Raw genomic sequence first — 57671 nt, 5'->3', positions numbered from 1 at the left:
GATGTTCAACCTCGACTCACAAGGAATAGAAAGCATGTTGAAAAAGACTCTCGCCGCTCTGGCCATCGGTTCTGCCCTGCTGACTGCCGGTCAGGCGATGGCAGCTGACTACGTTGTCGACAAGGAAGGCCAGCACGCCTTCGTTGACTTCAAGATCAGCCACTTGGGCTACAGCTTCATCACCGGTACCTTCAAGGACCTGGACGGCAAATTCAGCTTCGATGCTGCCAAGCCTGAAGACAGCAAGATTGAGTTCAACGTCCGTACCGCCAGCGTGTTCACCAACCACGCCGAACGTGACAAGCACATCGCCAGCAAAGACTTCCTGGACGTTGGCAAGTTTGCCGACGCCAAGTTCGTCTCCACCAGCGTCAAGACCACCGGCAAGAATGCTGCTGGCCAAGTCACTGCTGACGTGACCGGCGACCTGACCTTTCACGGCGTGACCAAGCCGATCGTCGTCAAGGCGACCTTCCTGGGTGAAGGCAAGGATCCATGGGGCGGCTACCGTGCCGGCTTTGAAGGTACTACCTCCTTCAACCGCCAGGACTTCGGCAAGCAGATGGACCTGGGCCCAGCGTCCAACACGGTTGAGCTGTACGTGACCTTTGAAGGTGTGAAAGCGAAGTAAATTTTCGCCGGCCACACAAAAATGCCCCGGATCTCGCGATCCGGGGCATTTTTTATGACGCTTTGAAAACTCAGCGGTTGCGGGTCAGCAGCGCCGGTTTTTCACCACGTGGACGGCCCGGCAGTTGATCCAACTGCTCAGGTGTCAGCGTGCGATCGCTTTTCGACTCTTTGTGGATGATCTTCGGTGCCGGGCCGCCGCGCGGGTTTTGTACCGCTGGCTCAGACAGGCGAGGTTGATCATCACGGGCCGGGCGACGGTTGCGGGACTCTTCGCGACGGGCCTGGCCGTCACGGGGTGCACCGTTGCGCGGGCCGCTGCGCTTGGCAGGCGGGGTGCCGGTGGTGGCGCCGTTGCTGCTGCGCGGACCGTTCTGGCGACCTTGTGGCTGGCCGCCGGTGCGTGGTGCAGAACCTGCGCCTGCGCCCTGGGCGGGAGCGCCCGGACGACGACCACGGCCCTGGGCCGGCTTGGCCTGGGGCACGTAGTCAACGCGGTTACCGAAGTTGTCCACGTCGTCGTCCAGGAACTCGTCCGGAGCACGGTCGGCAGCAGCACGTGGCGGTTGGCTCGGCTGGCGCTGTTCGCGGGCCGGGGTGCCTTCACGGGGCTTTTGCTCACGGGCCGGGCGTTCGCCACGGCCATTGGTCGCAGCCTTGTCCTTGCCGCCCTTGTCCTTGCCCTTGTCTTTACGACCGCCACCACCGCCGCCGCCGTTCGGGCCATCGCCCTTCGGACCGCGTGGGTTGTTGCGCGGGTTACGCACGTCCGGACGCTCGCGCACTTCAGGCTTCTCAGCCTCAACGGCGCTGGAGTCGAAGCCCATCAGGTCGCCATCGGCGATTTTCTGCTTGGTCATGCGCTCGATGCTTTTCAGCAGCTTTTCTTCGTCCGGTGCGACCAGGGAAATGGCCTCGCCCGAACGACCGGCCCGGCCGGTACGGCCGATACGGTGCACGTAGTCTTCGTCGACGTTTGGCAGCTCGAAGTTGACCACGTGGGGCAGTTGGTCGATGTCCAGGCCGCGAGCGGCGATGTCGGTGGCGACCAGGATGCGCACTTCACCGGCCTTGAAGTCGGCCAGGGCTTTGGTGCGGGCGTTCTGGCTCTTGTTGCCGTGGATCGCGACGGCGGTGAGGCCGTGCTTGTCCAGGTACTCGGCCAGGCGGTTGGCGCCGTGCTTGGTGCGGGTGAAGACCAACACCTGTTCCCACGCGCCGGCGGTGATCAGGTGGGCCAGCAGCGAACGCTTGTGAGCGGCCGGCAGGCGGAATACGCGCTGCTCGATACGCTCGACCGTGGTGTTCGGCGGTGTGACTTCAATACGCTCCGGGTTGTGCAACAACTTGCCCGCCAAAGCGGTGATGTCGTTGGAGAACGTGGCCGAGAACAGCAGGTTCTGGCGTTTGGCCGGCAGGCGCGCGAGGACCTTTTTCACGTCATGGACAAAGCCCATGTCGAGCATACGGTCGGCTTCGTCCAGCACGAGTATTTCCACGTGGGACAAATCGACGCTGCCTTGGCCGCACAGGTCAAGCAAACGACCCGGGCAGGCAACCAGCACGTCGACACCACGGGACATGGCCTGAACCTGTGGGTTCATGCCGACGCCGCCGAAGATGCAGGCGCTGACGAACTTCAAGTCGCGGGCATACAGCTTGAAGCTGTCATGCACTTGGGCGGCGAGTTCGCGGGTAGGGGTCAGGACCAATACGCGCGGTTGGCGCGGGCCGTGACGCTGGGATTTGTCCGGGTGACCGTTGGGGAACAACCGCTCCAGGATCGGAAGGGCGAAGCCGCCGGTTTTACCAGTACCTGTCTGAGCCGCAACCATCAGGTCGCGGCCTTGCAACACGGCGGGAATGGCCCGCTGTTGCACCGGAGTAGGCTCGGTATAGCCCGCTGCCTCGATGGCGCGGACTAAAGCCTCGGAGAGACCGAGGGAAGCAAAGGACATGAGTAATCCTGTTTTAGTTAGGGCTTGGCCCAGAGGGATAGTCTTGCCTGGCGTGAATGGCGTTTAGATGAACGCAATCCCGTCCGGTCCTGCTGGGGCTGGCAGGCACTCAGACGGCTCGCGCGGGCTTGAAAGCTGCGCTGTAGCGGGGTCGGGTGCCTTTTGCAAGACCGAAGCGTCCGGGCGTAAGCCTGGCGGAAAGGCCGGAGTATAACAGAGCAATCACTTCGCGCTGCTTTCCTGCTGCTCAACGGTGCTTGCAGGCAGGGCTGATGCGCTGGTTTGGAGGCTCGCACCGGCATATTTGGCGCTCAAGGCCGCGTAGGCCGGCTCTTGCTTGAAGCGTTTGAGTTCGGCGGCAAAGCGTTGCACCAGCAAGTCCATGCCGGCACCCCGGCGCACGGCCAGGAACTGTGGCTGGCTGCTGACCACCTGGGGCGCCTGGGTGATCTGGTGCTCAAGTCCGAGGGCCTTGAGCACATACTGGCCGACCCGGCGGTCCGTGATGACCAGGTCGATCCGGCCAAGGGCCAGCTTGCCGAAGTTGGCCTCGTGGCTGGCGGCCGGTTCCTGCTTGAACAGGGTGGACTCGCTGAATTCGGCGCCATAGAGGTAGCCCGGTGAAGTGCCGATGGTCAGGCCGCGCAGGTCTTCGAAGGACTGGAAGGGATGCGGGCGCTCGTTGGCATAGAACAGCACGAACTCCACCTCGGACAGCGGCTCGCTGGGGTACAGCAGCACCGCATCGCGTTCGTGGCTGTGGAAAATATCCAGCGCGCCATCGGCCTGGCCCTGGTCGAGCATCGCCAGGCAGCGCTTCCAGGGCAAGAATTGCCAATCCACGTCGATGCCCAGGCGCTGGAACACAATCACCGTGGTCTCGTAGTCGAGCCCGCGCATGGTGCCGTGGTCGTCATACACGTAAGGCGCCCAGGGCTCGGTGACAATACGCAATTTCTCGCCATGGGCGCCGAGGCTCAGGCAAGCGAAAAGAACAGCAGTCAACAACCGGAAAGTGACAGGCATGCCCTGAGATTACGACTGTGGCGGGCTAAAGAGAAGCTCTGGCACAGCGATCTGCGGGCACCTGCAGGTTTTACTTGCCCGGAGATTTGATCAAGTGTTCGTAGATCGCCTCGCGCCGCTCACCGAGAATCAGCCGCACCACGGGATTGGCAAACCAGTGCTCCAGCAGGTGGGCATCCACGGGTCGACCCTGGCGCTCTTCCTGATTTTGTCGGGCCTTGTCCCACCAAACCGGGCCACACGCCTGGTCGAATTCGTTCTCATGTTCATAGCAACCGTAGAGAATTTCCCGGATGAACTGCTGCTGGTGCTTGGGCAATGCCAGGGTGATCAGCTTGTACATCAGTCGTTGCAGGCGCGGCGGGCGGGGCAGGTGAGCGGAGACCTGGCGGGTATCGTCCAAGGCCGTGGCGCTGGTGGGGTTAGCCCCGTGCTTGGTGATCCACGCCTTGACCTTGGCGCGGAACAGCTGCTTGCGGCTCCAGTAGTGGTGGATCAGGTCTGGGCATTCGCGCACATTGAGGGTGCGATAGGCGGCGATCGACAGGCAGAACTCTTCCAGGGTGTAGGCGCCCTGGGCATGGGGAAACAGTTCGTCCATCAACTCGATCGAACGGTCGAGGATGTGCGCGTCCTGCTGCGTCAGGCCCATGACCCCGGAGTTGAGGGTCATCATGTCGTCGTCGGCCACGCCCATGTCCAGCAGGCGCTGGTACAAGGCGCTGTACAGAATGCTTTCGTGGTTGTCGCCGTACTTGGTGTAGAAGGCGTTGCACAGCAGGGTGCCGGGCTGCACGCGTTCAAACAGCGCCAGGGGCGAATGGTGGAAAAACGTGTCGGTGTCGATCAGCAGCGCCACTTCCGATTCTTGCAACACTTGCCGCAGCACCACGTGCTTGGTGCGGAAGTGGTAGCCATGGGGCTCGCTCCAGCGTTTGCGCGTGGCTTCGTCCAGCGGGCGTACCCGTACCGGCAGCAGGCGATAGGGCTCGGGGTTGTCGCTGAAGACCTGGATGTCGATGCCGGCATCCGGCGTATCTCGCAGGAAAGCCAGGGCGCTGGCGATGCTGAATACCGCTTCCTGATGGTAAGTCTCTGCGCCGAATACCAGGTAGACCAGTTGCGGGCGGGACGTCGGGGCGGTTGTATTCATGGACTGCAGGATTCCGTGGGCGTTTAGAACGGCAAAGGCCCTCATTATGAGGGCCTTTGCATTTCGGAACAGACCTTAGCGTGGCAGCTTCAGGTTGTTCCAGACAGCGAGGCTAGGCTCAGCCTGGTTCAGGGTATAGAAGTGCAACCCTGGCGCGCCACCTTGCAACAATTGTTCACACATCTCGCTGATGACCTGCTCACCGAACGCCTGGATGCTCTTGACGTCGTCGCCGTAGGCTTCCAGTTGTTTGCGAATCCAGCGTGGGATTTCAGCGCCGCAGGCGTCAGAGAAGCGCGCCAGTTTGCTGTAGTTGGTGATCGGCATGATGCCCGGCACGATCGGGATATTTACACCCATCGCCTGTACACGTTCAACGAAGTAGAAGTAGCTTTCTGCGTTGAAGAAGTACTGGGTGATCGCGCTGTTGGCGCCGGCGTTGGCCTTGCGCACGAAGTTCTGCAGATCGTCTTCGAAATTGCGCGCCTGGGGGTGCATCTCCGGGTAAGCGGCCACTTCGATATGGAAGTGATCGCCGGTTTCTTCACGGATGAAGCTCACCAGGTCATTGGCGTAGCGCAGCTCGCCGCTGGCCATGCCCATGCCGGACGGCAGGTCACCGCGCAGGGCGACGATGCGCTTGATGCCGGCTTGCTTGTATTGGGTCAGCAGGCTGCGCAGGTCGGCCTTGCTGTCACCTACGCAGGACAAATGCGGAGCAGCAGGGACTTTGACTTCGCTTTCCAGCTGCAACACGGTGTTGATCGTGCGATCGCGGGTGGAGCCACCGGCACCGTAGGTGCAGGAGAAGAAATCGGGGTTGAAGCTGGCCAACTGCTTGGCAGTCGCCATCAGTTTTTCATGCCCAGCATCGGTCTTGGTCGGGAAGAACTCGAAGCTGTAGCGACGGTCTTGGGACATGGTCATACCTATGGAAACTCATAAAGCCAGAAGGTGTACACCGTCAATGTGGGAGCGGGCTTGTGTGGGAGACGGGCTTGCCCGCGATGCAGGCACCTCGGTGCGTCAGTCACACCGAGGTGATGCTATCGCAGGCAAGCCAGCTCCCACTTAAGCCGGTGCCTACAGTAGGACTTAGTAGCGGTAAGCGTGCGGCTTGAACGGGCCTTCGACCGTCACGCCGATGTAGTCGGCCTGGGTCTTGGTCAGTTGAGTCACTACGCCGCCGAAGCCGCGGACCATTTCCAGGGCCACTTCTTCGTCGAGTTTCTTCGGCAGTACTTCCACGGTCAGGCGCTCGGCTTTCTGGGCGGGCGACAGGTCGGCGTATTTCTGGCCGAACAGGAAGATCTGGGCCAGTACCTGGTTGGCGAACGAGCCATCCATGATGCGGCTTGGGTGGCCAGTGGCGTTGCCCAGGTTCACCAGACGGCCTTCGGCCAGCAGGATCAGGTAGTCATCGTTCTGTGGGTCGAAATCACCCGCACCGGTACGGTGAACCTTGTGTACCTGTGGCTTCACTTCTTCCCATGCCCAGTTCTTGCGCATGAAAGCGGTGTCGATTTCGTTGTCGAAGTGACCGATGTTGCACACCACGGCGCGCTTTTTCAGGGCCTTGAGCATGTTCGAGTCGCACACGTTCACGTTGCCGGTGGTGGTCACGATCAGGTCGATCTTGCCCAGCAGCGCTTTGTCGATGCTCGCTTCGGTGCCGTCGTTCTGGCCGTTGATGAACGGCGAAACCACTTCGAAACCGTCCATGCAGGCTTGCATGGCGCAGATCGGGTCAACTTCGGAGACTTTAACGATCATGCCTTCCTGACGCAGGGACTGGGACGAGCCCTTGCCCACGTCACCGTAGCCGATCACCAGCGCTTGCTTGCCGGACAACAGGTGGTCGGTACCGCGCTTGATCGCATCGTTCAGGCTATGACGGCAGCCGTACTTGTTGTCGTTCTTGCTCTTGGTCACCGAGTCGTTGACGTTGATGGCCGGGATTTTCAGCTCGCCCTTGGCCAGCATGTCCAGCAGGCGGTGAACGCCGGTGGTGGTTTCTTCGGTCACGCCGTGGACGCGGTCGAGGATCTGCGGGTACTTCTTGTGCAGCAGCTCGGTCAGGTCGCCGCCGTCGTCGAGGATCATGTTGGCGTCCCATGGCTTGCCATCCTTGAGGATGGTTTGCTCCAGGCACCACTCGTACTCTTCTTCGGTCTCGCCTTTCCAGGCGAACACGGCGATACCGGCAGCAGCGATAGCGGCAGCGGCCTGGTCTTGAGTCGAGAAAATGTTGCAGGACGACCAACGTACTTCGGCACCCAGGGCAACCAGGGTTTCGATCAGCACGGCAGTCTGAATGGTCATGTGGATGCAGCCGAGAATCTTCGCGCCCTTGAGCGGCTGCTCAGCGGCGTACTTGCGACGCAGGCCCATCAGGGCCGGCATTTCGGATTCGGCGATAAAGGTTTCGCGACGGCCCCAGGCAGCGAGGGACATGTCGGCGACTTTGTAGTCGGTAAAACCTGCAGGCGTGATTACAGCGCTCATGAAGAGCCTCCATTCGTAGTGTGCGAATGGGCGCCGTTGTGCGTTTAGTATCCAGCTGGCTAACCAGGCCGGACAACGCCCCATCCGAGCCTGACAGGTCGAGCCTGCTGCAGCGCCCCTCGGACAGGTGGCGGGAGAACGGTATCAATCGAAGATGACCGTTTTGAAGCGGAGGCGATTATAGCCGCCCGCGCCTGACTTCTAAAGTCTTTCTGTCGGCGGCATGAAGATCGCTCATGGGGTTGATAGGCAATGGCTCATAGAGCTTGGGCCCGGCCTCTGCCATGATGTTGCCCATCATTTCGCAACACGCTTTGGAGTGAACATGAACTTCCACACCCGCAAATGGGTAAAACCCGAAGACCTCAACCCCAACGGCACCCTGTTCGGTGGCAGCCTGCTGCGCTGGATCGACGAAGAAGCGGCCATCTACGCGATTGTTCAGTTGGGCAACCAGCGGGTGGTGACCAAGTACATCTCTGAAATCAACTTCGTCAGCGCCTCGCGCCAGGGCGACATCATCGAACTGGGCATCACTGCCACCGAGTTCGGTCGTACCTCCATCACCCTGACCTGCGAAGTGCGTAACAAGATCACCCGCAAGAGCATCCTGACCGTGGAAAAAATGGTCTTCGTAAACCTGGGTGAAGACGGTCTGCCGGCGCCCCATGGCCGCACCGAGATCAAGTACGTGAAGGATCAGTTCCAGGCGGAAGGCCTCGGCGAATAATCCTGCGCAGGGCCAGTGAACGCTCTTGATCGACCATAGGTCGTACCTGAATATCGCCCCCCGTTCAGGTATCACCATGGCCACGCAAGAAGACGGCAAGACCCCCAATCTGTCGCAGGAAGAGCAGCACGACGTCGACAAGAACCAGCCGCCTCGCGCGGCGGTTCTGCATGAGATCATCCGCACTCAAGGCGATCAAGAACTGGAGCGCAACGTCGCCGCGTTGTGGTGGTCGGCGCTGGCCGCCGGCCTGACCATGGGCCTGTCGCTGATGGGCATGGGCTTGCTCAACTCGCGCCTGCCGGATGGCGAAGAGTTCAAGGTGATCGCCAGTTTTGGTTACTGCGCCGGCTTTCTTGCCGTGATCCTCGCCCGTCAGCAGTTATTCACCGAAAACACCCTGACCGCGGTGTTGCCGGTGATGAGCAAACCCACGTTGAAGAATTTCGCACGCCTGCTGCGCTTATGGGCCGTGGTGCTGGTGGGCAACCTGTGCGGCACCTTGCTGGTGGCGTACGTGATGCTGCACTTGCCGATCTTTGACACCAAGACCGACCTGGCCTTCCTGGAAATCGGGCGCAAGGTCATGGAAAACGACGCCTACCAGATGTTCGCCAAGGGCATCGTGTCGGGCTGGATGATCGCCACCATGGTCTGGATGATCCCGTCCATGGAGAGTGCCAAGATCTGGATCATCATCCTGATCACCTACCTGATGGCACTGGGAGACTTCACCCACATCGTGGTGGGCTCGGCGGAAGTGTCGTACCTGGTATTTGCCGGCGAGCTGCCGTGGAAAGACTTCTGGCTGGTGTTCGCCGGGCCGACATTGGCGGGCAATATCATCGGCGGCAGCTTTATCTTTGCGCTGATCAGCCATGCGCAGATTCGCAGTGAAAGCAGCTTGCCGGGCAAGGCTGCTGCGGACCCGAGGCATCCGCAGCAGATCAAAAAGGATCAGTGAGTCTCCGGCACCGCAGCAGGCGCTGGCTCATCCTTGGTCACATGCTTGACCAGCTTGCCGATGCTCAAGCCCTGCAACAGGATGGACGACAGCACCACGATGTAGGTGATGCTCAGCAGCAAGTCGCGCTCCGGGCCCAGCGGCAGGGCCAGGGCCAGGGCCACGGAAACCCCGCCGCGCAGGCCGCCCCAGGTGAGGATGCGGATAGTGCCGCGGGGCACTGTGCGCCAGCGCCGCAGCAGCAGGATCGCCGGGGCCACCGTCAGCAGGCGTGACAACAGGATCGCCACCGCCAGCAAACTTGCCGCCAACACGTGCAGCCAGTTGAACGGCAACAGCAAAAGCTCCATGCCGATCAGCGCGAACAGCAGGGCGTTGAGCATGTCATCGAGCAGTTCCCAGAAACCGTCCAGGTAGCGGCGGGTCATGTCGTTCATTGCCAGCTTGCGGCCAAGGTTGCCGATGATCAGCCCGGCGACCACCATCGCAATCGGTGCCGAGACGTGCAGCTCGGTGGCCATCGCCGAACCGCCGATCACCAGGGCGAGGGTGAGCATTACTTCGATCTGGTACTGCTCGATGCTCTTGATCATCAGGTACACGATGTAGCCGATCAGCCCGCCGAACACCACGCCACCGATCGCCTCATGGGCAAACAGCATGGCCGTCGCGCCGACCGTAGGCGTTTCACCCAGTTGCGCGATGCCCAGCAACACGGTGAACACCACCACCGCCGTGCCGTCGTTGAACAGCGATTCGCCGACGATGGTGGTCTTCAGTGGTTTCGACGCGTTGGCGGTCCGCAGCACCCCGAGTACGGCAATCGGGTCGGTGGGAGAAATCAGCGCACCGAACAGCAGGCAGTACAGGAAGCTCACATGCCAGCCGAACAGGGCAAAGATGTAGAAGGCCAGGCTGCCGATCACCACGGTGGCGATCAATACGCCGAAGGTGGCGAGCAGGCCGATGGGCCAGCGGTAGCTGCGCAGGTCGCTCAGGTTTACGTGCAAGGCGCCGGCGAACAGCAGGAACGAGAGCATCCAGTTCATCAGCAAGTCGCCGAAGTCGATCTGGCCGATCAACTGCTGGATGCGCTCTTCAAGGCCGGGGTAGCCGATAAAGCTCAAGCCTTGTAGCAGCAGGGAAAACATCAGCGCCGTTACCATCACACCGATGGTGGGCGGCAGGCCGATGAAGCGGTAGTTCACGTAAGTGAGCAGGGTGGTCAGGCAAATAAACGCAGCGACAAGTTCAAGCATCCGGGGTCCTTGGATGGAGGAGTGAGTGGAGATCAACTGTGGGGCTGGACAGCTCCCACACAGAACACATTTATCAGTTGGGTACGTTGACCGCAGTTGTACTGCGACGTTGCAGGTAGATGAAGAAAAGTGCCGTCAGCACTGTCAGGCAGCCGAGCAGTGCGCCGGTCCACGGTAAGTCCGACAGGTCGGCACCGCTGGCCACCACCATCCCGCCGATCCAGGCGCCGGCCGCGTTGCCCAGGTTGAAGGCGCTTTGGTTCAGGGTCGAGCCCAGGTTGGGCGCTTCGTGGGCCTGGTCGATGATCAGCAGTTGCAGGATCGGGCACAGGGCAAAGGCGAACACGCCCCACAGCAGCAAGGTAATCGCGGCCGGAATCACCGAGTGGCTGGTTTGGGTGAACACCGCGAGTATCAGCACCACCGCCAGGGCCATGCCTACCAGCGAAGGCAGCAGGCGGCTGTCGGCCAGGCGACCGCCAAGCATGCTGCCCGCCGTAAGGCCGACGCCGAACAACAGCAACATCAGGGTGATGCCGTGGGGGCTGACGCCAGTGATGTCCTGCAGGATCGGTGCGATATAGGTGAAGACGCTGAACAGACTGGTGGACGCCAGGGCACTCATGCCCAGGGCCAGCAGCACGTTGGGTTTGGTCAGCACCTTGAACTCGCTGGCGAGGTTGGCCTTGTCCATCACGATGTGCTTGGGCAACCACAGCCATTGGGCCACGGCGGCAATCACGCCGATCACCGACACCGCCCAGAACGTCGAGCGCCAGCCGGCGTATTGGCCCAGCGCGGTGCCCAGCGGTACGCCGAGCACGTTGGCCAGGGTCAGGCCGGTGAACATCATCGCAATCGCCTGCGCCCGTTTGTTCGGCGCCACCAGGCCGGCGGCCACCACCGACCCGATGCCGAAGAACGCCCCATGACACAGCGCGGTGACCACCCGGGCGGCCATCAGCGTCGCGTAGTTCGGCGCCAGGGCGCACAGCACATTGCCGAGGATGAACATCACGGTCATGCCCAGCAGCGTGGCCTTGCGCGGCATGTTGGCAGTGCCGATCGCCAGGATCGGTGCGCCGAACACCACGCCCAGGGCGTAGCCGGTGATCAGCAGGCCGGCGTTTGGAATGCTCACGGACAGGTCGCGGGCGACATCGGGCAGCAAGCCCATGATGACAAACTCGGTGGTACCGATGCCAAAGGCGGCAACGGCCAGTGCAAGCAAGGCGAGCGGCATGCGAGGATCTCCTGTCGGTAATCGTGACGCTCTGATCAGGCATACGCATGCCGAGGCCCGAGTCGGTGAGGATTGGGCAGCAGCAGAAATTTATTGGTCTAGGTCTTTGCGCAACTGAGTGCGGCGTGGTCGGCTTTAGTATAAACAGGTGCTGAAATATGGCGAATCAAATCTGCTTTTTCTGACTGGGGAGTCACCGTGATCGCAACAGCTCTGGTACTGGTAGCGGCGTTGTTGCACGCGACGTGGAACACCTTGATCAAATTCAGCGGCGAGCGCCTGTTGGTCATCGCGTGCATGGACACGGTGGCGTTGTTGTTTGTGGTGCTGGCGGTGGGGTTTGTATCGTTTCCACCGCTGGAAATCTGGCCGTGGATCATCGCCTCGGCACTGTTTGAATTGCTCTACCGCTACCTGCTGATCCAGGCCTATCGCGTCGGTGACCTGGGGTTGGTGTACCCGCTGATGCGTGGCTTGTCGCCTCTGGTGGTGCTGGCGTTGACGTTGGTGTTTGCCGGTGAGGTGCTCAGTACCCAGCAGATCCTTGGCATTCTGCTGATTCCGTTCGGCATGCTGTGCCTGTTGTGGCAGGGCGGCGGTGGCGACCGGTTGCCTTGGTCGATGCTGCCGGTGGTGGCGTTGATCGGCCTGTGTATTGGCTGCTACACCTTTCTGGATGGGCAGGCGCTGCGGCGCTGGTCACACCCGCTGGACTACCTGGTGTGGCTGACGCTGATCAGTGCGTGGCCGTTTCCGTTGCTGGCGATGGTGCGCAAACGGGCGGCGTTCGGGTTGTTCTGGCGCACGCAGTGGCGGCTGGGGCTGAGTGTCGGGTTGTGCGTGTTGTTGAGCTACGCTCTGGTGCTTTGGGCCATGCAGTTGGGCTCGATTGCCGAGGCTGCCGCGCTGCGGGAAGTCAGCGTGATTCTGGTGGTGCTGTTCGGCATGCGTTACCTGAAAGAACCTTTCGGCCGCCCACGGCTCATAGCCTGTGGGTTGGTGCTGATCGGCATGTTCGTGATGAAACTCTAACCGTCGGACAAAACTAAAAAAGGAATGGGTTATGACAGTCGCTTTCTGGTGTGTGTTGATCGCTATTTTTCTGCCGTATCTGTGCACGGGCGTGGCCAAGTTCAGCGGTGGCAAGTTCGGGCCCCGGCAGAACCATGACCCCCGAGCTTTCCTGGAAACCCTCGAGGGGTTCGCCAAGCGTGCCCACAGTGCGCAACTCAACAGCTTTGAAGTGACCCCGGCCTTCGCGGCGGCGGTGATCATTGCCCATTTGGCCGGCGCTGCGTCGCTGGTGACGATCAACGTATTGGCGGTGCTGTTTATTACCAGCCGGCTGCTTTACATCATCTGCTACCTGGCGGACTGGGCGATTCTGCGGTCGGTGGTATGGGCGGTGGGGATGGCGTTGATTGCGAGTTTCTTCTTTGTCTCGATCTGAAGCCTGACACTGTTCAAATGTGGGAGCGGGCTCCCACATAGACCGTGGTGTTCTTCAGGTGCCTGTCGGCGCATCGGGCACTTTCGGCAGCGCTGCGCCTTTGGGCCACAGCATCCAGATCTGGCCCTGCTGCTTCATGTTGCCCGCCAACTCACCAGCGGCATCACCGGTTCCCCAGAACAGGTCGGCCCGCACTTCACCGGTAATTGCACCACCGGTATCCTGCGCGGCCACCGGGCGGGCAATCGGTGCGCCGTCCGGTCGCGTAGTCGATAGCCATAACAGGCTGCCCAGGGGAATCACCTTGCGATCCACCGCAACGCTATAACCCGCGGTCAGCGGCACGTTCAGCGAACCACGCGGGCCTTCGTTGCTGTCGGGGCGAGCGCTGAAGAACACGTAGCTGGGATTGCTTGCCAGCAATTCAGGAATACGTTGCGGATGTGCCTTGGCCCAGGCCGCGATGGCGCCCATGGTCACGTCTTCTTTTTTCAGCTCGCCTTGCTCCACCAGCCAGCGGCCAATGGGGCGGTATGGGTAGCCGTTCTGGTCGCCGTAACCGACGCGCAATTGGCGGCCATCGGCCAGTTGGATGCGGCCCGAACCCTGAATCTGCAGGAATTGCAGGTCCATCGGATTGGTCAGCCAGGCGATGGGCTTGGCGGTTGAGCCTTGCTGGTTGATGGCGCTGGCGTCGTCATAGGGTTTGAGTACCCGACCTTCCAGGCGGCCGCGCAGGCGTTTGCCCTTGAGCTCCGGGTAGATGCTTTCCAGGTTGACGATGATCAGGTCATCCGGTACGCCGAACACCGGCACATGGGCGGTGGCGGTTTCGGTCAGGCTGCCGGGGTAAACCGGTTCGTAGTAGCCGGTGATCAGGCCGTTGGGGCTGTTGTCGGCCGAACGCAGGCCGTAGACATCAAGGTTGGCCTTGAGGAAGTCGCGAATCGCTACTGCCGTCGACGGCACAGTGGCCGATGCCGCGCACGTCGTGCCCCACACCGGGTCAGCCTTGAGTCGTTGACAGGCACTGCGCCAGGATTCAAAGCCGGCTTGCAGGTCAGTGTCCGACACGGCCGGCAGGTTTTCCCAGGTCGCGCCGACGTAGGTGGCGATGGCGTGGGGTTTGGCTTTCTCGTCCTTGCCGGTGTCGCAACCGGCCAGCAACGCGATCATTGGCAGGGCCCACGCCAAGCGGCGGCACCAGGGTTTAAAGCGGGTATTCATACACAAAATTCCTGAAGCGATTGCCCGCGCGGGTAGGCGCTCGAACAACCCTTATTATTAATAGGGGTATTGGTCTTTACGGGCGGGGCGAGGATACTGGCCGCCGTTTCCCGTGACCTTGAGCCATCATGACTTTTAAAAGACTGACCATTGTATTGCTGGCCTGCCTGACACTGTCCGCCTGCGGCGGGGTTGATCCGAATTCGCCCCTTGGCCAGCGCAAGGCCATTTTCAAGCAGATGCTCAAGACCGGCGAAGACCTGGGCGGCATGCTGCGCGGGCGCATTCCGTTCGACGGCGCCAAATTTGCCGAAGGCGCGGTCAAGCTTGATGCGTTGTCCCATGAACCGTGGAAACATTTCCCGAGCGTGCGTGAGGAAGACCACACCAGCGCCAAGGACGACGTGTGGCAGCAACAGGCACGCTTCCAGGAGATGGCCCGCAACCTTGAAGCGGCCACCGGTGAATTGGTGATCGCCAGCCAGGTCCAGCCCTACAAGGCCAGCAACCTGGGGCCGGCCGTGCAGAAAGTCGAAGATGCCTGCACCGCGTGCCATAAACAGTTTCGCGATCATTGAGGCGTCTTACTTGTCCAGTTCGTCCAGGGCTTCCTGCAGGTCCTTGCGTGACTGGGCCAGCTTGTCCTTGCGCTTGTTGATCTTGTCGGAATCACCTTTTTTCATCGCCTTGTCGAGGTCGGCCTGACGGCGGCTGACCTCGTGCTTGGCGTCGAGCACCTTGTTTTCGCGCTCCTTTTTCAAGGAGGCGTCGGTGCAATTGGCAGTGACTTCACTCAAGGCTTTTTCCAGGCCGGCTTGCTGCTCGCTGTTGCCGTGGGCCTTGGCTTGTTCGATCTGGGTGCTGATGGCCTGGCGCTTGGCGGCGCAGCCGGTGAGTTGCGGGGCTTCGTCGGCCGCCAGTAGTGGTGTGGCCATAAAGGTTGCGACGGTCAACAGGGCAAAAGGTGCGAGAAACTTCATAAAGACTCCAAGGCAAACAAGGTCGCAATCAGGTGGGCAGGATGAATTCTGCCGGCACCGGTTAATGCTGTGGGGCAGAGGTCAAAAACCATCTATCCCGGCAGCCCGTAATGTTTCACCCAAGGCCAGCACCTGCGGGTCGCGAAAAAAAGCGCTCAGTTGCGCCGCGCGGCCCGGGCCTATGCCGTCTTCGGCCAGCCAGGCTTGAGTGTCTTTGGCGGCCAGGGTTTGCCAGCCGCCTTGTAGATTGTTGCGGGCCGTGGGCGGTACTCCCAGGGCCATCAGCCATTGCGCGAACGGTCGCTGCCGGGCGCTGCGCAAGCTGTCGAGTAAACGTGCGCTGCTGCGTTCACCTAAGCCATCAATGTTAGCAAGCTCTGCCTCATCCAGGGTTAACCAATCGAGCAGCCCGCCGATTAGACCGGCCTGAATCAAAGTGTTCCAGGTTTCACGGCCGATATGTGGCAGGGCCAGCCCCTGGGCGCCGCTCAGCCAGGTCAGGCGCGCGAGCAATTGTTCCTCACAGCCTGGGGCCAGTTTCCAGCAACTCAGCGGATGAAAGTTGTTGGCCTGGGGGATCTGCAATTCGACCCGTGGCTGGCTGCGCAGCACGACGTGGTCAAGACGCGGAATGACCTGGCCGGCAAGGCTGATGGACACCTGGTCGCCCGGGCGAATATCCAGTTCCCGCCAGCGTTTCAGGGAGCCAACACTGACCCTGCTGATTTTCCGGTCATCCAGCAGTACCGGCTCCAACTCCAGGATGGAGGTAATGCGCCCGGTGCGACCAATCTTGAAATGTACCTTGCGCACATGGGCCAGCGCCTTGACGACCGGGTATTTCCAGGCAACCGCCCAATAGGGCGAACTGACCCGCCAGCGCTCGGCCGGCGCCCGCTGGCTTTGATGCAACACCACGCCGTCGCTGGCAAAGGGCAGTGGGTGGCTTTGCCAGTAGCTGCGCCAGTGCGCCGCTTCGGTAAAGTCCTTGATCGGGTGGCTGTAGCGCCTACTGTCGGTGAAGCCCCATTGCGCAAGCTGGCTCAGTCGTTTGGGAAAATCCTCGGGACCGTGGGGCCAGGCCCATACAAACAGGCCGATTCCGGCGGCTTCGGCTTCGCTCAACTGACGGCGGTTCATCAGCCCAGCCACTTTGCTGCGGGCGCCGAGGCCACCTTTGGCGGCCTGAACGTGGTCATTCAGTCGCCAATAGAGTTCGCCTTGCAACAACAGGTCTACGGGTTCGGGCAGTTGCTGGACGATCCCGGGAATCCTGCGGGCGGAGGCTGACCAATCCTGCCCCAGCCGGCCATCGCCACGACTGATGACCCGGCTCAGTCGGCCTTTGCGGTAAACCAGGGTGACGGCGACGCCATCGACCTTGGGCTGAATCCACACGTCCTGGCGAGAGCTCAGCCAGGTTTGAACGGCATTGTCGTCCAGCAGTTTTTCCAGGCCGGTGTGTGGCGTCGGGTGAGCGATGGTGCCTCGCGCGCTGGCCAGCGGATTGTCCTTGGCCGGCGCGGAGGGGGCGAAACAACTGCGCCATTGGGCAAGGCGCTGGCGGGCCTGGTCATAGAGTTCATCGCTGATCAATGACTGGCCGAGTCGGTGATAGCTGTCATCCCAGAGGTGGACTTGCTGCGCCAGGGTGGCGATCTGAGCCTGGGCGTGATCGGCCTCCCAGTCGGGACATTCCTGCGCCCACGCAATAAGCGACGAGACGCTGAGTAAAAAGAAGAACAGTAAGCGCATAGGCAACGTCATCATGAGCATCCTTGCTCTGAAAGGGCGCCCAGCCTAAGTCATCCCTGCGGGCATAAAAAAGCCCCGCAACCGCGAGGCTTTTTACCCGATGTTTCGGTTTACTTGAACAGACCACCCAGGGCTTTCACGGTGTCGTTGCTGTCCGCCTTGGCCTGCTGCTTTTGTTGGCTGGCATCGAGCTTGGCCTGGGATTCGCCGACTTTTTTGCAACCTTTGTTTACTTGATCCAGGGCGGCCTGCATGGCCTTCACTTTCAATTCTTCGCCATTGGCTTTGGCTGCGTCGACCTTGGCTTGCAGGTCTTTGCCCTGTTTTTCGCAATCGCCGGAAGACACGCCCAACTGGGAAGTCAGGCCGCTGAGTGCGCTCAAGTCGGCGTGCGCCGGCAGGGCAAACAGGCTGAGCAGAAGGGCGGCAGGGGCGAGTGTGGAAATGCGCATGGAAAACCTCAATGTACGATTGCCTGCGCGCTTATCGACCCCGGGCAGGCGCAGTGCAATATCCAATAAGAGGTGAAGGCCCGGGAGGGCGCGGATTCTAGTGGGCCATCATTTAGCCTGCAAGCATTGGATCCAAAAAAGTGAGCATTGCCCGCAACTCATCCGGCAATAAAAAGCCCCGCCGGGATAACCCGGCAGGGCTTTGTGTACACCGTAAGGCGATTACAGGCCGGCGGCGGTCCGCAGGTCGTTGGCGCGGTCGGTCTTTTCCCAGGTGAACGTGGTGAAGGTGTCGTTGCCAACAGTCTTCTGCTCTGGGGTGCGACCGAAGTGGCCGTAGGCCGCGGTGTCCTGGTACATCGGGTGCAGCAGGTCGAGCATGGTGGTGATTGCGTAAGGGCGCAGGTCGAAGATTTCACGCACCAGCTTGACGATCTTGTCGTCGCTGATCTTGCCGGTACCGAAGGTGTTCAGCGAGATCGACGTAGGCTGAGCCACACCGATGGCGTAGGACACCTGGATCTCGCAACGCTCGGCCAGGCCGGCAGCCACGATGTTCTTGGCTACATAACGACCGGCGTAGGCGGCGGAACGGTCAACCTTGGATGGATCCTTGCCGGAGAACGCACCGCCGCCGTGACGGGCCATGCCGCCGTAGCTGTCGACGATGATCTTGCGACCGGTCAGGCCGCAGTCGCCCACCGGGCCACCGATGATGAACTGGCCGGTGGGGTTGATGTGGAACTGGGTGTCCTTGGTCAGCAGTTCGGCAGGCAGTACGTGCTTGACGATCAGCTCCATGACGCCTTCGCGCAGGTCGCTGTAGGACACGTCCGGGTTGTGCTGGGTCGACAGCACGACGGCGTCGATGGCGACGACTTTGCCGCCTTCATAACGGCAGGTCACCTGGGACTTGGCGTCCGGGCGCAGCCATGGCAACGCACCCGATTTACGGGCTTCGGCCTGGCGCTTCACCAACTGGTGGGAGAAGGTGATCGGTGCTGGCATCAGCACGTCGGTTTCGTTGCTGGCGTAGCCGAACATCAGGCCCTGGTCGCCGGCGCCCTGATCTTCAGGCTTGGCACGGTCGACACCCTGGTTGATGTCCGGGGACTGCTTGCCGATGATGTTCATCACGCCGCAGGTCGCGCCGTCGAAGCCGACGTCGGAGCTGTTGTAGCCAATGTCGATGATCACGTCACGAACGATCTGCTCCAGGTCTACCCAGGCAGAGGTGGTGACTTCGCCGGCGATGATCGCCACGCCCGTTTTCACCAGAGTCTCGCACGCCACTCGGGCGAACTTGTCTTCAGCAATGATGGCGTCCAGCACCGCGTCAGAGATCTGGTCGGCGATTTTGTCCGGATGCCCTTCAGACACGGACTCGGAGGTGAAAAGGGAGTATTCGCTCATCTCGATGTTTTCCTGATATTTACCGATGGTGAGTGTCGCCAGCCGGCCGCTGAAAATGGCGGACCTGAATCTGGAAACCATTACGTAAACCTACATAGAGGCTTTCCCCGGGAACGAGTCCCACAGCGGTGGCCCAACGGGCCAGATCGTCCTGTTCAAAACCCAGCCAGAGATCACCGCAGGCCTCCCTGGCCCAGCTCTGGTTGTGGCTGCATAAATCCGTGACCAACAGGCTGCCGCCTGGTTGCAGCAAATTCGCCATCTGCTTGAGGGCTTCTGCTGGGGCTGCGAAATGGTGCAGGACCATGTTCAGCACCACGCAATCGGCCCGCAGGCTGGTGTCATTCAGGGCGTCCGCCAACTGCAGGTGGACGTTGCCCAGTGCCTCGCGTTCACACAGTTGGCGGGCCAGCTCCAGCATCGCCGGGCTGTTGTCCAGCGCCGTGACCTGATGAAAGCGCCGCGCCAGCTCCGGCAGAAAACCGCCGTCACCGGGACCCACTTCAACCGCCGTGGCTTCATTACTGAAGCTCAGCTTGTCCAAAAGTGCCAGCACGCTTTCGCGGTATTGCGCCAGGCCGGCGATCAGATCCTGCTGGGCGCGAAACTTCTCGGCTACCCGTGAGAAAAAGTCCTGGCTGGCTGCAGCGCGTTGTCCGTGCACCTGGCTGATGCGCGACTGGACCTCGGCCGGCAGGGCCAGGCTGTCTATTTCTTCCAGCAGCGCAGCGTGCAGCTTGCCGCCCAACTGTTCGGTATGGGGCAGGGCGCGACGGTAAAAAATCGCATTGCCTTCACGGCGGGTTGCCACCAGGTCGGCCTGGGCCAGTACCTTCAAGTGATGGCTCATGCCGGACTGGCCGATGGCGAAGATCTGCGCCAGCTCCAACACTCCGAACGAATCGTTGGTCAGCGCGCGCAGTACATTCAGGCGCAACGGATCACCGCCGGCCTTGCACAGGGCTGCCAGCTCGTCGCTGTCGTCGGGGCGAATGGAAGATGCGCTCAGGTTCATAAGGCCAGCAGTCTAGTGAGGGTGGGAAAACCCCGCAAGGGCAATATCAAAAAGTTTTGATATTGGTCGATAATCGGTGGTTATAAGCAGCCGCTATAACCCATAGACGAAGCGGTAAACCGTTTCTCCAGCCAATCCGCAGGAAAAACACCCTCAAGTGACTATCTGTCATTGCCCCGAGGGCCGTGGCTGAGGGAAAATGCCGATCCTTTTTTCCGTTTCTTTTATTCAACTCCAGGAGATCAGCGATGCCCAGCCGTCGTGAGCGTGCCAACGCCATTCGTGCCCTCAGCATGGATGCCGTGCAAAAAGCCAACAGCGGCCATCCCGGTGCCCCGATGGGCATGGCGGATATCGCCGAGGTACTTTGGCGTGACTACCTGAAACACAATCCAAGCAACCCGTCGTTCGCCGACCGTGACCGGTTCATCCTGTCCAATGGCCACGGCTCGATGCTGATCTACTCGTTGCTGCACCTGACCGGCTACGACGTCACCATCGACGACCTGAAAAACTTCCGCCAGATCCACAGCCGCACCCCGGGCCACCCGGAATACGGCTACACCCCGGGTGTCGAGACCACCACTGGTCCACTGGGCCAGGGCCTGGCCAACGCCGTGGGTTTTGCCCTGGCTGAAAAAGTGTTGGGTGCGCAGTTCAACCGCCCGAACCACAATATTGTCGACCACCACACCTACGTGTTCCTGGGTGATGGCTGCATGATGGAAGGCATTTCCCACGAAGTCGCTTCCCTGGCCGGTACCCTGGGCCTGGGCAAGCTGATTGCCTTCTACGACGACAACGGCATCTCCATCGACGGCGAAGTCGAAGGCTGGTTCACCGACGACACGCCAAAGCGTTTCGAAGCCTACAACTGGCAGGTGATCCGCAACGTCGACGGCCACGATCCTGAAGAGATCAAGACCGCCATCGACACCGCCCGCAAGAGCGAGCAGCCGACCCTGATCTGCTGCAAGACCACCATCGGCTTCGGTTCGCCGAACAAGCAAGGTAAAGAAGACTGCCACGGCGCCCCACTGGGCGACGCGGAAATCGCCCTGACCCGCGCTGCGCTGAAGTGGAACCACGGCCCGTTCGAAATCCCGGCTGACATCTACGCCGAGTGGGACGCCAAGGAAGCCGGCCTGGCTGTCGAAGCCGAGTGGGACCAGCGTTTCGCGGCCTACTCCGCCGAATTCCCTGAGTTGGCCAACGAACTGGTTCGCCGCCTGGCCGGCGACCTGCCTGCCGACTTCTCGGAAAAAGCCTCGGCCTACATCGCCGAAGTGGCCGCCAAGGGCGAAACCATCGCCAGCCGTAAAGCCAGCCAGAACACCCTGAACGCATTCGGCCCGTTGCTGCCTGAGTTCCTCGGCGGTTCGGCTGACCTGGCCGGTTCCAACCTGACCCTGTGGAAAGGTTGCAAAGGTGTCTCGGCAGAAGACGCCAGCGGCAACTACATGTACTACGGCGTGCGTGAGTTCGGCATGAGCGCCATCATGAACGGCGTCGCCTTGCACGGCGGCCTGGTGCCTTACGGCGCGACTTTCCTGATGTTCATGGAATACGCGCGCAACGCCGTACGCATGGCGTCGTTGATGAAGAAGCGTGTGATCTTCGTCTACACCCACGACTCCATCGGCCTGGGCGAAGACGGCCCGACGCACCAGCCGGTCGAGCAACTGACCAGCCTGCGCACCACGCCGAACCTGGACACCTGGCGCCCATCGGACGCGGTCGAATCGGCTGTGGCCTGGAAGCACGCGATCGAGCGTAAAGACGGCCCTTCGGCGCTGATCTTCTCCCGTCAGAACCTGCAGCATCAAACCCGCGACGCGGCGCAGATCGAAGGCATCAGCCGTGGTGGCTATGTGCTGAAAGACTGCATCGGCGAGCCGGAGCTGATCCTGATCTCCACCGGTTCCGAAGTGGGCCTGGCGGTTCAGGCGTACGACAAGCTGACCGCTGCCGGTCGCAATGTGCGTGTGGTTTCCATGCCGTGCACCAGCGTCTTCGAAGCCCAGGATGCCGACTACAAGCAATCGGTGTTGCCGTTGCAGGTCAGCGCACGTATCGCCATCGAAGCGGCTCACGCCGACTACTGGTACAAGTACGTGGGCCTGGAAGGCCGCGTGATCGGCATGACCACCTACGGTGAGTCGGCGCCGGCGCCAGCGTTGTTTGAAGAGTTCGGCTTCACCCTGGAAAACATCCTGGGTCAGGCTGAAGAGCTGCTGGAAGACTAAGTAAGTCTGCGTTGTCTGTGCTGTTGCTATCGCGGGCAAGCCCGCTCCCACATTTGATCTCGGTCTAATGTGGGAGCGGGCTTGCCCGCGATGGCGATGGAACATTCAACACTGAACGAACATTAATCGAGAACCCCATGCCTCAACCGCGTCCCTACAAAGTTGCACTCAACGGCTACGGCCGGATTGGTCGTTGCGTCTTGCGTGCTCTGTTTGAGCGAGGGGCGGCGGCCGGGTTTGAAATTGTTGCGATCAACGATCTGGCTGACATGGCCAGCATCGAATACCTGACACGCTTTGACTCCACCCACGGCCGATTCCCCGGCGAAGTGCGGGTCGAGGACGATTGTCTGCATATTAATGGCAACTGCGTGAAGGTCCTGCGCAGTGCCACCCCCGAGGGCATCGACTGGGCGGCGTTGGGCGTCGACCTGGTACTGGAATGCTCCGGTGCCTACCACACCCGTGCCGATGGCCAGCGGTTTCTCGACGCCGGCGCACCGCGGGTCCTGTTCTCCCAGCCGATGGCCAGCGAGGCGGATGTCGACGCCACCATCGTGTATGGCGTGAACCAGGATTGCCTGACCGGCGCTGAATTGCTGGTGTCCAACGCCTCCTGCACCACCAACTGCGGCGTGCCGCTGTTGCGCCTGCTGGACCAGGCGATCGGCCTGGAATACGTGTCGATCACCACCATTCACTCGGCGATGAACGATCAGCCGGTGATCGATGCCTACCACCATGAAGACCTGCGCCGCACGCGTTCGGCGTTTCAGTCAGTGATTCCGGTGTCCACCGGGCTGGCGCGTGGTATCGAGCGACTGTTGCCGGAACTTGCCGGGCGAATCCAGGCCAAAGCCGTACGGGTACCGACGGTGAACGTGTCCTGCCTGGACATCACCATGCAAACCGTCAGCGACACCGACGCCGGCGAGGTCAACCGGATCCTGCGCGACGCCGCCACCAGCGGCCCGCTCAAAGGCCTGTTGGCCTACACCGAGTTGCCTCACGCCAGCTGTGATTTCAACCATGACCCGCATTCGGCCATCGTCGATGCCAGCCAGACCCGCGTTTCCGGCCCACGGCTGGTGAACATCCTGGCGTGGTTCGACAACGAATGGGGTTTTGCCAACCGAATGCTGGACGTTGCAGAACATTATCTGCAAACAGCCTCTCCACAACTTTAGCTCTCAGGAATTGCCACCCATGACCGTGTTGAAGATGACCGACCTCGATCTGCAAGGTAAGCGCGTACTGATCCGCGAAGACCTCAACGTCCCAGTCAAGGACGGTGTTGTCACCAGCGATGCGCGAATCCTGGCTTCGCTGCCGACCATCAAGCTGGCCCTGGAAAAAGGCGCGGCCGTGATGGTCTGCTCCCACCTGGGTCGTCCGACCGAAGGTGAGTTCTCGGCAGAAAACAGCCTCAAGCCTGTAGCCGATTACCTGAGCAAGGCCCTGGGCCGCGACGTGCCGCTGGTCGCCGACTACCTGAACGGTGTAGACGTGAAGGCTGGCGACATCGTGCTGTTCGAAAACGTGCGCTTCAACAAGGGCGAGAAAAAGAACAGCGACGAACTGGCCCAGCAATACGCCGCCCTGTGCGACGTGTTCGTGATGGATGCCTTTGGTACCGCGCACCGTGCCGAGGGTTCGACCCATGGCGTGGCCAAGTTTGCCAAAGTTGCTGCCGCTGGCCCGTTGCTGGCGGCAGAGCTGGACGCACTGGGCAAGGCGCTGGGTGCTCCGGCCCAACCGATGGCCGCCATCGTCGCCGGCTCCAAGGTCTCCACCAAGCTCGACGTACTGAACAGCCTGAGCCAGATCTGCAACCAGCTGATCGTCGGCGGCGGCATTGCCAACACCTTCCTTGCCGCTGCCGGTCACCCGGTGGGCAAATCGCTGTACGAGCCGGACCTGCTGGACACCGCCCGCGCCATCGCGGCCAAGGTCAGCGTACCGCTGCCGGTGGACGTAGTCGTGGCCAAGGAATTCGCTGAAAGCGCCGAAGCCACCGTCAAGCTGATCGCTGATGTGGCCGCCGACGACATGATCCTGGACATCGGCCCGCAAACTGCAGCCAACTTCGCTGAACTGCTGAAGTCGTCCAAGACCATCCTGTGGAACGGTCCGGTCGGCGTGTTCGAGTTCGACCAGTTCGGCAACGGCACCAAAGTGCTGGCCCACGCCATCGCTGAAAGCTCGGCCTTCTCCATCGCCGGCGGTGGCGACACCCTGGCAGCCATCGATAAATATGGCGTTGCTGACCAGATCTCCTACATTTCTACCGGTGGTGGTGCGTTCCTCGAATTCGTCGAAGGCAAGGTACTGCCGGCTGTCGAAGTGCTGGAAAGCCGAGCGAAGGGCTGAAGCACTTGCTGAGGAAAAGGAGCATTCCGATGATCAGGTCGTTAGCACTGGTGATTGCAGCGGGCCTGTTGGCCGGCTGCGGCAGCACGCCGAAAGCGCCCCCCGAGTCTGAAAAGGCCGGGGCGGCGCGGCAGAAGAGTTGCTACCAGGCTGACTGGCAGGCCGAAACCATGCCGGTGATCAACAAGCGCATCGGGCCGGACGGGTTGGAGAAATACGACTCTGCGCCCAACGGTCAGGAACAGGGTTGCCCTTGACGGGTCTGATTCACTAACCGACAGCAGCGGTGGCCGCAGGTCGCCGCTTGAGGATTGGCAATGAAAGGCGTTTTCGCCCTGGCAGCACTGGCGTTATTGGCCGGATGCACCAACCTGAACATGTTCGACAAGAAGGCAGAGCCTGCAGACAAGTGGACCACCTGGACGTGTGACAGCCAGGCGCAAGTCAACTGGCGCTTTGCCGACCAGGCCCGCACCCAGGTGGATGTACGCCTCGGCGGCTCAGACCAGGTGTATCGCCTCAAGCAGGAAGTGGCGGCTTCGGGCGTGCTGTACAGCGATGGCCAGTTGGCGTTTCACACAAAGGGTGAGGAAGGCCTGGTTTACTGGGTTGCCACCGACGATTTGATCGGGCGCGGCTGTAAAGCGCAGTAACCCCGACAGCAATAACGATTCAGCAGGCCAGGCATTGAAAGCCTGACCTTCAATAACTTGAATAGCAGCCGCCGCTACGGCAGGCTTGCACGATTAACGACCCTCGACCGGGAGAGAGACTCACAATGGCACTTATCAGCATGCGCCAGATGTTGGACCACGCAGCCGAATTCGGCTATGGCGTTCCAGCCTTCAACGTCAACAACCTTGAGCAGATGCGCGCCATCATGGAAGCCGCTGACAAGACTGACTCTCCAGTGATCGTCCAGGCTTCGGCCGGCGCACGCAAATACGCCGGCGCTCCGTTCCTGCGTCACCTGATCCTCGCCGCGATCGAAGAATTCCCGCACATCCCGGTGTGCATGCACCAGGACCACGGCACCAGCCCTGACGTGTGCCAGCGCTCCATCCAACTGGGTTTCAGCTCGGTGATGATGGACGGTTCCCTGGGTGAAGACGGCAAGACCCCGACCGACTACGAATACAACGTACGCGTCACCCAACAAACCGTTGCCATGGCTCACGCCTGCGGCGTTTCGGTTGAAGGCGAGCTGGGCTGCCTGGGTTCCCTGGAAACCGGCATGGCCGGTGAAGAAGACGGCATCGGCGCCGAAGGCGTACTGGATCACAGCCAAATGCTGACCGATCCGGAAGAAGCCGCTGACTTCGTGAAAAAGACCCAAGTTGACGCCCTGGCCATCGCCATCGGCACCAGCCACGGCGCCTACAAATTCACCAAGCCACCTACCGGCGACGTGTTGGCCATCGACCGCATCAAGGAAATCCACAAACGCATCCCGAACACCCACTTGGTGATGCACGGTTCTTCCTCGGTACCGCAAGAGTGGCTGGCGATCATCAACCAGTACGGCGGCGACATCAAAGAAACCTACGGCGTGCCAGTTGAAGAAATCGTCGAAGGCATCAAGTACGGCGTGCGCAAGGTCAACATCGACACCGACCTGCGCCTGGCCTCCACCGGTGCGATGCGTCGCCTGATGGCCACCAACCCGAGCGAATTTGACCCACGTAAATTCTTCGGCGCTACCGTGACCGCCATGCGTGACGTATGTATCGCACGTTACGAAGCCTTCGGTACTGCGGGCAACGCTTCGAAGATCAAGCCGATCTCCCTGGAAGCGATGTACCAGCGTTACCTGAAAGGTGAGTTGAACGCCAAGGTCAACTAAGCCTTACGCGTTAATGAAAAAGCCCGCAGCGATGCGGGCTTTTTTGTGGCTGAGAGCCCATCAACCGGTCAGGGTAAAGCGCACCCACCTTGGAAGATCACTCGTGATCAATATCCAGCTTGGCAAACGTCACCCGGGCGCCTTCCTTGCTGTTGCCGCTGTTGTCCTGCACGTAGGCACCGGCCTTGAAGTACAGCGGTTGTTTGCCCCACGCAGCGCCGATTCGTTCGTTCCATTGGCCATTGGCGGCGTCGACGCTCAACAATCCGGCCTTGTTCAGGTGGATAACGTAGGTGAAGTCACGGTCCAGCGGTACGTTCTCGGCGACGATGATCACTCGTCCTTCTGACTCGTCGGGGCGCATGCGCACTTTGGCAACGATGTTGCCGGTTTGGGTTTTTTCCTTGTACTGGTACTCGACCTTGATCAGCGGTTTCTGGCTGTCATAGGCGTGAATTTGACCGATTACGATCTTGCCGGAAGACGGCACCTGGTTGACCGCCAACGTAGCACGCAGGTAGTTGTCGGCGTCGCTGTACAGCCAGTTGCGCAAGCGGCCGTCGGCGTAGGTTTCCCGCAGTTCGCTGCGAGGGTAAACGGCGTTTTCGGTACGCGTGCCGGTGACCGGCGTCCAGAATTGCACGCTGCTGCCTTCGGCCTGGAAGTATTGGTCCTTGAACCCGCTGAGCAGTTTCGGGGTGTCGATGGTCGAGGGCGGGGAGCCGACGGGGATGCTCAGGTTCCAGGTGGACAGGTCAATCATTGAATACGCCTTTAACGGGGAGAGAAGGCCTAGGCTCGGGAGCCGGCACTTTCTTTATAGGTGGCTCGAAATGGATTGTTAATGATTTTGTGGCGGTTTGTTGGCGTCAGCTAAATGTCAAAAAGCCATGTTTCCCGTAAACCGTGGGCTGTAGACACTGACCGTTAGTCGGTTGCCTGGACTTTGGCGCAATGATGGCACCGCCGTGGCTTCTGCTTTATGGGATCCAGGGATAGAGTGAGCCCTTATTGTTTATCCGGTTTTGTCGCAAAAATGACCGGAGTGACGCCGACGAAAGAGAAGCAGCAATGGAATGCGCTCCAATCAAGCCTCGCGATGGTTGTTCAGTGCTTTTGGTGGTCGATGACTATCCCGAGAACCTGATCAGCATGCGTGCACTATTGCAGCGTGAAGACTGGCATGTAGTGACGGCGGCGTCCGGGATTGAAGCCCTGGGGTTACTGCTGGAACATGACGTCGACCTGGTGTTGCTGGATGTGATGATGCCCGGCATGGACGGTTTTGAAGTCGCCCGGCTGATGCGCGGCAGCCAGCGCACGCAAATGACCCCGATCATCTTTCTCAGCGCCCACGCCCAATCGCCGGCGGCGGTGCTGGAAGGGTATGCCAGCGGCGCGATCGACTACCTGCTCAAACCCTTCGACCCCAATATCCTCAAGCCCAAGGTCCAGGCCCTGCTGGAGCACCAGCGTAATCGCCGGGCCTTGCAGCGCCTGAGTCATGACCTGGAGTCAGCCCGGGCCTTCAATGCCTCGGTGCTCGACAACGCCGCCGAAGGCATCCTGGTGGTGGGCGAGGACGGCGTGATCAGCTACGCCAACCCGGCGATTTCGCGGCTGCTGAATGCGCCGGTCGCCGAGTTGCAGGGCGCCGAGTTCCTCGCTTTTTTGCAAAAACCCCACGTGCCTGGCTGGCCTGACTCGGCCTTGTACGAAGGCTACAAGCGCGGCGAAACCTGGCGCCTGCACGACGCGATCTTGCGTACCGCGCCTGGCCAGCAACTGCCGGTGGCGATGTCGTGCGCGCCGCTGCCGGCCGAGCAGAAAGCCATGGTGGTCACGGTGCTGGACATGTCCGAGGTGCGCCATCTGCATCAGCAGCTGGAGTTCCAGGCGGTTACCGACCCGCTGACCGGCTTGCTCAACCGGCGCGGGTTTCACCAGGCGGTGGAGAATGTGCTGTTGCGCAGTGAGCGCAGCGAACAGTCGCTGGTGCTGCTGTACCTGGACCTCGACGGGTTCAAGCGGGTCAATGATTCCCTGGGGCACGACGCCGGTGACCGGGTGCTGCGCTGGGTCTCGGAGCAATTGAAGGCGTGCCTGCGCTCCTACGACATTCTTGGCCGCATGGGCGGGGATGAATTCACCGCGCTGCTGGAGCTGGAATTCCCGGAGCAGGCGGCCAAGATTGCGGAAAAATTGATCGAACGGGTGTCGATCTGTCAGCAGGTCGACGGTCTGGATGTGATGTTGGGCGTCAGTATCGGCATCGCCACCTTTCCGGACTGCGGCTCGGACCTCAGCGGCCTGCTGCGGGCTGCGGACGTCGCCATGTACGAGGCCAAGCGCGCCGGGCGTCAGCAATATCGCTATTACGACCAGGAAATGAACGGCAGGGCTCGCTCGCGGTTGATGCTCGAAGACAGCGTGCGCAACGCCATCGACAGCAAGGATTTCACTCTGGTGTACCAGCCGCAGGTCTCGCTGCACGACGGTCACTTGCGGGGTGTCGAGGCGCTATTGCGCTGGCAGCATCCGAGTGTCGGCGATGTGCCGCCGGGGCTGTTTCTGCCGCTGCTGGAAGAAGCGCGGCTGATCAGCCAATTGAGCTCGTGGATCTATCAGCAGGTGGCCGCCCAGCGGCAAGAATGGAAAGCAGTGTTCAGCGACGGGCTGGTGCTGAGCGTGAGCTTGAGCAGCAGCCAGTTCAACATGCCGAACCTGGCCAGCCAGCTGCAGCAGGTGCTTGAACGACATGGGCTGCAGGGCCGGCAGCTTGAGGTGGAGATCAGCGAAGAAAGCCTGATGCACAACCTGGACGAGTCCACCAAGCAGCTCAAGCTGTTGCGCCGGGCAGGGGTGCGGATCGCCCTCGATGACTTCGGCGCGGGCAACTGCTCCCTGGCGCACCTGCGGGACCTTGAGTTCGACACCCTCAAGCTCGACCCGAAGCTGGTGGCCCGCCTGCCAGGCTCTTCCCGGGACGCGGCAATGGCGCGGAGCATCATCGAACTGTGCCGGCACTTCGACCTGCTGGTGATTGCCGAGGGCGTCGAGACCCAGGAGCAAGCGGAGTGGCTAAAGGCCAATGGTTGCCAGTTCATCCAGGGGCCGCAGATAGCGCCACCGTTGATGGCCGATGAAATTGCCGACTGGCACCTGCGCGCAGCACTGCGCTGAATTCGCTACACTGGCGTCCATTCAAATACCCGTTGTTGAATCCATGACCGCGCTGAAATACCTCCAGGCCTACCCCGCAGCATTGCAGGAGCAAGTGCGCCAGTTGATTGCCAAGGACCAACTCGGCGACTACCTGACCCAGCGTTACCCCGAGCGTCATGGCGTGCAGAGCGACAAAGCCCTGTACAGCTACGCCCAGGCCCTGAAGCAGGAACACCTGCGCAATGCCCCGGCCATCGACAAAGTGCTGTTCGATAACCGCCTGGACCTGACCCACCGCGCCCTTGGCCTGCACACCACCATTTCCCGGGTGCAGGGTGGCAACCTCAAGTCGAAGAAAGAAATCCGCATCGCCTCGCTGTTCAAGGAAGCCGCGCCGGAGTTTCTGCGCATGATCGTGGTACACGAGCTGGCGCACTTCAAGGAATCGGACCACAACAAGGCGTTCTACAAACTCTGTGAATACATGCTGCCGGGCTACCATCAGGTGGAATTCGACCTGCGGGTTTACCTGACCTGGCGGGACCTGCAGGGCAAGCCCTAACCTTCAAAGGCGATCGAGCATGGATGTGAGCAAGACCAAAAGCAGCTTCTACCGGCGCCTGTATGTGGCGTATCTGATCGACAGCCAGTTGGCCAGCAGCGTCCCGGCATTGACCGACGTGACGGGCATGCCCCGGCGCACCGCTCAGGACACGATTGCGGCGTTGGCGGACCTGGACATTGTGTGTGAGTTTGAGCAGGAAGACGGCGCCCGCAACCATGCCGGGCGCTATCGGATTCACAGTTGGGGCGCGATCGAGCCGCGCTGGATCGAGGCGAATCTGGCCCAGATCAAGCAGGTATTGGGTTACCCCTGAGATAACGGTTGCCTGTTCCGACGCCATCGCGGGCAAGCCCGGCTCCCACAGTTGACTGAGTACTCCTGTGGGAGCCGGGCTTGCCCGCGATGACGTTCTAAGCCCGGCGCATGCCTATATGTGGAATGTCATCCTCAAGGTATTCCTCGCCCGCCACCACAAACCCGTACCGCCCGTAATACCCCTGCAAATGCGCCTGGGCCGACAGATAGATCGGCACGTCGGGCCACTGTTTCTCCGCCTGCCTGAGCGCCTCATCCATCATCTGGTGGCCCAGCCCAGTGCCTCGTGCACTCGGTGCAACGATCACCCGTCCGATCACCACGTCGCCGCCCTGGGATTCAGGATCCAGCAGGCGCAGGTAGGCCTGCAATTGACCGTCGCTCCAGGCCATCAGGTGGTGGGTGTCACCGTCCAGGTCCTGGCCATCGATGTCCTGGTAGACGCATTTCTGCTCGACCACGAAGACCTCCGAGCGCAGGCGCAAAATGGCGTACAGCTGCTCCTTGCCCAGATCACTGTGGTGTTTGCAGACCCATTCGACTGTCATGGTGTTCTCTCGGCTAATTGTCTGGTCAGGATAGTAAGCGCGTGGGAGGCGGGTGTCTAAATTGCGCCGTTTTTGTGAGTGAGATCAATTTGCCATCATTCTGTGCATGCGCCGCTGCCGTCTTTGTGTAATCTGCAGTACAGGCTCATTGATGAGCTACTGTTAAACCCTCGGGTTCAACCCTGAGGTCAGGCCATAGAACGCCCGCCAAGGACTTGAGCATGCCGCGATTTTCTCGTGCCGTTGCTTTGATCGGTTTGTTGTTGCTGGCCCAGACGGCGGCGGCAGAACGCTTGCGCCTGGTGGCGGATGCCTGGCCGCCGTTTACCGATGCCACCCTGATCAATGGCGGGTTGGCCACCGACATCGTCACCACCGCCCTGGCCCGCGCCGGCTACGCCAGTGACTTTGAACAGGTGCCCTGGGCTCGCGCGCTGATGGGGGTAGGCGATGGGCGTTACGACGTACTCATCAACGCCTGGTACGACGACGCGCGAACTCAGTTGGGGCAGTTTTCCGGCGAATACTTGCTCAATCGGGTGCTGTTTCTAAAGCGTCGGGATGACCCCATCGAGTTCCAGAACCTTGAGCAATTGCACGATTATCCCGTCGCAGTGGTGCGTGGGTACGCTTATTCGGCGGCGTTCGACGCCGATGTGCAATTGCAGAAAGTCCCGGTGCATAACTTCGCCATGGCCGTGCGCATGTTGGCGGCACGGCGGGTGCGGCTGACGGTGGAAGATGAGTTCGTCGCCCGCTACTACCTGGCGCGGGAGTCCGCCACGGTGCGCAATGCGGTGGAGTTTTTGCCGGTACCGCTGAGCGAGAACAGCCTGCACATTCTGGTCAGCCTGAAAAATCCCCAGCATGAGCAGATTGTTGCCGGGTTTGATCGGGAGATTGCCAGGATGAAAGTGGATGGCAGTTATGCGCGGTTGATGAAGCAGCATGGGATGTAGTGAGGCTAATGGCCCCTTCGCGAGCAAGCCCGCTCCCACATTCGACCGAGTTCCACCTTTGGGATGCGGTCGAGTGTGGGAGCGGGCTTGCTCGCGAAAGGGGTTCAGGCTTCGCTGGTGTCTTTGATCAGGTGAGCCGCCAACGTGCGCAACGGCCCCAGTTGCCGGCAGATCAACGCCAACTGCGTCTGCACCAACCGCTGTCCTTCATCAATCTCATCCGGCATCTGCTCCAGGTCCACCGCCAAGGCTTCTTCCGCATCACTCTGGATCGCGATCGGCTGTTTGTTGGCCAGGCCCGTGGCGATCTCGTCGATGCTCGCCGCCAGCGTCTTCCCGGCGCCTTCGATCAAGTGCTCGCGCACCTCCGCCGGCAATTGGGTTTCCCGGTGTGCACCCAGCCCCGACAGGTAGCTGAGCAGCGTGTGGGACAGCACCAGAAACCTGAACCCCACATCCGCCTCCTTACGGAAATGCCCCGGCTCCATCAGCATATTCGCCAGGGTGGTGGACAGCGCCGCATCGGCGTTGTGGGCGTTGCGCCGGGCCAGGCGGTAAGCCAGGTCGTCGCTTTTGCCCGCGGCGTACTGCTGCATGATCTGGCGCAGGTAGATGCTGTTGCAGGTCAGGGTGTTGGCCAGCACCTTGTTCAGGCGTCGGCCTTGCCAGTCCGGCAGGAACAGGAACACCGCCAGCCCGGCGATCAGGCTGCCGAGCAAGGTATCGAACAGCCGTGGCAGGAACAGCCCGTAGCCATCGCCCACCTGGTTGAAGCAGAACAGCACCATCAGCGTGATCGCGGCAGTCGCCAGGGTGTAGCGCGTGGTGCGGTTGATAAAGAACACCAGGCCGGCGGCAATGGCGAACATTGACTGGATCAGCGGGTTGGGGAACAGGTCGAACAGCGCCCAGGCGATGGTCAGGCCGATGGCGGTGCCGATGATCCGCTGGCCCAGCTTGCGCCGGGTGGCGCCGTAGTTCGGCTGGCACACGAACAGGGTGGTGAGGATGATCCAGTAGCCCTGGGACGGGTGAATCAAATGCACCATCCAATAGCCGATACTCAGTGCCAGGGGCAGGCGCAGGGCGTGGCGGAACAGCAAGGAGGTTGGTGTCAGCTGCGTGCGCAGGCGGGTCCACATCTCCTTGAGGTTGCGCGGTGCACGGTCCAGCAGGCTACTGTCGGTGGCATCGGCCAGGCTGTCGGGGTTGGCGGCGTCGCCGAGCAGGCGGTCCAGGGTCGACAGGTTGGCGGCCAGGGCACGCAGGGAGCGCAGCAGGCCGCGCCAGGCCGGGTTGCTCTGGATGCGCAGGTGTTCCAGGGAGGCATTCAGGTCGCCCAGGGCTTCGGCAAAGCTGTCGTCATAGACGAAGGGCTGGCGCATCTGGATCGATTCGGCGAGGGTCTGGCAGGCCTTGCCTTGCTGGCGCAGCAGACGCTGGCAGCGGAACAGCACGTCGCTGTGGAAGAAGGCCTCGGCGAGTGCGTTGTAAGGGTAGTGCGAGGAACTGGCGCGTTCGTGGATGTCCTGGGCCAGGAAATACAGCTTGAGGTAGCGGCTGACCTTGGAGCCCGGGCGGCCATTGCCGACCCGGTGCAGGATGATCTCTTTGGCGGCATTCAGCGCCGCCACCACCCGGCCGTTTTGCTGCGCCAGTTCCAGGCGCCGCGCTTCCACATCCAGCTGGCGGATCGGTTCGAACAATGAGGACTTGAGCTTGAGGTAGCGCCCCAGCTCACGAAACAACCGCGCCAGGCTCTGTTGCACTGGCTGGTTGGAAAACAGCACCTGCCACAGCACCGACAGCGCGCCATACCACGCGGCACCGGCCACCAGCAGCAAAGGTTCATGCCAGAAGTCCGTGACCGCACCACCGCGCTGGTCCACGCCGATCATGGTGTAGACCGAGAGAATCAGGGTGGCCGAGGCGATCGCCCCATAACGCTCCCCCAGCGCACCGAGCATGGTCAGACCGAAGCTGGACAGAGCCAGGAAGATCGCGAAGATCCAGGGATAGGGGAAGAGCAGTTCGACGGACAGTGCCGCGGTGCTGAAGCACACCAGTGTCACGGCCAAGGCGTTAAGCCGGCCCTGCCAGTTGTCATCGGTCTCGGCCAGGGCGCTGGCGATAATCCCCAGGAACAGCGGGATCAGCAGCGCCATTTCATTCTGGTACCAGCACAGCGCCATGCTGCCGGTCAGGGCGATGAATACCCGTACGCTGTAACTGAACTTATCCAGTGCCCAAAGGCGCCGCATGGACTGCTTGAAGGAGGTCGATGACATGAAGTCTGGGGTCTTCCGGGACGATGCCGCTAAATTGAGCCAGTAATGACGCCACGGCAAGCGTGGCGATCACATCCAACAGCAAAATTTATTACAGGCATTCTCTCAAGAACACCCCAAACCAATGTGGGAGCTGGCTTGCCTGCGATGGCGGTGTGTCAGTCAATCAAGATGTTGGAGGTGCCGGCCTCATCGCAGGCAAGCCAGCTCCCACAGTTTGACCGAGTACATCCTTGAATCAGGCAAATTGAGCGGCTGCATACCCGGAAGCCCACGCCCACTGGAAATTGAACCCGCCCAGGTGACCGGTCACATCCAACACTTCGCCGATGAAGTACAAACCGGGGCTTTTCAGGGATTCCATGGTCTTGGACGAAACCTCCCGGGTGTCCACGCCACCCAGGGTGACTTCGGCGGTGCGATAGCCTTCAGTGCCCGCCGGCACCAACTGCCAGCTCCCCAGTTTGCTGGCGATGTCGGCAATCTCTGCGTGGGTGTACTGCTTCATTGGCTTGGAAACGAACCAGGTTTCAGCCAGCAGGTTGGCCATTTTCTTGGTGAAGATCTCACCCAGCAGGGTTTTCAGCTCGCTGTTCGGGCGCTCCACCTGTTGCTCTTGCAGCCAGGTGTGGGCGTCGTGATCCGGCAGCAGGTTGATTTCCACGGTGTCGCCGGATTCCCAGTATGAGGAAATCTGCAGGATCGCCGGCCCGCTCAGGCCGCGGTGGGTAAACAGGATGTTCTCGCGAAAGCTCTGGTCGTTGCAGCTCACCAGGCAATCCACGGAAGTACCGGATAACTCACCGCACAATTCCTTGAGCTGATCGGTGATGGTGAACGGCACCAGCCCGGCGCGGGTGGGCAGCAATTCATGGCCGAACTGCTTGGCCACTTGATAACCAAAGCCGGTGGCGCCCAGGGTCGGGATCGACAGGCCGCCGGTGGCGATCACCAGCGATTCGCAGCGCAACTCACCCAGGGTGGTTTGCAACTGATAGCCGGCTTCCAGTTTGGCGATCTCCTGCACTGACGTGTCCAGGTGCATGCTTACGCCGACCTGGATGCACTCATCCAGCAGCATCCCGAGGATGTCGCTGGACTTGTTGTCGCAGAACAGCTGGCCGAGTTTCTTCTCGTGGTACGGCACGCCGTGCTTGGCCACCAGCGCGATGAAATCCCACTGGGTGTAGCGGGCCAGGGCGGACTTGCAGAAGTGCGCGTTGTGGGAGAGGAAGTTGGCAGGCTCCGTGTACATGTTGGTGAAGTTGCAGCGGCCACCGCCGGACATCAGGATCTTTTTGCCGGCCTTGTTCGCGTGGTCGATCAACATCACCTTGCGCCCACGCCCGGCGGCGGTCAGCGCACACATCAAGCCTGCGGCGCCGGCGCCAATGATCACAACTTCGGTCGAGCGCACAGCCATGTCCTCATACAAATATTGATCTGAAATGCAATCAAATGTGGGAGCTGGCTTGCCTGCGATGGCATCAACTCGGTCAATCTGTCAGACCGAGTCACCTGCATCGCGGGCAAGCCCGGCTCCCACATTGATTCGGTTCCTTCAACAGGAACGCGGTGTTTTTACAGGATACGCACGCGCAACGAACGGCCTTTGATCTTGCCGTCATTCAAGCGCTGCAGCGCCTGCTTGGCGATCCCGCGTTCCACGGCCACGAAGGCCTGGAAATCAAAGATCGCGATCTTGCCAACCTGGGCCCCCGGAATTCCGGCGTCACCGGTCAGTGCGCCAAGGATATCGCCCGGGCGAACCTTGTCTTTACGGCCGGCGGCGATGCACAGGGTGCTCATCACCGGCAGCAACGGGCCGCCGCTCTGAGGCTTGAGGTTGTCCAGTTGGTCCCAGTTCAGCGGCGACTTCTGCAGTTGCTCGATGGCCTGGGCGCGATGGGCTTCGGACGGTGCGACGAGGCTGATAGCAATGCCGGTCTCACCGGCACGACCAGTACGGCCCACGCGGTGAATGTGGATTTCCGAGTCGCGGGCCAGTTCGACGTTGATCACCATGTCCAGTGCATCAATGTCCAAACCACGGGCGGCAACGTCGGTGGCCACCAGTACCGACGTACTGCGGTTGGCAAACATCGCCAGCACCTGGTCACGGTCGCGCTGTTCCAGGTCGCCATGCAGGCCGACGGCGGAGATGCCCTTGGAGGTCAGGTGATCCACGGTTTCCTGCACTTGCTGCTTGGTGAAGCAGAAGGCTACGCAAGACGCCGGACGGAAATGCGCCAGGACCTTGGTCACGGCGTCCATGCGCTCTTCCGGGGAAATCTCGTAGAAGCGCTGCTCGATCTGATCGTCCGAGTGGAACGCTTCGGCCTTGACCTGCTGCGGCGCGCGCATGAATTTCGAGGCCAGGTGCTTGATGCTCACCGGGTAGGTGGCCGAGAACAGCAGGGTTTGGCGGCGGGCCGGGGTCTTGCTGATGATGTCTTCGATGGCGTCGTAGAAGCCCATGTCGAGCATGCGGTCGGCTTCGTCGAGGATCAGCGTGTTCAAGCCGTCCAGGACCAGCGAACCCTTGCGCAGGTGCTGCTGGATACGGCCCGGGGTGCCGACGATGACGTGGGCGCCGTGCTCAAGGGAGGCGATCTGTGGGCCGAGGGACACGCCGCCGCACAGGGTCAGCACCTTGATGTTGTCTTCGGCGCGGGCCAGGCGGCGGATTTCCTTGGCCACCTGGTCCGCCAGTTCGCGTGTCGGGCACATAACGAGTGCCTGGCAGCCGAAGTAGCGCGGGTTGATCGGGTTCAACAGGCCGATGCCGAAGGCTGCGGTCTTGCCGCTGCCGGTCTTGGCCTGGGCAATCAGGTCCAGCCCTTTGAGGATCACCGGCAAGCTTTGCGCCTGGATCTGCGTCATCTCGACATAACCCAGCGAGTCGAGGTTAGCCAGCATGGCGGCGGACAGGGGCAAAGTATTAAAAGCGGTGGCGATGGTAGTCACGGGACTGGCTCTGCAAAACAAAATGTCGCGCAGTGTACCAGCCTCGTGGGATTTTCCCTGCAAGTTCTAGACGAGAAGCCTGTTAATGCTCAATGTCGTGCTCACGGCTGACCACGCGTTTGCCGTCTTTTGGCGACAATTGCAGGAAGATCGCCGCCGCCAGCATCGCCATGATGCCCACGGTGACGAAGGTCAACTGGAACGCCCCAAGCACCGTGTCGACCCCGTCATTGCCCACTTCGGCGGTAAAACCACCCAGCAGCGCACCGGCGCAGGCCACCCCCAGGCTCAGGGACAACTGCGCGACCACCGACAGCAAACTGTTGCCGCTGCTGGCCTGGGCGTCGTCGAGGTCGATCAGGGTCACGGTGTTCATCGCGGTAAATTGCAGCGAGTTGATCGCCCCGAGGATCGCCAGCATGCTCAGCAGCAGCGGGTAGGGCGTGTGTTCGCTGACCAGGCCCATGCTCGCCAGCATGATGCCCAGCGCCAGGGTGTTGCCGGTCAGCACCACTCGGTAGCCCAGGCGCTCGATCAGCGGCCGGGCGATGGACTTGGCAAACATCGCCGCTGCCGCCAGGGGCAGCATGCTCATCCCCGCTTCGGACGGCGAATAGCCCAGCGCCACCTGCAACAGCAGCGGCACCAGGAACGGCAACGCGCCGCTGCCCAGGCGAGCGAACAGGTTTCCAAGGATGCCCACGGCAAAGGTCCGGGTCTTGAACAGCACCGGCGAGAACAGTGGATTGTCGATATGCCCGGCCCGCAGCCAATACGCCGCCAGGCACGCGAGGCCGCCGAACAGCAGCAACATCACCCGCAGGTGCGGCAGGTGCAATTCGCCGAGGCCTTCCATGGCGATGGTAATCAGCACCATCGCCGCGCCGAACAGCAGGAAACCCACGCCGTCGAAACGGGTGCGTTCGCTGCCGCGCAGGTCGGGGATGAATTTCCAGACGGCGTAGCAGCCGATGATGCCCACCGGCAGGTTGATCAGGAAGATCCAGTGCCAGGTCAGGTATTGCACCATCCAGCCACCCATGGTCGGGCCGAGCAGTGGGCCCAGCAGCCCTGGAATGGTGATGAAACCCATGATCCGCACCAGCTCCGAACGCGGGTAGGCGCGCAACACCACCAGCCTGCCCACCGGCAACATCAACGCACCGCCCAGGCCCTGGATCACCCGGGCGCCCACCAGCATGGTCAGCGTGCTGGAGAGTGCGCAGAGCAACGAGCCAATGCTGAACAGCATGATCGCGCCGAAGAAAATCTTCTTGGTGCCGAAGCGGTCGGCCACCCAGCCGGAGGCCGGGATCAGCAACGCAACGGTCAGCATGTAGGCGATCACCACGCCTTGCATGCGCAAGGGGTTCTCCGCCAGGTCTCGGGCCATGGCGGGCAATGCGGTGTTGAGAATCGTCCCATCCAGCGACTGCATGAAGAAGGCAATCGCTACCACCCAGGGTAGCCAGCGGGCGGTCTTGGCATCGAGAGGGGCGCGATTCGGCATGAGTTACCTTTTTGTTAGCAGCCTATGTGTCGGCGATTATGCGCCATCGGCAACTCCTTTTCCCACTGGCGCTTCGTCTATATCTGACAACGCCACGTCTTTGCCCACCAGGAAATCAATCAGCGCCCGGTGCACGGCCAGGGCCGCTTCGCGGGATTCCAGGTCGAGCAAATGGCCGGTGTGCTCGGCGGTGGCGAAGCTGCTGCGGCCTACGTATTTTTTGAACAGTTGGGCTTCGTCTGCCGGGGTGTACTCGTCCAGCACGCCGTTGAGGAAGTGCACCGGGGTTTCGATCCGGGTCAATTGCGGCAGGTAGTTGCCGTCACCCAGGGCCAGCACCTGATGAATATGGAAGCGTGCCTGGCGATACTCGGTGGTGGCCATGGTCGACAGGTGCCGGTGGTTGTTGCGCTTGAGCCGGGGCGACAGGTATTTGCCGACGGTTTCATTCAGCAGATGGCCGACGGCGGATTTGTCATCGGCTTCGATCAGCACGCGCACCCGTTCCACATACTCGAGCATCGCCTGGTTGAGGTTGGGCGCCAGCGCCATCACCACCGAGCTTTCAATCGACGGCGGGTTATGCGCGAGGGTCAGCAGCGTGGAAATCCCGCCCCAAGAGGCAGACACCAGGTGGTTGACCTGAAAGCGTTCCACCAATGCCCGCAGGATCTGCACTTCATCGTCCTTGGTCACAAGGTCCAGGTCGGTGTTGTGGGGGCGCGAATAGCCGGAGAACGGCAAGTCGAACATCAGCACATTGAAGTGCTCGGACAGGCACTTGCTGGTACGGGCAAATGAGCGGGTGGTGGACAGCGCGCCATTGACCAACAGCACGGTTTTCTTCTCTGGGTTGTTACCAAGCTGCTCTACGTGAACGTTGTAGTGCTTGAACAGCTTTTCAATGACAAAACTTCCATGGTTCATGTCAACGCTCCAGCTTGCCCTATCCCGGGCAAGGTCGTGCATCACTTGAAATCAAGTGGGTTGAGGACGGCGGGGTGTTGTTTGAGTTTTTTTACCGCGCGGACGTGGCTAGATGCCACCAACCTTTATAACGAGGTTTTTCGCGAGCGACAACTGGCCGGACGGCCAGCTGTCTGGAGTGGGGTTTTGAGGGCGGGCTCGATCAAAATGTGGAATGCAATCAACTGTGGGAGATTCTATGGTTGGGGGGAAGCCCCCAAAACCGCTTTCGACTGGTATTCGCTTAGGTTTTTCATGAGGGAGAACGCGATACGCGCCAGCTTGCGAGCGATGATAACCAAGGCCTGAGTCGTTTTCAGGCCTCTGCCCAGATAGCCTTCATAGAGCGGTTTCCAAGCGTTTGACTTGATACCTGCTGACGCCGCGTTATGCAGCAATCGACGGATCTCCGAGTCTCCTTTTTTGCTCAGTGAGCGACGTCCGCTCATTTGCCCCGAGTCAGATACTCTCAAGTCCATTCCCAGGAACGCGATATAGGCATCGGCACTTTCAAACTCGCCTCGTTGAAACGCCATCGTGAGCGCCACCGCAGTGAGAAAACCAATCCCCTCAACAGCTTGGCAGCGTTTGATCTGATGCAAGAGGCCCGCCTCAGTGACGGCATCTAATATCCGTTTTTCAATAAGCCGTTCATGTCTCGCAAGGCAGGCTGAGACATTTTTTGATGAGGCCTTAAGGAGTGGCTCACCTGCCCAGCTTTGGCTAAGGCCAACCCGCATTTTCACCAACGCTGCCCGTCGGCGAAGCAAGCTTTGAAGCTTGGTATAGATCTTCGGCGGCGGGTTCCAGGCACGTAAATCAGCCTGTTCATTTTTCAAATAACGGGCCAGTAAACGCGCATCGCTGGCGTCTGTTTTCGCCCGCCCACCCGTGCTTTTGCGGTAGTGATTAAGGCGGTAGCCATCAATCACATAAACCTTATGGCCCATCCCGTGAGCCAAATTGACCGTATCCAGGTGATAGATATTGGTCGCCTCAATCGCGATGGCACTGTCCACGGGTAGAGATTTGAGCCACGCCCTCAGCTCGGTTTTGTTGTTGGGCACAATCTTCAATTCGTCTGTTTCAATGTGACAGACCACGACTTCAGCCTTAGCAACATCCACGCCGATGATTGATTGCAAGACAGTCATTGCCATGAAAAACGCTCCGGGTTAGGGTTTATGGGCTTGTTGGGGCTTCACCGTTGCGCTGGCTTGCTTCTATCGTCGGTCATGGCCGATGCATTCCTTATCGGCGCTTTGGTGAAGGGGTGGGGCGAAGTCTCCCACGGTCTGTACTGGCTAGAGTCAGATGCTGGCTTTTAGTCCCACCACCCCTACAAGTCTAACCATACAAGCTGGCTTGCCTGCGATAGCGCCGTGTCATTTAGCAGATCTGGCACTGATACACCGCTATCGCAGGCAAGCCAGCTCCCACATGGGTTTTGCGTTGCTTATAAGGTCAGGGTCAGGCGTTTTACCAGCGCCCCCGGCAGCAGATTGGATGATGTATTACGCTGGCTATACGTACTCGCCGACAGCAGCAATTCCCGATCAGCGGTCAGCGCTTCCAGTTGCGAGCCCAGCAGGCTGTACACGCTGTCATCAAAACGCATGGTGCTGACCGGCGCCTTGATCTCGCCGTCCTCGACCCAGAACGTGGCGAAGCGGGTCATGCCGGTCAGGCGCGCGGCGGGCTGGTCGGAGTAGTTCAGGTACCACAGGTTGCTGATGTACAAGCCGGTGCCCAATTGCTTGAGGATATCGGCCTGGGCCAGGTTGCCGGCGGCCATCTGCAACGCGCTGGGGGACTCATCACCGCTGGCGCCGTTGGTGCTCAAACCGTATTCGGCCGCGCTGCGGGAGTTGACCAGTTGGCCTTCAGCCTTGCCGGCACTGATCAGCTTCACGTCGCTGCGTGGGTAGCCGTCACGGGAAAACGCCGAGCTCAGGGAGCCGCTGACCTGCTCATCCAGTGTCACCAGCGGGCTCAAGGCTTGATCACCGTTGTACAAGCGTTGCAGCGGGCTGCCCTTGCTGGCGATGGCCTGGGCGGAAAACCCGCCCCAGGTCAGCATGCTGATGATCTCTTCCATGGCCGCCGGGGCCAGGTAGGCGCGGTATTGCCCCGGTGCCAGTGGGTGCAGCGGGCGGCCGAGGAACTCCAGTTGCTCGCGGGCCTGCTGGAAACGTTGGGTGAAGGCCGCGCTGTCCCAATCGTTGCCGGCGTAACTGGCTTTCACCGCTTCGCCGTTGGCGTGGAACAGGCTGAAGTCGAAGTTGAAACTGTTGGCCTGGTGCCAGCCGAAGGCGCCTGATGAACTGGCGAAGCCACGGCTGATAGGGCCGGCGGCGTAGAAGCCGACCATGTCCACACCTTCAGCGGCTGCGCTGATTGCTTCCAGCACCTGGGCCAGGTCTGGCAGTGGTCGGTCCTGCTGGTCCTTGTTTTGCCAAGCATTATGGTTGAGCAGCAGGTACGGATCCTGCGGCAGCAACGGCAAGGTTTCGCGCAGTTGTTGAAGGCCGTCGGACAGGCGCTGGCGGTCCAGTCCAGGCTCGCCCGCCAGGGTGATGCCGAGGTCGGCGTGGCGCCCGTCGTTGATCAGCTTCAGGTTCAGGCTGGCCTGTTGCACCTGGCCGGCCTGGCGCACTTTGCCGTGATTGAAACGCACAAACTCGGACGATTCGTCGGCGTAGCCGAGGTGGAATTGTTCGTGGTCGGTGATGGCTTGCTTGAGCCAGTCCACCAAGGCTTTGAAATTATTCATCAGGCGTCTCCCCCGAACACGTCCACGTTGCTGAACACACAGGCCGGCGACGCATGGCCGACGCGGATCACCTGGTTGGGTTCGCCCTTGCCGCAGTTAGGCGTGCCCAGCACCTTGAAGGTGCTGGCGTCGCCAACGGCGCTGAGGTTGCGCCAGAACTGCGCGGAAATCGCCCGGTAGTTGGGGTTCTTCACCACACCTTTGAGCTCGCCGTTTTCAATCAACTGGCCCCATTCGCAACCGAACTGGAATTTGTTGCGTGCATCGTCAATCGACCAGGATCGGTTGGTGGACATCAGGATGCCATGCTCGATACCGCCAATCAGTTGCGCCATGTTCTGGTCGCCGGCCTCAATATTCAGGTTGGCCATGCGGTCGATCGGTGCGCGGTTCCAGCTGCAGGCACGGCTGTTGGCCACGCCTTGCATGCCGGAGCGGTATTGCGACAACGCACCGCCCAACGGCTTGAGCAGCAGGCCTTCGCGGATCAGGAATTGTTTGCTGGCCTTCGTACCGTCGTCGTCATGCCCGTAGCTGGCGAGCTGCTCGGGAATGTCCGGGTCGAAGGTCACGTTCAGCAGGTTGGAGCCGTATTGCAGGTGACCGAAGTCGCTGGCCTTGACGAAGCTGGTGCCGGCGTAATTGCGCTCGTCGCCGAGGATGCGGTCGAGTTCCAGCGGGTGGCCGATGGATTCGTGGATCTGCAGGATCATCTGGTCGGGCATCAGTAGCAGGTCGCGCGGGCCCTGGGGCGTGTTCGGGGCCAGCAGCAGTTGCAGTGCCTGGTCCGCAATCTGCGGCGCGGCGCCCACCAAGCCGAAGCGGCTGATCACGTCGAAGCCGCCTTGCTGGCCGAAGTTGGTGCCGCCCAGGGTGCGGGTCTGGCTGTCGTTGCCGTCGTAGGCCGTGACGTTGACACCCGGGAACACAAACCGCTGGGCCTGGCGCAGTTCGGCGCCGGCGCTGTTGAGGTAGATCTGTTCGACGTGGGTGGTGCCCAGGCTGACTTCCCAGTTCACCAGGCGCTCGTCCTTGGGCACGGCGGCGGATTCGGCGCCGAGCAGCTGGTAGCAGTCGCGCAGGGACGGGAAGGGCTGGTCGAGGCTCGGCGACAGGTAGTCGGCGATGTCGCTGGACACCGGCTGGTCGCGCAGGTCGAGCAGGGCGTGGGGCTTGATCAACCGGGCTTGCTGTTCGGCGCGCTCAAGGGCGGCTTGCAGGCCGGGCAGGGAAATATCGTGGGTGGCGGCATAGGCTTCGACGCCGTTGAGGCGCACGGTAAGCATCGCGCCTTCGTCCTGGCTCAGGTGTGGCGGCTCGGCGACGTTCTTGCGTACCGACAGGTACTGGCCGGACTCGCGGACATAGCGCAGGGAGAAGAATTCGGCAGTGGTGCGCAGGGCACTGAATTGCTTTTTGAGTGTGGCGTGGTGTTCGAACATGGGGCCTTCCTTGTGGGCGGCTCGGCGCGGGCAGGCAAATAGAGTAGGCCTGGGCTGGGGAGCTGATCAAGGAAAGTGTAGGAGAGGGGTTTTGCAGTGTCTGGTCGGGCCTCATCGCGGGCAAGCCCGGCTCCCACATTTGACCGAGTTGTTCTGGCGAACGAGGTCAAATGTGGGAGCTGGCTTGCCTGCGATGCAGGCACCGCGGTGTATCAGTTACTGCGCAGTAGGACCTACTTCACGCATCGGCTTGCCACGCACCGGCGCATCGCCTGCCACGTAGTAATCCGCAGTGCTGCGCGGCAGTGGCTTGCGGCCACGGATCTTGTCGGCGATTTTCTCGGCGATCATGATCGTCGGCGCGTTCAGGTTGCCGGTGGTGATGATCGGCATGATCGAGGCGTCAACCACGCGCAGACCCTGCATGCCATGCACACGGCCTTCGGCGTCAACCACGGCCATCTCGTCGGTGCCCATCTTGCACGAGCAGGACGGGTGGAACGCAGTCTCGGCGTGCTCGCGGATAAATTTATCCAGTTGCTCGTCGGTCTGTACGTCGATGCCCGGGCTGATTTCGCGGCCACGGTATTGGTCGAGTGCCGGCTGTTGCATGATTTCACGGGTCAGGCGGATGCCGTCGCGGAATTCCTGCCAGTCCTGTTCGGTAGACATGTAGTTGAAGAGGATGCTCGGGTATTCCCGTGGGTTCTTCGACTTCAACTGCACGCGACCGCGGCTCGGCGAACGCATGGAGCCCATGTGCGCCTGGAAACCGTGCTCTTTCACACCGTTGCTGCCGTTGTAGTTAATCGCTACCGGCAGGAAGTGGTACTGGATGTTCGGCCAATCGAAGTCTTCACGGGTACGGATGAAACCGCCCGCTTCGAACTGGTTGCTGGCGCCGATGCCGGTACCGTTGAACAGCCACTCGGCACCAATGGCCGGCTGGTTGTACCAGAGCAGCGACGGGTACAGCGAGACCGGTTGGGTGCAGGCGTATTGCAGGTACAGCTCAAGGTGATCCTGCAGGTTTTCGCCGACGCCTGGCAGGTCGTGGACCACCGGGATGTCGAGGCTTTCCAGCAGCTTCGCCGGGCCGACGCCGGAACGTTGCAGCAGTTGCGGCGAAGCGATTGCGCCGCTGCACACCAGGACTTCCTTGCGGGCACGGGCTTCAACACGTTCTTCAGCGGCACCGATCAGGTAACGCACGCCGACGGCACGCTTGCCTTCGAACAGTACTTTGTCGGTCAGGGCGTGGGTGACGATGGTCAGCGTCGAGCGCTTCTTGGCCGTGTCCAGGTAACCGCGAGCGGTACTGGCGCGACGACCGTTCGGCGTCACGGTACGGTCCATCGGGCCGAAGCCTTCCTGCTGGTAGCCGTTCAAGTCTTCGGTGCGTGGGTAACCGGCCTGTACGCCTGCTTCAACCATCGCGTGGAACAGCGGGTTGTTGCCGGCTTTTGGCGTGGTCACGCTGACCGGGCCTTCGCCACCGTGGTAGTCGTTCGGGCCGATATCGCGGGTTTCGGCTTTACGGAAATACGGCAGGCAGTCCAGGTAGGTCCAGTCTTCCAGGCCCGGCAGTTTCGACCAGTTGTCGTAGTCCATCGCGTTGCCGCGGATGTAGCACATGCCGTTGATCAGCGAAGAACCGCCGAGGCCTTTGCCGCGACCGCATTCCATCCGGCGACCGTCCATGTGTGGCTCTGGATCGGTTTCGTAGGCCCAGTTGTAGCGGCGGCCTTGCAGCGGGAACGCCAGGGCGGCGGGCATCTGGGTACGGAAATCAAGACGGTAGTCCGGGCCGCCGGCTTCCAGCAGCAGGACGGTGACGCCTTCGTCTTCGGTCAGACGGGTCGCCAGGGTGTTACCGGCGGAGCCGGCACCCACAATGATGTAGTCGTATTCTTGGGACATTAAATGCACCCTCATTTAGATATGGTCAGGTCAGGCGAGTGCTTCGCACTCATCGCAGGCAAGCCAGCTCCCACAGTTGACCGGGTTCACACGGTCAAGATGTGGGAGCCGGGCTTGCCCGCGATGGCGGCCTCGCGGGCAATACAAAACCCAGTGGTTAGAACACCGAGGCGTAGTCGCCCAGCTCAACCTGTACCGATTTGATGCGAGTGAAGTTGTTCAGCGAGCTGATCCCGTTTTCACGGCCCACGCCCGATTGCTTGTAGCCGCCCACCGGCATCTTCGCGTCGGACTCGCCCCAGGCGTTGATCCAGCAGATACCGGCTTCCAGCTGATGAATCACGCGGTGGGCGCGGTTCAGGTCTTTGGTCACCAGGCCAGCGGCCAGGCCGAAGTCGGTGTCGTTGGCGCGATGGATCACTTCTTCTTCGGTGTCGTAGGTGAGGATGCTCATCACCGGGCCGAAGATTTCTTCACGGACGATGGTCATCTCGTCGGTGCAGTCAGTGAACACGGTCGGGGCCACGTAGGCACCCTTGGCGAATTCGCCGTCGGTCAGGCGGTCGCCGCCGCACAGCAGGCGCGCGCCTTGCTCTTTACCTTTGGCGATGTAGCCGAGCACGCTTTCCATGTGGGCGAAGCTGACCAGCGGGCCGAAGTTGGTGTTTTCATCTTCCGGGTTGCCGATGCGGATGCGGGCAACGCGCTCGGCGATCTTGGCTTCGAACGCGCCTTTGAGGGCGGTCGGAACGAATACGCGAGTGCCGTTGGTGCAGACCTGGCCCGAGCTGTAGAAGTTGGCCATCATCGCGATGTCGGCGGCGCGGTCGAGGTCGGCGTCGTCGAAAATGATCAGCGGGGATTTGCCGCCCAGTTCCATGGTGACTTCTTTGAGCGAGGAGCTCGAAGCGCTGGCCATGACTTTCTTGCCGGTGTCGGTGCCGCCGGTGAAGGAGACTTTCTCGATGCGCGGGTGCTCGGTCAGCCAGGTGCCGACTTCACGGCCGCTGCCGGTCAGTACGTTGAACACGCCATCCGGAACGCCGGCTGCGGTGTAGATTTCAGCCAGTTTCAGGGTGGTCAGCGAGGTGACTTCGCTTGGCTTGAAGATCATCGCGTTACCGGCCGCCAGGGCAGGTGCGGATTTCCACAGGGCGATCTGGATCGGGTAGTTCCACGCGCCGATACCGGCCACGACGCCCAGCGGCTCGCGACGGGTGTAGACGAACGAGGTGTCACGCAGCGGGATCTGCTCGCCTTCGATGGCGGGCACCAGGCCTGCGTAGTATTCCAGCACGTCGGCGCCGGTGACGATGTCGACGTATTGGGTTTCGGAGTACGGCTTGCCGGTGTCCAGAGTTTCCAGGGCGGCCAGCTCATCGTTGCGCTCGCGCAGGATGTCGACGGCGCGACGCAGGATGCGCGAACGCTCCATGGCGGTCATGGCGGCCCAGATTTTCTGGCCCTTTTCGGCGCTGACTACAGCGCGCTCAACGTCTTCTTTAGTGGCGCGTTGCACATTGGCGAGAACTTCACCGTTAGCCGGGTTGATGGCTTCGAAAGTGGCATCGCTGCCAGCGTCGGAGTAGCTGCCGTCAATGTAGAGTTTTTGCAGTTCGAAACGGGCCATAAAGTCCTCGCAAGTGCATAAGTGGTTGGCGCGGTTCGGGAGTTGAGCGGTTATGTGTGCTCTAACTCACCTGCTTGGCCAATTGGAAATCCATGTATTCGTAAGCGATCCGTTGCGCCTGCTCCGTGTCGAAAGCGTCTCCCGACAGGGCACCGCGCAACCACAAACCGTCGATCAGGGCCGCCAGGCCTCGGGCTGCGCTGCGTGCCTCGGACAACGGCAACGCTCGGCGGAACTGGCAACACAGGTTGGAATACAGACGGTGATCGTTGATCCGCTGCAACCTGTGCAATGACGGGTGGTGCATGCTGGTGGCCCAGAAGGCCAGCCAGGTTTTCATAGCCGGGCCGTTGACTTGGCTGGCGTCGAAGTTGCCTTCGATGATCACCTGAAGATGAGCCCGCGGGCTGTCATCTTTCAGCGCCAACCGGCGCTCGGTGACGTTCTCGATCAGCACGTTCATCAGGTACCGCATCGTGGCGGCGATCAGGCCATTCTTGTCCTGAAAGTAGTGACTGATGATGCCATTCGAGACACCGGCCAGACGGGCGATCAGCGCAATGCTGGCATCCCCCATTCCGACCTGATCGACCGCAGTCAATGTGGCTTCGATCAACTGCTGGCGGCGTATGGGTTGCATACCGACCTTGGGCATCGTGCACCTCTCCTTAGGCCTGCCAACGGGCGATAAACGTCCGTCGGCTTATGGGCCAGTCTATTTTGTTTTGATTGAACGTTCAATCAACAAAGAATAAGATCTGCGACAAATGGTCGCTGCCTACAGGTATTTCCTACGTGCATGTGGCGCCACCTGACATCGGGAAACCCCATGAAACAGCCCGGCACAGCGGTTCGCCGGGGTTCATGGTTTTTCGGGGTGTCTTTATACACCCGTCCGTCGACTGCCGAAAAATCGATGGCTCGGGTCATGCGTTGCCTTGTGTTTCTCTGCACTGCCCGGAGCATCTGTGCCATGAGTTCTGCCTCTCTTATAAAGACCCCGCCGGAAAAGGTGCGGGTCAACGGTTGGGTGTTCTACACCTCCACCGCGCTGATTCTGTTGTTGACCGCGATTCTGATCATCGCCCCGCAGGAAGCCGGCAGGATGCTCGGTGTGGCCCAAGCCTGGTTGTCGAAAAGCTTTGGCTGGTACTACATGGTCGTGATCGCCGCCTACCTGGTGTTTGTGGTGGGCCTGGCGTTTTCGTCCTACGGAAAATTGAAACTGGGCAGCAAGGACGACACCCCGGACTTCAGCTACGGCGCCTGGGCCGGCATGCTCTTCTCGTCGGGCATCGGCATCTCGCTGCTGTACTTCGGCGCGTCCGAGCCGCTGGACCACTACTTCAACCCGCCTGAAGGCGCATCGGCCACCGGCGAAGCCGCACGGCAGGCCTTGCAGTTGACGTTCCTGCACTGGGGCCTGCACGGCTGGGCGATCTACGCACTGGTCGGCCTGGCCGTGGCGTACTTTGCCTACCGTCATAACCAGCCGCTGGCCTTGCGTTCGGCGCTGTACCCGCTGGTGGGCGAGCGTTGGGTCAAAGGTGCGGCCGGTCACGCGGTGGACGGCTTCGGCATGTTCGTCACGCTGCTGGGCCTGGTGACGAACCTGGGGATTGGTTCGATGCAAGTGTCGTCCGGGCTGGAAAACCTGTTCGGCATGGAGCACAGCAACACCAACCTGCTGATCGTGATCATCGTGATGAGCACCGTGGCGACCATCGCTGCCGTGTCGGGTGTGGAGAACGGCATTCGCCGCCTGTCCAACCTGAACATCGTGCTGTTCAGCGGCCTGCTGATTTTTGTATTGCTGTTTGGCCCGACTTTGCACCTGCTCAACGGCTTCGTGCAGAACATCGGCGACTACATGAACGGCATCGTGCTGAAGACCTTCGACCTGTACGTGTACGAAGGCGACGCCGACAAGACCGAGCGCTGGATGGGCCTGTGGACCCTGTTCTACTGGGCCTGGTGGATTTCCTGGGCGCCATTCGTGGGCATGTTCATCGCGCGTATTTCCCGTGGCCGCACCGTGCGTGAACTGGTGGCCGGCGTGCTGCTGATCCCGCTGGGCTTCACCCTGGCATGGCTGTCGATCTTCGGTAACTCGGCCCTGGACCTGGTGGTCAACCATGGCGCGGTGGAGTTGGGCAAGACCGCACTGGAACAGCCGTCCATGGCGATCTACCAACTGCTTGAGCATTACCCGGCGTCGAAAATCGTCATCGGTGTGTCTATCTTTGTGGGCTTCGTACTCTTCCTGACCCCGGCGGATTCCGGCGCGGTGATGATGGCGAACCTGTCCTGCAAAGGCGGCAATGTTGACGAAGATGCGCCCCACTGGTTGCGGATCTTCTGGTCGGCGGTGATCACCCTGGTGACCATCGGCCTGTTGTTCGCCGGTAACTTCGAAGCCATGCAAACCATGGTGGTGCTGGCCGGCCTGCCATTCTCGGTGGTGCTGATCCTGTTCATGTTCGGCCTGCACAAGGCAATGCGCCAGGACGTGGCGATCGAGCTGGAGCAGGCGCAATTGGCTGAACGTGGTCGGCGTGGTTTCAGCGAGCGTTTGACGGCCCTGGACCTGCAACCGAGCCAGGGTACCGTGCAACGCTTTATGGACAAGCACGTCACGCCAGCGCTGGAAGAGGCAGCGACTGCGTTGCGTGATCAGGGGCTGGAAGTGCAGACCCTGCTGGGCAAATCCAAGCGCTGCATTGGTGTGCGCATCGAGATGGAAGAGGGTAATCCGTTTGTCTACGAGGTGAGCCTGGATGCTTATTCGTCGGCACCGAACGACTTGCCCGAGGAAGAGCGCACGCGCTACTACCGCGCCGAGGTTTACCTGCACAACGGGCCTCAAGAGTACGACCTGATGGGCTTTGCCCAGGAACAGATCACCCGGGACGTGCTCGATCAGTTTGAAAGCCATCGGCAGCTCCTTGGCCGTGTCTATAGCTAAGAGTGGGTGGTGATGATCGTTCCCACGCTCCGCGTGGGAACGCATCCTGTGACGCTCCGCGTCACGATTTCAAGAGCGGACGCAGAGCGTCCATGGCGGCATTCCCACGCAGAGCGTGGGAACGATCAATGCGGCGCCTTCACTGGCGCCGCTGTTCCAAGGTTGGAATGGGGTCAAATGTGGGAGCTGGCTTGCCTGCGATAGCAGTGGTGAATTCACTGCAGCTATCGCAGGCAAGCCAGCTCCCACATTGACCCATTTCCTTCAGGAGGATCTACCCCAGGTTCTTGCCCAGCAGCGCGTGATACAACTCGCTGTCACCCAAAATCCCCACCACCTTGTTGTTGTCCTGCAGCACCAGCTTGTTGCCTGTCTGATAGCGAATCTGCAACGCCTCACGCATCCCGATATTGGAATCCACCAACGTCGGCATCCGCCCCAAACCTTCCACGGCTTGCCCCGGTGCCCAGTTCTGCAGGTTCAGCACCGAGCCGTTCTGCCGTGCGCCCTTGATGGTGTTGCCTTCGGCCAGGTCCAGCCACGAGTCGCCACCCGGGTCCAGGCTGATGGAGCCGTTGACGTGGGTGCAGTTGTCCACCGTGCGCATCAGGCTGCGGCCACACAGCACATTCAGCGGGTTGGTGTGGGCCACGAAGGTCCGCACATAGTCATCCGCCGGGTTCAGCACGATCTCTTCCGGCACGCTGTACTGGATGATCCGGCCGTCTTTCATGATCGCGATGCGGCTGCCGAGTTTCAGCGCCTCATCCAGGTCGTGGCTTACAAATACGATGGTCTTGCTCAGCTTGCGTTGCAGCTCCAGCAACTCATCCTGCAAGCCCTGGCGGATCAGCGGGTCGAGTGCGGAGAAGGGTTCGTCCATCAGCAGGATATCGGCGTCCATCGCCAACGCCCGGGCCAGGCCGACACGCTGCTGCATGCCACCGGAAAGCTCGTCTGGCTTCTTGTTGCGCCACTGCGACAGGCCCACCAATTCCAGCTTGTCATCCACCAGCTTGCGCCGTTCTTTCTCCGGACGGCCCTGCATCTCCAGGCCGAAGCTGATGTTTTCACGCACCGTCAGCCAAGGCATCAGGGCAAATTTCTGGAAGACCATGGCGATGCGCTGGGTGCGCATCATTTTCAGCTCGGCGGGGGTGCAGGAAGCGATGTCGATCTGCCGACCTTCATGCTCCACAAACAGCTTGCCGCGGCTGACGGTGTTCAAGCCATTGATGCAGCGCAGCAAGCTCGACTTGCCCGAGCCTGAGAGGCCCATCAGCACGCAGATCTCGCCTTTCTCGACATCCAGGCTGGCGTTTTCGACGCCGACAATCTGCCCGGTCTTTTTCAGGATCTCGTTGCGCGTCATGCCCTGGTCCAGCAGCTTGAGCGCCTCGCGTGGGTCTTTGGAGAAGATCACGTCGACATTTTCGAATCGGATAATGCTCATGCATCACCCCCTACTTTGGCGTCGGGTTGTTTGCAGATGCGGTCGAGCATGATGGCCAGCAGTACGATCGCCAGGCCCGCTTCAAAGCCCAGGGCGATGTCGGCGGTGTTCAGTGCGTTGACCACCGGCTTGCCGAGGCCGTCGGCACCCACCAGGGCGGCGATCACCACCATCGACAACGACAGCATGATGCATTGGGTAATGCCGGCGGCGATGCTCGGCATGGCGTGGGGCAGTTCAATCCGCGAGAGCAACTGACGGCGCGAGCAGCCAAAGGCCTTGCCGGCGTCCATCAACTCTTGCGGCACATCACGGATACCCAGGTAAGTCAGACGGATAGGCGCGGCAATCGCAAACACCACCGTGGAAATCAGCCCGGGCACCACACCCAGCCCGAAGAGGGTCAGGGTAGGGATGAGGTAGACGAAGGTCGGTACGGTCTGCATCAGATCGAGCACCGGCCGCATCAGGGTGTAGAACATCGGTTTGTGCGCGGCAACAATGCCCAGCGGCACGCCGATCACCACGCAGACCAGGGTGGCGAACAGCACCTGCGCCAGGGTCTCCATGGTTTCCTGCCAGTACCCCAGGTTCAGGATCAGCAGGAAGGAGGCGATGACAAACACTGTCAGGCCCCATTTGCGTTGAATGAAATGAGCGAGCAGCGCAATCAGACCGATCAATGCCAGTGGATTGAACCAGGTCAGCGCGAACGTCACGCCGTGGATCATCGTTTCCAGGGTCGATGCGATTGCGTCGAAGTAGGCGGCCCCGTGTTGGGTCAACCATTCAACGAAGGCAGCGATGTACTGGCCTAGCGGGATTTTATGTTCAGTCAGCATGGTAGTGAATGTCCACATGCGAAGAGGAAAAACATCCCGGGCCAGCGTGCCGGCCCGGGGTCAGCACTTACTTGGCGAGATACGCTTTGACGGCCTCCAGACCGGGTTTGCCATCGACGGTGGTGACACCAGCCAACCAGGTGTCGAGCACTTGCGGGTTCTTCTTCAGCCACGCCTTGGCGGCGGCGTCAGGCTTCATTTTGTCGTCCAGGACGTTACCCATCAGGGTGCTTTCCATGTTCAGGGTGAACGACAGGTTTTTCAGCAACTGGCCCACGTTGGTGCATTCCTGGGTGTAGCCCTTGCGGACGTTGGTGTAGATGGTGGCCTGGCCGTAGTTGGGGCCGAATGAATCATCACCCCCGGTCAGGTACTTCATCTTGAAGCGGGTGTTCATCGGGTGCGGTTCCCAGCCGAGGAACACGATGGCCTGGTCGCGCTTGGTGGCGCGTTCCACCTGCGAGAGCATCCCGGCTTCGCTGGATTCGACCACTTTGAAGCCTGCGGTTTTCAGGCCGAAAGCGTCTTTGTCGATAAGGGTCTGGATGGTGCGGTTGCCATCGTTACCCGGCTCGATCCCGTAGATCTTGCCGCCCAGCTCATCCTTGAATTTGACGATGTCGGCGAAGTCTTTCAGGCCCTTGTTGTACAGCGCTTCCGGTACGGCCAGGGTGTACTTGGCGTTTTCCAGGTTGGCGCGCACGGTTTCCACGGTGCCGGCATCACGGTACTGCTTGATGTCGTTTTCCATGGTCGGCATCCAGTTGCCGAGGAAGATGTCCATGTTCTTGCCGTCGGCCAGGGACTTGTAGGTCACCGGTACGGAAATCATCGTGGTGCGGGGTTTGTAGCCGAGGCCCTTGAGGACTTCGCTGGTGGTGGCCGTGGTGACGGTGATGTCGGTCCAGCCGACATCGGAGAAGTTGACGGTCTGGCATTGCGCCGGTTCTGCAGCGTGAGCCACGACTGGCAGACTCAGCATGGCGGCCAACAACAACGACGGGGAACCTTTCATGGGGGTGGACTCCTGGTGTTTTTCTGGCGGCAATAACACCGCGCTTATAGGTGTTGCGGTTGGGCGTGCGGCACAGCTCTGCCACGCAACTGTGCAAACGAGTCGAGACTGATCATGTACCAGTGAAAATCTGACGCCTACAGGGGGCGTCGTATCCAGTACAGGGATGGTCGTATCCAGTGTCGGTGACGTCGCTTACAGATTTTTTCCACGGCAAAACTGCACTTTTTACCGATCTGCACCGCAAAAAACGGCCAAAACGTCGCCTTCCACAACAGCGGCGCTGATGAGCATGGGTACGTCGGTGTGAGACGCCGTGAGCGCCAGCAAAAGCTTGATGATGGCCGCATCTGGGCGGATTGCGACATGAGCGTAGCAGCTCCGTCACCAGGCGTTATGTGCGCCTGGCCTGTGCTCATCGAGGAGTTTCACGGCAATGGCTATCAGCGTTTTCGACCTGTTCAAGATCGGCATTGGGCCTTCGAGTTCTCACACCGTCGGCCCCATGCGCGCCGCGGCGTTGTTCGTTCAAGGATTACGTGAACGTGATGTGTTGGAACAAGTCAGGCGCGTCGAAGTTCAGCTGTATGGCTCCTTATCGGCCACCGGCATCGGTCACGGCAGCGACAACGCGGTGATCATGGGCCTGATGGGCGAGTGGCCGGACGCGATCGATCCGTCACAGATCGGCATCCGCATCGAAACCCTGCGCGAGACCAACACCCTGCTGCTGGACGCACGTTTGCCGGTGCCTTTCTTATGGGCGCGGGACATGCGCCTGATCGACGAAAACCTGCCGTTCCACCCTAATGCCATGACCCTGGTGGTGTTCGGTGATAACGGCGAGCTGCACCGCGACACCTACTACTCGGTGGGCGGCGGATTCGTGGTGGATGAAGCCCAGGCCAACAGCGGCGTGGCGGACATGGACCGCACCGAGCTGCCCTATGATTTTTCCAGTGCGGTGGAACTGCTGCAGCTGTGCAAGACCCACAACCTGCGCGTCGCTGAGCTGATGTTGGCGAACGAAAAAACCTGGCGCTCGGAAGAAGAAATCCGCAGCGGCCTGATGAAGCTTTGGCGCGCCATGCAAGATTGCGTGGAGCAAGGCCTCAAGCACGAAGGCATCCTTCCCGGCGGCCTCAATGTAAGGCGGCGTGCAGCCAAGTTGCACCGCAGCTTGCAGGAGCTGGGCAAGCCGAACGTGATCGGCTCGACCTTGAGCGCGATGGAATGGGTCAACCTGTTCGCCCTGGCGGTGAATGAAGAAAACGCCGCCGGCGGGCGCATGGTCACGGCACCGACCAACGGCGCGGCGGGGATCATCCCGGCGGTGCTGCACTACTTCATGAAGTTCAGCGAAGAAGTGACCGAAGCCAACGTGGTCGACTATTTCCTCGGCGCAGCGGCGGTGGGCATCCTGTGTAAGAAGAACGCGTCGATCTCGGGTGCCGAAGTCGGCTGCCAGGGTGAAGTCGGCTCGGCGTGCGCCATGGCGGCGGCGGGTTTGGCGGAGATCCTCGGGGCTACGCCGGAGCAATTGTGCAACGCGGCGGAGATTGGCCTGGAACACAACCTCGGCCTGACCTGCGACCCGGTAGGCGGGCTGGTGCAGGTGCCGTGCATCGAGCGTAATGCGATTGCCGCGGTGAAGGCGATCAACGCGGCGCAGATGGCGCTGCGGGGGGATGGCCAGCACTTCATCTCGCTGGACCGGGTGATCCGCACCATGCGCGATACCGGGGCGGATATGCATGACAAGTACAAGGAAACATCGCGGGGTGGGTTGGCGGTGAGTGCGGTGGAGTGTTGATACCGCTTTATGTGGCGAGGGAGCTTGCTGTGGTGAGGGAGCTTGCTGTGGCGAGGGAGCTTGCTCCCGCTGGGCTGCGTAGCGGCCCCAAAATCTTGGGAGCGCTGCGCACTCCAGCGGGAGCAAGCTCCCTCGCCACAGAAGAGCAACACTGCTCATAAAGTGAACACCGACACCCGCAAGCGCCACCTTTTAGCGCGTCGCAATTAGATAAGTAGCTCCCGAACGATTTCCCCTCATGACCATCGGTCACCCGTGCTTGTGGTGACAGACTTTTCCCACGTCGTTTCTCTCCCTTCCCACAAGTGCTACCGATCTGCTCACACACCTTGAGCCTGCGTTCTCTCACGTCTTTTCTGGGTCATATCCCCCACTCCATGCGCGGGCTTATATAGACACGTCATGAGGTCGTTTTCAGGAGTTATTGAATACGCATTCAACTTTAGGCATGGCATTTGCTCTATCAATACAAAGCCTCTCGCCATAGGAGTTTCCTTAAGGCGATGAGCGCAATAACAAGAGCCTCGCCTGAGGCCATCACCCGCTTTGTGTGAGGAGATACCGCGATGACGTCGTTCAACTCCGGGGCTCAACCCCAGAACCGTGCGCCTCAATCCATCGGCTTTTTGCTGCTGGACAATTTCACGCTGATTTCCCTGGCTTCCGCAGTCGAACCCCTGCGCATGGCCAACCAACTCTCCGGCCGCGAGCTGTATCGCTGGACGACGTTGAGTGTGGACGGAAACCAGGTGTGGGCCAGCGACGGTCTGCAAATCACCCCCGATGCTTCCATGCACAAAGCTCCGGCCCTGGACACCGTGATCGTCTGTGGCGGCGTGGGTATCCAGCGCACCGTGACCCGTGAGCATGTGTCGTGGCTGCAAAGCCAGGCGCGCCAATCCCGTCGCCTTGGCGCGGTGTGCACCGGCAGCTGGGCCCTGGCCTGCGCCGGCCTGCTGGACGGGTTTGATTGCAGCGTGCACTGGGAATGCCTGGCGTCGATGCAGGAAGCCTTTCCCCGCGTGGCCATGAGCACACGCCTGTTCACCCTCGACCGCAACCGCTTCACCAGCTCCGGCGGCACCGCGCCGCTGGACATGATGCTGCACCTGATCAGCCGCGACCACGGCCGTGAGTTGTCGGCGGCGATCTCCGAGATGTTTGTGTACGAGCGCATCCGCAACGAACAGGATCACCAGCGTGTGCCGCTCAAGCACATGCTTGGCACCAACCAGCCGAAGTTGCAGGAAATCGTCGCGCTGATGGAGGCCAACCTGGAAGAGCCGATCGACCTCGATGAACTGGCGGTGTACGTAGCGGTGTCCCGGCGTCAGCTGGAGCGCTTGTTCCAGAAATACCTGCACTGTTCGCCGTCGCGCTACTACCTCAAGTTGCGCCTGATCCGTGCGCGGCAGTTGCTCAAGCAAACGCCGATGTCGATCATCGAAGTGGCGTCGGTGTGCGGGTTTGTCTCCACGCCGCACTTCTCCAAGTGCTACCGCGAATACTTCGGCATTCCGCCGCGGGATGAGCGTGTGGGTTCCAACACTACGCAGCAGGTAGCGATGATGCCGATTCCGCAGGCGCTGGTGTTGTCACCGTTGTCCGGGCCGTTGTCGGCGTTGAGCCAGGCCAGGAATGAGTCGACTTTCGCCAGCGTAAGGCTCTAACACCACCAGAGCTTTTGTGGCGAGGGAGCTTGCTCCCGCTGGGCTGCGCAGCGGCCCCAAAATCTTTGGGAGCGCTTCGCACTCCAGCGGGAGCAAGCTCCCTCGCCACAAGGTAGGTGTTCAGGCGCCAGAGTTCTGCCGAAATTGCACCAGCGCCGGCAACAACTGCTTGTCGATCGCCTGCCTCACCGCCGGCAAGATCGTCGCGCTGCCGGTGTACATCTGCTCAACCATACCCTTGAGCGCCTTGGCCCGCGCCGCGCTCAAGCCGCGCACCGCACACTCGCAAGCCTGCTCGGCGGTAGCGCCGCTGGACACCTCGAAACCCAACGACCGCAGCTGGCCCAGCAGGTCATCCAGGTCAATCAAATCCGCGTGCATCATGACGTTAATCCTTGTTAGGGGAGCGGGGGATTGAAGTCGATTCTGGTAGGCCATCACCGAGTCGGCAAGGCCTGAATGCATGAATGTCCGGCACACCTATGAACAGGTCGTTTTCGGCTAACTCGCAAAGCAGGGGAGTGTGCACACTGGCATCAAGCAAGCAGCTTGAAGGTTTGGTCACCCTCGGGATGCGCAGCTCACACAAAGCACTCTGCCCCGATCCTGTCACGGCTTGATCGGGGCTTTTTTTGGCTGGGATTTG

Annotated in this window: 50 protein-coding genes and 1 riboswitch (1 of these 51 running past the window's edge); of the genes, 20 read left to right on the top strand and 30 right to left on the bottom strand. The window is 60.9% G+C overall.

The window, feature by feature from the left end; genetic code table 11:
• Both JFU58_RS22060 and JFU58_RS22055 read left to right on the top strand, forming a co-directional pair.
• Window positions 1-2 carry a 2-nt sliver of a cytochrome b gene (locus JFU58_RS22060; RefSeq protein ID WP_063026565.1) on the top strand. 550 nt of this gene lie to the left of the window's left edge, so just 2 of its 552 coding nucleotides fall inside the window; the start codon falls outside the window, past its left edge; its stop codon straddles the left edge of the window (only 2 of its three bases are visible, at window positions 1-2).
• Window positions 3-34: 32 nt separating this feature from the next.
• Entirely contained in the window at window positions 35-631 is a 597-nt protein-coding gene (locus JFU58_RS22055; protein ID WP_010167625.1) for a YceI family protein, read from the top strand.
• Between the two features lie 70 nt (window positions 632-701).
• On the opposite strand, the gene JFU58_RS22050 is transcribed toward JFU58_RS22055, so the two are convergent.
• The 5 genes from JFU58_RS22050 to ahcY form a co-directional block, all read right to left on the bottom strand.
• Window positions 702-2588, bottom strand: coding sequence for a DEAD/DEAH box helicase (locus JFU58_RS22050; protein ID WP_017476487.1), 1887 nt, complete (start codon window positions 2586-2588; stop codon window positions 702-704).
• 222 nt (window positions 2589-2810) lie between these two features.
• Window positions 2811-3614 (bottom strand): substrate-binding periplasmic protein, encoded by an 804-nt coding sequence (locus JFU58_RS22045; RefSeq protein WP_201142289.1) that lies wholly within the window; start codon window positions 3612-3614, stop codon window positions 2811-2813.
• Window positions 3615-3684: 70 nt separating this feature from the next.
• The gene (locus tag JFU58_RS22040; RefSeq protein WP_063026569.1) at window positions 3685-4767 is read right to left on the bottom strand and encodes a hypothetical protein; all 1083 of its coding nucleotides are present in this window, start codon (window positions 4765-4767) and stop codon (window positions 3685-3687) included.
• Window positions 4768-4842: 75 nt separating this feature from the next.
• Window positions 4843-5688 carry a methylenetetrahydrofolate reductase [NAD(P)H] gene (gene metF, locus JFU58_RS22035; protein WP_063033886.1) on the bottom strand — a complete coding sequence of 282 codons (846 nt, stop codon included), beginning with the start codon at window positions 5686-5688 and terminating at the stop codon, window positions 4843-4845.
• A 174-nt stretch (window positions 5689-5862) separates the two neighbouring features.
• On the bottom strand, window positions 5863-7272 hold the full coding sequence (gene ahcY, locus JFU58_RS22030) for an adenosylhomocysteinase (RefSeq protein ID WP_003216850.1): 1410 nt from the start codon (window positions 7270-7272) through the stop codon (window positions 5863-5865).
• A 21-nt stretch (window positions 7273-7293) separates the two neighbouring features.
• Window positions 7294-7399: riboswitch (S-adenosyl-L-homocysteine riboswitch) on the bottom strand.
• A 198-nt stretch (window positions 7400-7597) separates the two neighbouring features.
• On the opposite strand from ahcY, the gene JFU58_RS22025 reads away from it, so the two are divergent.
• Together JFU58_RS22025 and JFU58_RS22020 are read left to right on the top strand one after the other, a co-directional pair.
• Window positions 7598-8002 (top strand): acyl-CoA thioesterase, encoded by a 405-nt coding sequence (locus JFU58_RS22025; protein WP_201142287.1) that lies wholly within the window; start codon window positions 7598-7600, stop codon window positions 8000-8002.
• 76 nt (window positions 8003-8078) lie between these two features.
• A complete protein-coding gene (locus JFU58_RS22020; RefSeq protein ID WP_063026573.1) occupies window positions 8079-8966 on the top strand; it encodes a formate/nitrite transporter family protein in 888 nt (295 codons plus the stop codon).
• On the opposite strand, the gene JFU58_RS22015 is transcribed toward JFU58_RS22020, so the two are convergent.
• Both JFU58_RS22015 and JFU58_RS22010 read right to left on the bottom strand, forming a co-directional pair.
• Complete coding sequence (locus JFU58_RS22015) at window positions 8960-10225, bottom strand: cation:proton antiporter (RefSeq protein ID WP_063026575.1); 1266 nt, start codon at window positions 10223-10225, stop codon at window positions 8960-8962. The two genes, JFU58_RS22020 and JFU58_RS22015, sit on opposite strands and share 7 nt — an antisense overlap.
• A 73-nt stretch (window positions 10226-10298) precedes the next feature.
• Window positions 10299-11468, bottom strand: a complete 1170-nt coding sequence (locus JFU58_RS22010; RefSeq protein ID WP_201142285.1) for an MFS transporter — start codon at window positions 11466-11468, stop codon at window positions 10299-10301.
• Window positions 11469-11666: 198 nt separating this feature from the next.
• Here JFU58_RS22010 and JFU58_RS22005 point away from each other — a divergent pair, with 198 nt between their 5' ends.
• Window positions 11667-12500 carry an EamA family transporter gene (locus JFU58_RS22005; RefSeq protein ID WP_063026578.1) on the top strand — a complete coding sequence of 278 codons (834 nt, stop codon included), beginning with the start codon at window positions 11667-11669 and terminating at the stop codon, window positions 12498-12500.
• 31 nt (window positions 12501-12531) lie between these two features.
• Window positions 12532-12918, top strand: a complete 387-nt coding sequence (locus tag JFU58_RS22000; RefSeq protein ID WP_017476476.1) for an MAPEG family protein — start codon at window positions 12532-12534, stop codon at window positions 12916-12918.
• Between the two features lie 54 nt (window positions 12919-12972).
• Here JFU58_RS22000 and mltA read toward each other — a convergent pair whose 3' ends face one another.
• Complete coding sequence (gene mltA / locus JFU58_RS21995) at window positions 12973-14145, bottom strand: murein transglycosylase A (RefSeq protein ID WP_201142283.1); 1173 nt, start codon at window positions 14143-14145, stop codon at window positions 12973-12975.
• 128 nt (window positions 14146-14273) lie between these two features.
• Between mltA and JFU58_RS21990 the strand changes: the two genes are divergently transcribed.
• Window positions 14274-14723 carry a c-type cytochrome gene (locus JFU58_RS21990; protein ID WP_017476474.1) on the top strand — a complete coding sequence of 150 codons (450 nt, stop codon included), beginning with the start codon at window positions 14274-14276 and terminating at the stop codon, window positions 14721-14723.
• Window positions 14724-14729: 6 nt separating this feature from the next.
• On the opposite strand, the gene JFU58_RS21985 is transcribed toward JFU58_RS21990, so the two are convergent.
• The 5 genes from JFU58_RS21985 to JFU58_RS21965 form a co-directional block, all read right to left on the bottom strand.
• Complete coding sequence (locus tag JFU58_RS21985) at window positions 14730-15125, bottom strand: DUF1090 domain-containing protein (protein ID WP_063026582.1); 396 nt, start codon at window positions 15123-15125, stop codon at window positions 14730-14732.
• An 81-nt stretch (window positions 15126-15206) separates the two neighbouring features.
• The gene (gene ligB / locus JFU58_RS21980; protein WP_177025651.1) at window positions 15207-16880 is read right to left on the bottom strand and encodes an NAD-dependent DNA ligase LigB; all 1674 of its coding nucleotides are present in this window, start codon (window positions 16878-16880) and stop codon (window positions 15207-15209) included.
• Between the two features lie 110 nt (window positions 16881-16990).
• Window positions 16991-17332, bottom strand: a complete 342-nt coding sequence (locus tag JFU58_RS21975; protein ID WP_017476471.1) for a hypothetical protein — start codon at window positions 17330-17332, stop codon at window positions 16991-16993.
• A 222-nt stretch (window positions 17333-17554) separates the two neighbouring features.
• Entirely contained in the window at window positions 17555-18745 is a 1191-nt protein-coding gene (metK, locus tag JFU58_RS21970) for a methionine adenosyltransferase (RefSeq protein WP_017476470.1), read from the bottom strand.
• A gap of 19 nt (window positions 18746-18764) precedes the next feature.
• Complete coding sequence (locus JFU58_RS21965) at window positions 18765-19760, bottom strand: ArsR/SmtB family transcription factor (RefSeq protein WP_201142281.1); 996 nt, start codon at window positions 19758-19760, stop codon at window positions 18765-18767.
• 248 nt (window positions 19761-20008) lie between these two features.
• Between JFU58_RS21965 and tkt the strand changes: the two genes are divergently transcribed.
• The 6 genes from tkt (at window position 20009) to fba (ending at window position 26219) form a co-directional block, all read left to right on the top strand.
• Entirely contained in the window at window positions 20009-22006 is a 1998-nt protein-coding gene (tkt, locus tag JFU58_RS21960; RefSeq protein WP_177025588.1) for a transketolase, read from the top strand.
• 137 nt (window positions 22007-22143) lie between these two features.
• Complete coding sequence (epd, locus tag JFU58_RS21955) at window positions 22144-23193, top strand: erythrose-4-phosphate dehydrogenase (protein WP_177025587.1); 1050 nt, start codon at window positions 22144-22146, stop codon at window positions 23191-23193.
• A 19-nt stretch (window positions 23194-23212) separates the two neighbouring features.
• The gene (locus JFU58_RS21950; protein ID WP_063026590.1) at window positions 23213-24376 is read left to right on the top strand and encodes a phosphoglycerate kinase; all 1164 of its coding nucleotides are present in this window, start codon (window positions 23213-23215) and stop codon (window positions 24374-24376) included.
• A gap of 29 nt (window positions 24377-24405) precedes the next feature.
• Entirely contained in the window at window positions 24406-24633 is a 228-nt protein-coding gene (locus tag JFU58_RS21945; protein WP_063026592.1) for a hypothetical protein, read from the top strand.
• 60 nt (window positions 24634-24693) lie between these two features.
• The gene (locus JFU58_RS21940) at window positions 24694-25029 is read left to right on the top strand and encodes an MliC family protein (protein WP_177070858.1); all 336 of its coding nucleotides are present in this window, start codon (window positions 24694-24696) and stop codon (window positions 25027-25029) included.
• Window positions 25030-25154: 125 nt separating this feature from the next.
• Window positions 25155-26219, top strand: coding sequence for a class II fructose-bisphosphate aldolase (fba, locus tag JFU58_RS21935; RefSeq protein WP_003177554.1), 1065 nt, complete (start codon window positions 25155-25157; stop codon window positions 26217-26219).
• A gap of 97 nt (window positions 26220-26316) precedes the next feature.
• Here the strand turns inward: fba and JFU58_RS21930 are convergent, their stop codons facing one another.
• Window positions 26317-26982, bottom strand: coding sequence for a polysaccharide lyase family 7 protein (locus JFU58_RS21930; RefSeq protein WP_063026596.1), 666 nt, complete (start codon window positions 26980-26982; stop codon window positions 26317-26319).
• Window positions 26983-27290: 308 nt separating this feature from the next.
• Here JFU58_RS21930 and JFU58_RS21925 point away from each other — a divergent pair, with 308 nt between their 5' ends.
• From JFU58_RS21925 to JFU58_RS21915, 3 genes are read left to right on the top strand one after another with little or no spacing between them, the layout of a single operon-like run.
• The gene (locus tag JFU58_RS21925; protein ID WP_201142274.1) at window positions 27291-29402 is read left to right on the top strand and encodes a putative bifunctional diguanylate cyclase/phosphodiesterase; all 2112 of its coding nucleotides are present in this window, start codon (window positions 27291-27293) and stop codon (window positions 29400-29402) included.
• Window positions 29403-29445: 43 nt separating this feature from the next.
• Complete coding sequence (locus tag JFU58_RS21920; protein ID WP_010167569.1) at window positions 29446-29946, top strand: M48 metallopeptidase family protein; 501 nt, start codon at window positions 29446-29448, stop codon at window positions 29944-29946.
• Window positions 29947-29965: 19 nt separating this feature from the next.
• Window positions 29966-30262 carry a winged helix-turn-helix domain-containing protein gene (locus JFU58_RS21915; RefSeq protein WP_201142272.1) on the top strand — a complete coding sequence of 99 codons (297 nt, stop codon included), beginning with the start codon at window positions 29966-29968 and terminating at the stop codon, window positions 30260-30262.
• A gap of 97 nt (window positions 30263-30359) precedes the next feature.
• On the opposite strand, the gene JFU58_RS21910 is transcribed toward JFU58_RS21915, so the two are convergent.
• Window positions 30360-30812 carry a GNAT family N-acetyltransferase gene (locus JFU58_RS21910; protein ID WP_063026602.1) on the bottom strand — a complete coding sequence of 151 codons (453 nt, stop codon included), beginning with the start codon at window positions 30810-30812 and terminating at the stop codon, window positions 30360-30362.
• A 221-nt stretch (window positions 30813-31033) separates the two neighbouring features.
• Between JFU58_RS21910 and JFU58_RS21905 the strand changes: the two genes are divergently transcribed.
• The gene (locus tag JFU58_RS21905; protein WP_063026604.1) at window positions 31034-31771 is read left to right on the top strand and encodes a substrate-binding periplasmic protein; all 738 of its coding nucleotides are present in this window, start codon (window positions 31034-31036) and stop codon (window positions 31769-31771) included.
• A 104-nt stretch (window positions 31772-31875) separates the two neighbouring features.
• On the opposite strand, the gene yccS is transcribed toward JFU58_RS21905, so the two are convergent.
• The 11 genes from yccS to betI form a co-directional block, all read right to left on the bottom strand.
• Window positions 31876-34059: a YccS family putative transporter gene (yccS, locus tag JFU58_RS21900; protein WP_003216889.1), complete on the bottom strand. Its 2184-nt coding sequence runs from the start codon at window positions 34057-34059 to the stop codon at window positions 31876-31878.
• Between the two features lie 238 nt (window positions 34060-34297).
• The gene (locus tag JFU58_RS21895) at window positions 34298-35476 is read right to left on the bottom strand and encodes an NAD(P)/FAD-dependent oxidoreductase (protein WP_093210168.1); all 1179 of its coding nucleotides are present in this window, start codon (window positions 35474-35476) and stop codon (window positions 34298-34300) included.
• Window positions 35477-35640: 164 nt separating this feature from the next.
• Complete coding sequence (dbpA, locus tag JFU58_RS21890; protein ID WP_242488312.1) at window positions 35641-36978, bottom strand: ATP-dependent RNA helicase DbpA; 1338 nt, start codon at window positions 36976-36978, stop codon at window positions 35641-35643.
• 130 nt (window positions 36979-37108) lie between these two features.
• Entirely contained in the window at window positions 37109-38536 is a 1428-nt protein-coding gene (gene mdtD, locus JFU58_RS21885) for a multidrug transporter subunit MdtD (protein WP_003216894.1), read from the bottom strand.
• 36 nt (window positions 38537-38572) lie between these two features.
• On the bottom strand, window positions 38573-39463 hold the full coding sequence (locus JFU58_RS21880; RefSeq protein ID WP_017476453.1) for an alpha/beta fold hydrolase: 891 nt from the start codon (window positions 39461-39463) through the stop codon (window positions 38573-38575).
• A gap of 236 nt (window positions 39464-39699) precedes the next feature.
• Entirely contained in the window at window positions 39700-40662 is a 963-nt protein-coding gene (locus JFU58_RS21875; RefSeq protein WP_201139700.1) for an IS110 family transposase, read from the bottom strand.
• 296 nt (window positions 40663-40958) lie between these two features.
• Window positions 40959-42275, bottom strand: a complete 1317-nt coding sequence (locus tag JFU58_RS21870) for a TldD/PmbA family protein (protein ID WP_201142269.1) — start codon at window positions 42273-42275, stop codon at window positions 40959-40961.
• On the bottom strand, window positions 42275-43717 hold the full coding sequence (locus JFU58_RS21865) for a TldD/PmbA family protein (RefSeq protein ID WP_201142267.1): 1443 nt from the start codon (window positions 43715-43717) through the stop codon (window positions 42275-42277). The genes JFU58_RS21870 and JFU58_RS21865 overlap by 1 nt, the downstream gene beginning before the upstream one ends.
• Window positions 43718-43933: 216 nt before the next feature.
• On the bottom strand, window positions 43934-45637 hold the full coding sequence (gene betA, locus JFU58_RS21860; RefSeq protein WP_201142265.1) for a choline dehydrogenase: 1704 nt from the start codon (window positions 45635-45637) through the stop codon (window positions 43934-43936).
• A gap of 157 nt (window positions 45638-45794) precedes the next feature.
• A complete protein-coding gene (gene betB / locus JFU58_RS21855; RefSeq protein WP_201142256.1) occupies window positions 45795-47267 on the bottom strand; it encodes a betaine-aldehyde dehydrogenase in 1473 nt (490 codons plus the stop codon).
• 61 nt (window positions 47268-47328) lie between these two features.
• Window positions 47329-47922: a transcriptional regulator BetI gene (gene betI / locus JFU58_RS21850; protein ID WP_010167549.1), complete on the bottom strand. Its 594-nt coding sequence runs from the start codon at window positions 47920-47922 to the stop codon at window positions 47329-47331.
• A 375-nt stretch (window positions 47923-48297) separates the two neighbouring features.
• Between betI and JFU58_RS21845 the strand changes: the two genes are divergently transcribed.
• The gene (locus JFU58_RS21845; RefSeq protein WP_231988902.1) at window positions 48298-50232 is read left to right on the top strand and encodes a BCCT family transporter; all 1935 of its coding nucleotides are present in this window, start codon (window positions 48298-48300) and stop codon (window positions 50230-50232) included.
• 274 nt (window positions 50233-50506) lie between these two features.
• Here the strand turns inward: JFU58_RS21845 and choV are convergent, their stop codons facing one another.
• The 3 genes from choV to JFU58_RS21830 all read right to left on the bottom strand — a co-directional run bounded on the left by choV (window position 50507) and on the right by JFU58_RS21830 (window position 53542).
• Entirely contained in the window at window positions 50507-51685 is a 1179-nt protein-coding gene (gene choV, locus JFU58_RS21840; protein WP_063026624.1) for a choline ABC transporter ATP-binding protein, read from the bottom strand.
• Complete coding sequence (gene choW, locus JFU58_RS21835) at window positions 51682-52527, bottom strand: choline ABC transporter permease subunit (RefSeq protein ID WP_003216909.1); 846 nt, start codon at window positions 52525-52527, stop codon at window positions 51682-51684. Before choW ends, choV begins: the two co-directional genes overlap by 4 nt.
• A gap of 67 nt (window positions 52528-52594) precedes the next feature.
• Complete coding sequence (locus JFU58_RS21830; protein ID WP_201142248.1) at window positions 52595-53542, bottom strand: choline ABC transporter substrate-binding protein; 948 nt, start codon at window positions 53540-53542, stop codon at window positions 52595-52597.
• 436 nt (window positions 53543-53978) lie between these two features.
• Between JFU58_RS21830 and JFU58_RS21825 the strand changes: the two genes are divergently transcribed.
• Both JFU58_RS21825 and gbdR read left to right on the top strand, forming a co-directional pair.
• Window positions 53979-55355, top strand: coding sequence for an L-serine ammonia-lyase (locus JFU58_RS21825; protein WP_008434038.1), 1377 nt, complete (start codon window positions 53979-53981; stop codon window positions 55353-55355).
• A gap of 566 nt (window positions 55356-55921) precedes the next feature.
• Window positions 55922-57025 carry a choline metabolism transcriptional regulator GbdR gene (gene gbdR, locus JFU58_RS21820; protein WP_003216915.1) on the top strand — a complete coding sequence of 368 codons (1104 nt, stop codon included), beginning with the start codon at window positions 55922-55924 and terminating at the stop codon, window positions 57023-57025.
• A 120-nt stretch (window positions 57026-57145) separates the two neighbouring features.
• On the opposite strand, the gene JFU58_RS21815 is transcribed toward gbdR, so the two are convergent.
• On the bottom strand, window positions 57146-57409 hold the full coding sequence (locus tag JFU58_RS21815; RefSeq protein WP_201142240.1) for a hypothetical protein: 264 nt from the start codon (window positions 57407-57409) through the stop codon (window positions 57146-57148).
• Window positions 57410-57671: the final 262 nt, after the last annotated feature.

The organism is Pseudomonas sp. TH34 (assembly GCF_016650865.1).
Taxonomy (GTDB): Bacteria; Pseudomonadota; Gammaproteobacteria; order Pseudomonadales; family Pseudomonadaceae; genus Aquipseudomonas; species Aquipseudomonas yamanorum.
The sequence above is the reverse complement of the archived record's forward strand: the minus strand, read 5'-3'. Positions and strand labels throughout refer to the sequence as shown.

Coding starts and splice junctions, on each gene's coding strand:
- JFU58_RS21870 (WP_201142269.1), bottom strand. CDS start 42,275: ATGAATAATTTCAAAGCCTTGGTGGACTGGCTCAAGCAAGCCATCACC.
- mdtD (WP_003216894.1), bottom strand. CDS start 38,536: ATGCCGAATCGCGCCCCTCTCGATGCCAAGACCGCCCGCTGGCTACCC.
- JFU58_RS21875 (WP_201139700.1), bottom strand. CDS start 40,662: ATGGCAATGACTGTCTTGCAATCAATCATCGGCGTGGATGTTGCTAAG.
- metF (WP_063033886.1), bottom strand. CDS start 5,688: ATGTCCCAAGACCGTCGCTACAGCTTCGAGTTCTTCCCGACCAAGACC.
- JFU58_RS22045 (WP_201142289.1), bottom strand. CDS start 3,614: ATGCCTGTCACTTTCCGGTTGTTGACTGCTGTTCTTTTCGCTTGCCTG.
- gbdR (WP_003216915.1), top strand. CDS start 55,922: ATGACGTCGTTCAACTCCGGGGCTCAACCCCAGAACCGTGCGCCTCAA.
- choW (WP_003216909.1), bottom strand. CDS start 52,527: ATGCTGACTGAACATAAAATCCCGCTAGGCCAGTACATCGCTGCCTTC.
- JFU58_RS21965 (WP_201142281.1), bottom strand. CDS start 19,760: ATGAACCTGAGCGCATCTTCCATTCGCCCCGACGACAGCGACGAGCTG.
- JFU58_RS22055 (WP_010167625.1), top strand. CDS start 35: ATGTTGAAAAAGACTCTCGCCGCTCTGGCCATCGGTTCTGCCCTGCTG.
- JFU58_RS22040 (WP_063026569.1), bottom strand. CDS start 4,767: ATGAATACAACCGCCCCGACGTCCCGCCCGCAACTGGTCTACCTGGTA.
- fba (WP_003177554.1), top strand. CDS start 25,155: ATGGCACTTATCAGCATGCGCCAGATGTTGGACCACGCAGCCGAATTC.
- JFU58_RS21915 (WP_201142272.1), top strand. CDS start 29,966: ATGGATGTGAGCAAGACCAAAAGCAGCTTCTACCGGCGCCTGTATGTG.
- JFU58_RS21945 (WP_063026592.1), top strand. CDS start 24,406: ATGATCAGGTCGTTAGCACTGGTGATTGCAGCGGGCCTGTTGGCCGGC.
- JFU58_RS22050 (WP_017476487.1), bottom strand. CDS start 2,588: ATGTCCTTTGCTTCCCTCGGTCTCTCCGAGGCTTTAGTCCGCGCCATC.
- dbpA (WP_242488312.1), bottom strand. CDS start 36,978: ATGCTGGCTAACCTCGACTCGCTGGGTTATGTCGAGATGACGCAGATC.
- JFU58_RS22020 (WP_063026573.1), top strand. CDS start 8,079: ATGGCCACGCAAGAAGACGGCAAGACCCCCAATCTGTCGCAGGAAGAG.
- JFU58_RS22015 (WP_063026575.1), bottom strand. CDS start 10,225: ATGCTTGAACTTGTCGCTGCGTTTATTTGCCTGACCACCCTGCTCACT.
- JFU58_RS21880 (WP_017476453.1), bottom strand. CDS start 39,463: ATGAACCATGGAAGTTTTGTCATTGAAAAGCTGTTCAAGCACTACAAC.
- betA (WP_201142265.1), bottom strand. CDS start 45,637: ATGTCCCAAGAATACGACTACATCATTGTGGGTGCCGGCTCCGCCGGT.
- betI (WP_010167549.1), bottom strand. CDS start 47,922: ATGCCCAAGGTCGGTATGCAACCCATACGCCGCCAGCAGTTGATCGAA.
- ahcY (WP_003216850.1), bottom strand. CDS start 7,272: ATGAGCGCTGTAATCACGCCTGCAGGTTTTACCGACTACAAAGTCGCC.
- JFU58_RS21830 (WP_201142248.1), bottom strand. CDS start 53,542: ATGAAAGGTTCCCCGTCGTTGTTGTTGGCCGCCATGCTGAGTCTGCCA.
- mltA (WP_201142283.1), bottom strand. CDS start 14,145: ATGAATACCCGCTTTAAACCCTGGTGCCGCCGCTTGGCGTGGGCCCTG.
- JFU58_RS21930 (WP_063026596.1), bottom strand. CDS start 26,982: ATGATTGACCTGTCCACCTGGAACCTGAGCATCCCCGTCGGCTCCCCG.
- JFU58_RS21990 (WP_017476474.1), top strand. CDS start 14,274: ATGACTTTTAAAAGACTGACCATTGTATTGCTGGCCTGCCTGACACTG.
- JFU58_RS21910 (WP_063026602.1), bottom strand. CDS start 30,812: ATGACAGTCGAATGGGTCTGCAAACACCACAGTGATCTGGGCAAGGAG.
- JFU58_RS21940 (WP_177070858.1), top strand. CDS start 24,694: ATGAAAGGCGTTTTCGCCCTGGCAGCACTGGCGTTATTGGCCGGATGC.
- ligB (WP_177025651.1), bottom strand. CDS start 16,880: ATGCGCTTACTGTTCTTCTTTTTACTCAGCGTCTCGTCGCTTATTGCG.
- JFU58_RS21865 (WP_201142267.1), bottom strand. CDS start 43,717: ATGTTCGAACACCACGCCACACTCAAAAAGCAATTCAGTGCCCTGCGC.
- JFU58_RS21825 (WP_008434038.1), top strand. CDS start 53,979: ATGGCTATCAGCGTTTTCGACCTGTTCAAGATCGGCATTGGGCCTTCG.
- JFU58_RS21905 (WP_063026604.1), top strand. CDS start 31,034: ATGCCGCGATTTTCTCGTGCCGTTGCTTTGATCGGTTTGTTGTTGCTG.
- tkt (WP_177025588.1), top strand. CDS start 20,009: ATGCCCAGCCGTCGTGAGCGTGCCAACGCCATTCGTGCCCTCAGCATG.
- JFU58_RS22025 (WP_201142287.1), top strand. CDS start 7,598: ATGAACTTCCACACCCGCAAATGGGTAAAACCCGAAGACCTCAACCCC.
- JFU58_RS21975 (WP_017476471.1), bottom strand. CDS start 17,332: ATGCGCATTTCCACACTCGCCCCTGCCGCCCTTCTGCTCAGCCTGTTT.
- metK (WP_017476470.1), bottom strand. CDS start 18,745: ATGAGCGAATACTCCCTTTTCACCTCCGAGTCCGTGTCTGAAGGGCAT.
- yccS (WP_003216889.1), bottom strand. CDS start 34,059: ATGTCATCGACCTCCTTCAAGCAGTCCATGCGGCGCCTTTGGGCACTG.
- JFU58_RS21815 (WP_201142240.1), bottom strand. CDS start 57,409: ATGATGCACGCGGATTTGATTGACCTGGATGACCTGCTGGGCCAGCTG.
- JFU58_RS22010 (WP_201142285.1), bottom strand. CDS start 11,468: ATGCCGCTCGCCTTGCTTGCACTGGCCGTTGCCGCCTTTGGCATCGGT.
- betB (WP_201142256.1), bottom strand. CDS start 47,267: ATGGCCCGTTTCGAACTGCAAAAACTCTACATTGACGGCAGCTACTCC.
- JFU58_RS21950 (WP_063026590.1), top strand. CDS start 23,213: ATGACCGTGTTGAAGATGACCGACCTCGATCTGCAAGGTAAGCGCGTA.
- JFU58_RS21925 (WP_201142274.1), top strand. CDS start 27,291: ATGGAATGCGCTCCAATCAAGCCTCGCGATGGTTGTTCAGTGCTTTTG.
- epd (WP_177025587.1), top strand. CDS start 22,144: ATGCCTCAACCGCGTCCCTACAAAGTTGCACTCAACGGCTACGGCCGG.
- choV (WP_063026624.1), bottom strand. CDS start 51,685: ATGAGCATTATCCGATTCGAAAATGTCGACGTGATCTTCTCCAAAGAC.
- JFU58_RS21920 (WP_010167569.1), top strand. CDS start 29,446: ATGACCGCGCTGAAATACCTCCAGGCCTACCCCGCAGCATTGCAGGAG.
- JFU58_RS21985 (WP_063026582.1), bottom strand. CDS start 15,125: ATGAAGTTTCTCGCACCTTTTGCCCTGTTGACCGTCGCAACCTTTATG.
- JFU58_RS22000 (WP_017476476.1), top strand. CDS start 12,532: ATGACAGTCGCTTTCTGGTGTGTGTTGATCGCTATTTTTCTGCCGTAT.